The organism is Zhengella mangrovi, from assembly GCF_002727065.1.
Classification (GTDB): Bacteria; Pseudomonadota; Alphaproteobacteria; order Rhizobiales; family Rhizobiaceae; genus Zhengella; species Zhengella mangrovi.
Window position 1 is genome coordinate 56,864 of the sequence record NZ_PDVP01000016.1, and the last position, 55,752, is coordinate 112,615.

The 55,752-nt window shown below is 65.6% G+C and carries 56 protein-coding genes and 1 tRNA gene (2 of these 57 only partly in view); 20 read left to right on the top strand and 37 right to left on the bottom strand.

Annotation, left to right across the window (positions count from 1 at the left end; all coding sequences use genetic code 11):
* The 5 genes in view from CSC94_RS19615 to tolA are tightly spaced (at most 4 nt apart) and all read left to right on the top strand, a layout consistent with a single transcriptional unit that may run on beyond the window.
* On the top strand, nt 1-69 hold the 3' portion of the coding sequence (locus CSC94_RS19615; protein ID WP_099308073.1) for an ABC transporter ATP-binding protein. Its footprint begins 717 nt before the window's first position; only the last 69 of its 786 coding nucleotides appear in the window; the start codon falls outside the window, past its left edge; its stop codon occupies nt 67-69.
* Between the two features lie 4 nt (nt 70-73).
* Nucleotides 74-679, top strand: coding sequence for a MotA/TolQ/ExbB proton channel family protein (locus CSC94_RS19620; protein ID WP_099308074.1), 606 nt, complete (start codon nt 74-76; stop codon nt 677-679).
* On the top strand, nt 676-1,101 hold the full coding sequence (locus CSC94_RS19625; RefSeq protein ID WP_165784517.1) for an ExbD/TolR family protein: 426 nt from the start codon (nt 676-678) through the stop codon (nt 1,099-1,101). The genes CSC94_RS19620 and CSC94_RS19625 overlap by 4 nt, the downstream gene beginning before the upstream one ends.
* Nucleotides 1,098-1,502 (top strand): ExbD/TolR family protein, encoded by a 405-nt coding sequence (locus tag CSC94_RS19630; RefSeq protein WP_099308076.1) that lies wholly within the window; start codon nt 1,098-1,100, stop codon nt 1,500-1,502. The genes CSC94_RS19625 and CSC94_RS19630 overlap by 4 nt, the downstream gene beginning before the upstream one ends.
* Nucleotides 1,499-2,467, top strand: a complete 969-nt coding sequence (gene tolA / locus CSC94_RS19635; RefSeq protein ID WP_099308077.1) for a cell envelope integrity protein TolA — start codon at nt 1,499-1,501, stop codon at nt 2,465-2,467. The genes CSC94_RS19630 and tolA overlap by 4 nt, the downstream gene beginning before the upstream one ends.
* Nucleotides 2,468-2,489: 22 nt before the next feature.
* Here the strand turns inward: tolA and phoB are convergent, their stop codons facing one another.
* From phoB to CSC94_RS19670, 7 genes are all read right to left on the bottom strand, one after another.
* Nucleotides 2,490-3,179 carry a phosphate regulon transcriptional regulator PhoB gene (gene phoB / locus CSC94_RS19640; protein WP_099308078.1) on the bottom strand — a complete coding sequence of 230 codons (690 nt, stop codon included), beginning with the start codon at nt 3,177-3,179 and terminating at the stop codon, nt 2,490-2,492.
* Between the two features lie 15 nt (nt 3,180-3,194).
* Nucleotides 3,195-3,896 (bottom strand): phosphate signaling complex protein PhoU, encoded by a 702-nt coding sequence (gene phoU, locus CSC94_RS19645; RefSeq protein ID WP_099308079.1) that lies wholly within the window; start codon nt 3,894-3,896, stop codon nt 3,195-3,197.
* 25 nt (nt 3,897-3,921) lie between these two features.
* Nucleotides 3,922-4,749 (bottom strand): phosphate ABC transporter ATP-binding protein PstB, encoded by an 828-nt coding sequence (gene pstB / locus CSC94_RS19650; protein ID WP_099308080.1) that lies wholly within the window; start codon nt 4,747-4,749, stop codon nt 3,922-3,924.
* Nucleotides 4,750-4,771: 22 nt separating this feature from the next.
* Nucleotides 4,772-6,103 carry a phosphate ABC transporter permease PstA gene (gene pstA, locus CSC94_RS19655; RefSeq protein WP_099308081.1) on the bottom strand — a complete coding sequence of 444 codons (1,332 nt, stop codon included), beginning with the start codon at nt 6,101-6,103 and terminating at the stop codon, nt 4,772-4,774.
* The gene (gene pstC / locus CSC94_RS19660) at nt 6,100-7,563 is read right to left on the bottom strand and encodes a phosphate ABC transporter permease subunit PstC (protein WP_099308082.1); all 1,464 of its coding nucleotides are present in this window, start codon (nt 7,561-7,563) and stop codon (nt 6,100-6,102) included. The genes pstA and pstC overlap by 4 nt, the downstream gene beginning before the upstream one ends.
* 107 nt (nt 7,564-7,670) lie before the next feature.
* Nucleotides 7,671-8,711 (bottom strand): substrate-binding domain-containing protein, encoded by a 1,041-nt coding sequence (locus CSC94_RS19665; protein WP_099308083.1) that lies wholly within the window; start codon nt 8,709-8,711, stop codon nt 7,671-7,673.
* 983 nt (nt 8,712-9,694) lie between these two features.
* Entirely contained in the window at nt 9,695-13,414 is a 3,720-nt protein-coding gene (locus tag CSC94_RS19670) for a response regulator (RefSeq protein ID WP_099308084.1), read from the bottom strand.
* Nucleotides 13,415-13,541: 127 nt separating this feature from the next.
* On the opposite strand from CSC94_RS19670, the gene CSC94_RS19675 reads away from it, so the two are divergent.
* Nucleotides 13,542-14,198, top strand: a complete 657-nt coding sequence (locus tag CSC94_RS19675) for an alpha/beta family hydrolase (RefSeq protein ID WP_099308085.1) — start codon at nt 13,542-13,544, stop codon at nt 14,196-14,198.
* A gap of 207 nt (nt 14,199-14,405) precedes the next feature.
* Nucleotides 14,406-16,151 (top strand): allophanate hydrolase, encoded by a 1,746-nt coding sequence (gene atzF, locus CSC94_RS19680; protein WP_099308132.1) that lies wholly within the window; start codon nt 14,406-14,408, stop codon nt 16,149-16,151.
* Here the strand turns inward: atzF and CSC94_RS19685 are convergent.
* From CSC94_RS19685 to CSC94_RS19750, 14 genes are all read right to left on the bottom strand, one after another.
* Nucleotides 16,112-16,801 (bottom strand): GntR family transcriptional regulator, encoded by a 690-nt coding sequence (locus CSC94_RS19685; RefSeq protein WP_099308086.1) that lies wholly within the window; start codon nt 16,799-16,801, stop codon nt 16,112-16,114. The genes atzF and CSC94_RS19685 overlap by 40 nt on opposite strands.
* A gap of 26 nt (nt 16,802-16,827) precedes the next feature.
* Nucleotides 16,828-17,211 (bottom strand): oxalurate catabolism protein HpxZ, encoded by a 384-nt coding sequence (hpxZ, locus tag CSC94_RS19690; RefSeq protein ID WP_099308087.1) that lies wholly within the window; start codon nt 17,209-17,211, stop codon nt 16,828-16,830.
* Nucleotides 17,208-17,978: a 5-formyltetrahydrofolate cyclo-ligase gene (locus CSC94_RS19695; protein ID WP_099308088.1), complete on the bottom strand. Its 771-nt coding sequence runs from the start codon at nt 17,976-17,978 to the stop codon at nt 17,208-17,210. Before CSC94_RS19695 ends, hpxZ begins: the two co-directional genes overlap by 4 nt.
* Complete coding sequence (locus tag CSC94_RS19700) at nt 17,975-18,652, bottom strand: cysteine hydrolase family protein (RefSeq protein WP_099308089.1); 678 nt, start codon at nt 18,650-18,652, stop codon at nt 17,975-17,977. Before CSC94_RS19700 ends, CSC94_RS19695 begins: the two co-directional genes overlap by 4 nt.
* A 1-nt stretch (nt 18,653) precedes the next feature.
* Nucleotides 18,654-20,219, bottom strand: coding sequence for an ABC transporter ATP-binding protein (locus tag CSC94_RS19705; RefSeq protein WP_425356537.1), 1,566 nt, complete (start codon nt 20,217-20,219; stop codon nt 18,654-18,656).
* Nucleotides 20,219-20,932, bottom strand: coding sequence for a biuret amidohydrolase (gene biuH / locus CSC94_RS19710; protein WP_099308090.1), 714 nt, complete (start codon nt 20,930-20,932; stop codon nt 20,219-20,221). The genes CSC94_RS19705 and biuH overlap by 1 nt, the downstream gene beginning before the upstream one ends.
* Nucleotides 20,933-20,937: 5 nt before the next feature.
* Nucleotides 20,938-21,954 (bottom strand): formamidase, encoded by a 1,017-nt coding sequence (locus tag CSC94_RS19715; protein WP_099308091.1) that lies wholly within the window; start codon nt 21,952-21,954, stop codon nt 20,938-20,940.
* Nucleotides 21,955-21,964: 10 nt separating this feature from the next.
* Entirely contained in the window at nt 21,965-22,885 is a 921-nt protein-coding gene (locus CSC94_RS19720; protein WP_099308092.1) for an ABC transporter permease, read from the bottom strand.
* Nucleotides 22,882-23,988 (bottom strand): ABC transporter permease, encoded by a 1,107-nt coding sequence (locus CSC94_RS19725; RefSeq protein WP_099308093.1) that lies wholly within the window; start codon nt 23,986-23,988, stop codon nt 22,882-22,884. The genes CSC94_RS19720 and CSC94_RS19725 overlap by 4 nt, the downstream gene beginning before the upstream one ends.
* A gap of 82 nt (nt 23,989-24,070) precedes the next feature.
* Nucleotides 24,071-25,186, bottom strand: coding sequence for a BMP family ABC transporter substrate-binding protein (locus CSC94_RS19730; RefSeq protein WP_099308094.1), 1,116 nt, complete (start codon nt 25,184-25,186; stop codon nt 24,071-24,073).
* Between the two features lie 331 nt (nt 25,187-25,517).
* Complete coding sequence (locus CSC94_RS19735; protein WP_099308134.1) at nt 25,518-26,480, bottom strand: isopenicillin N synthase family dioxygenase; 963 nt, start codon at nt 26,478-26,480, stop codon at nt 25,518-25,520.
* Nucleotides 26,481-26,492: 12 nt separating this feature from the next.
* Nucleotides 26,493-27,854: an 8-oxoguanine deaminase gene (locus CSC94_RS19740; RefSeq protein WP_099308095.1), complete on the bottom strand. Its 1,362-nt coding sequence runs from the start codon at nt 27,852-27,854 to the stop codon at nt 26,493-26,495.
* The gene (locus CSC94_RS19745) at nt 27,851-28,450 is read right to left on the bottom strand and encodes an NAD(P)H-dependent oxidoreductase (protein WP_099308096.1); all 600 of its coding nucleotides are present in this window, start codon (nt 28,448-28,450) and stop codon (nt 27,851-27,853) included. The genes CSC94_RS19740 and CSC94_RS19745 overlap by 4 nt, the downstream gene beginning before the upstream one ends.
* A gap of 43 nt (nt 28,451-28,493) precedes the next feature.
* A complete protein-coding gene (locus CSC94_RS19750; protein WP_099308097.1) occupies nt 28,494-28,985 on the bottom strand; it encodes a nucleoside deaminase in 492 nt (163 codons plus the stop codon).
* A gap of 467 nt (nt 28,986-29,452) precedes the next feature.
* On the opposite strand from CSC94_RS19750, the gene CSC94_RS19755 reads away from it, so the two are divergent.
* The 5 genes from CSC94_RS19755 to CSC94_RS19775 all read left to right on the top strand — a co-directional run bounded on the left by CSC94_RS19755 (nt 29,453) and on the right by CSC94_RS19775 (nt 34,549).
* Complete coding sequence (locus CSC94_RS19755) at nt 29,453-30,451, top strand: ABC transporter substrate-binding protein (RefSeq protein ID WP_425356538.1); 999 nt, start codon at nt 29,453-29,455, stop codon at nt 30,449-30,451.
* Nucleotides 30,452-30,458: 7 nt separating this feature from the next.
* Nucleotides 30,459-31,232, top strand: a complete 774-nt coding sequence (locus CSC94_RS19760; protein ID WP_099308098.1) for an ABC transporter ATP-binding protein — start codon at nt 30,459-30,461, stop codon at nt 31,230-31,232.
* A gap of 7 nt (nt 31,233-31,239) precedes the next feature.
* On the top strand, nt 31,240-32,028 hold the full coding sequence (locus tag CSC94_RS19765) for an ABC transporter permease (protein WP_245408421.1): 789 nt from the start codon (nt 31,240-31,242) through the stop codon (nt 32,026-32,028).
* On the top strand, nt 32,025-33,392 hold the full coding sequence (locus CSC94_RS19770; protein WP_099308100.1) for an amidohydrolase family protein: 1,368 nt from the start codon (nt 32,025-32,027) through the stop codon (nt 33,390-33,392). The genes CSC94_RS19765 and CSC94_RS19770 overlap by 4 nt, the downstream gene beginning before the upstream one ends.
* Before the next feature lie 158 nt (nt 33,393-33,550).
* Nucleotides 33,551-34,549: an isopenicillin N synthase family dioxygenase gene (locus CSC94_RS19775; RefSeq protein WP_099308101.1), complete on the top strand. Its 999-nt coding sequence runs from the start codon at nt 33,551-33,553 to the stop codon at nt 34,547-34,549.
* 316 nt (nt 34,550-34,865) lie between these two features.
* On the opposite strand, the gene CSC94_RS19780 is transcribed toward CSC94_RS19775, so the two are convergent.
* The 8 genes from CSC94_RS19780 to CSC94_RS19815 all read right to left on the bottom strand — a co-directional run bounded on the left by CSC94_RS19780 (nt 34,866) and on the right by CSC94_RS19815 (nt 43,802).
* On the bottom strand, nt 34,866-35,609 hold the full coding sequence (locus CSC94_RS19780) for an alpha/beta fold hydrolase (protein ID WP_099308102.1): 744 nt from the start codon (nt 35,607-35,609) through the stop codon (nt 34,866-34,868).
* 3 nt (nt 35,610-35,612) lie between these two features.
* Nucleotides 35,613-36,578, bottom strand: a complete 966-nt coding sequence (locus tag CSC94_RS19785; RefSeq protein ID WP_099308103.1) for an isopenicillin N synthase family dioxygenase — start codon at nt 36,576-36,578, stop codon at nt 35,613-35,615.
* Between the two features lie 103 nt (nt 36,579-36,681).
* Nucleotides 36,682-36,927: a MoaD/ThiS family protein gene (locus tag CSC94_RS19790; RefSeq protein WP_099308104.1), complete on the bottom strand. Its 246-nt coding sequence runs from the start codon at nt 36,925-36,927 to the stop codon at nt 36,682-36,684.
* Entirely contained in the window at nt 36,920-39,169 is a 2,250-nt protein-coding gene (locus tag CSC94_RS19795) for a xanthine dehydrogenase family protein molybdopterin-binding subunit (RefSeq protein ID WP_099308105.1), read from the bottom strand. Before CSC94_RS19795 ends, CSC94_RS19790 begins: the two co-directional genes overlap by 8 nt.
* Nucleotides 39,169-39,648: a (2Fe-2S)-binding protein gene (locus CSC94_RS19800; RefSeq protein WP_099308106.1), complete on the bottom strand. Its 480-nt coding sequence runs from the start codon at nt 39,646-39,648 to the stop codon at nt 39,169-39,171. Before CSC94_RS19800 ends, CSC94_RS19795 begins: the two co-directional genes overlap by 1 nt.
* The gene (locus CSC94_RS19805; RefSeq protein WP_099308136.1) at nt 39,648-40,511 is read right to left on the bottom strand and encodes an FAD binding domain-containing protein; all 864 of its coding nucleotides are present in this window, start codon (nt 40,509-40,511) and stop codon (nt 39,648-39,650) included. Before CSC94_RS19805 ends, CSC94_RS19800 begins: the two co-directional genes overlap by 1 nt.
* A 620-nt stretch (nt 40,512-41,131) precedes the next feature.
* Nucleotides 41,132-42,397, bottom strand: a complete 1,266-nt coding sequence (locus tag CSC94_RS19810) for a serine hydrolase domain-containing protein (protein ID WP_245408423.1) — start codon at nt 42,395-42,397, stop codon at nt 41,132-41,134.
* A 55-nt stretch (nt 42,398-42,452) separates the two neighbouring features.
* Entirely contained in the window at nt 42,453-43,802 is a 1,350-nt protein-coding gene (locus CSC94_RS19815) for an alginate export family protein (RefSeq protein WP_099308108.1), read from the bottom strand.
* Nucleotides 43,803-44,078: 276 nt separating this feature from the next.
* Between CSC94_RS19815 and CSC94_RS19820 the strand changes: the two genes are divergently transcribed.
* Nucleotides 44,079-44,561 (top strand): helix-turn-helix domain-containing protein, encoded by a 483-nt coding sequence (locus CSC94_RS19820; protein WP_099308109.1) that lies wholly within the window; start codon nt 44,079-44,081, stop codon nt 44,559-44,561.
* An 84-nt stretch (nt 44,562-44,645) separates the two neighbouring features.
* Here the strand turns inward: CSC94_RS19820 and CSC94_RS19825 are convergent, their stop codons facing one another.
* From CSC94_RS19825 to CSC94_RS19845, 5 genes are all read right to left on the bottom strand, one after another.
* Nucleotides 44,646-45,056, bottom strand: a complete 411-nt coding sequence (locus CSC94_RS19825) for a DUF4345 domain-containing protein (RefSeq protein ID WP_099308110.1) — start codon at nt 45,054-45,056, stop codon at nt 44,646-44,648.
* Nucleotides 45,057-45,091: 35 nt separating this feature from the next.
* A complete protein-coding gene (locus tag CSC94_RS19830; protein ID WP_342585967.1) occupies nt 45,092-46,189 on the bottom strand; it encodes an NAD(P)H-binding protein in 1,098 nt (365 codons plus the stop codon).
* Between the two features lie 105 nt (nt 46,190-46,294).
* Nucleotides 46,295-46,675 carry a DUF2513 domain-containing protein gene (locus CSC94_RS19835; RefSeq protein WP_165784518.1) on the bottom strand — a complete coding sequence of 127 codons (381 nt, stop codon included), beginning with the start codon at nt 46,673-46,675 and terminating at the stop codon, nt 46,295-46,297.
* A 112-nt stretch (nt 46,676-46,787) separates the two neighbouring features.
* The gene (locus CSC94_RS19840; RefSeq protein WP_165784519.1) at nt 46,788-47,669 is read right to left on the bottom strand and encodes a transporter substrate-binding domain-containing protein; all 882 of its coding nucleotides are present in this window, start codon (nt 47,667-47,669) and stop codon (nt 46,788-46,790) included.
* A gap of 76 nt (nt 47,670-47,745) precedes the next feature.
* The gene (locus CSC94_RS19845; protein ID WP_099308113.1) at nt 47,746-48,459 is read right to left on the bottom strand and encodes a GntR family transcriptional regulator; all 714 of its coding nucleotides are present in this window, start codon (nt 48,457-48,459) and stop codon (nt 47,746-47,748) included.
* Between the two features lie 182 nt (nt 48,460-48,641).
* Here CSC94_RS19845 and CSC94_RS19850 point away from each other — a divergent pair, with 182 nt between their 5' ends.
* From CSC94_RS19850 to CSC94_RS19875, 6 genes are all read left to right on the top strand, one after another.
* Nucleotides 48,642-49,835 carry an ABC transporter substrate-binding protein gene (locus tag CSC94_RS19850; RefSeq protein ID WP_099308114.1) on the top strand — a complete coding sequence of 398 codons (1,194 nt, stop codon included), beginning with the start codon at nt 48,642-48,644 and terminating at the stop codon, nt 49,833-49,835.
* A 63-nt stretch (nt 49,836-49,898) separates the two neighbouring features.
* Entirely contained in the window at nt 49,899-50,768 is an 870-nt protein-coding gene (locus CSC94_RS19855) for a branched-chain amino acid ABC transporter permease (protein WP_099308115.1), read from the top strand.
* Nucleotides 50,769-50,772: 4 nt separating this feature from the next.
* A complete protein-coding gene (locus tag CSC94_RS19860; RefSeq protein WP_099308116.1) occupies nt 50,773-51,717 on the top strand; it encodes a branched-chain amino acid ABC transporter permease in 945 nt (314 codons plus the stop codon).
* Nucleotides 51,714-52,493 carry an ABC transporter ATP-binding protein gene (locus CSC94_RS19865; RefSeq protein WP_099308117.1) on the top strand — a complete coding sequence of 260 codons (780 nt, stop codon included), beginning with the start codon at nt 51,714-51,716 and terminating at the stop codon, nt 52,491-52,493. Before CSC94_RS19860 ends, CSC94_RS19865 begins: the two co-directional genes overlap by 4 nt.
* 3 nt (nt 52,494-52,496) lie before the next feature.
* Nucleotides 52,497-53,219 carry an ABC transporter ATP-binding protein gene (locus tag CSC94_RS19870; protein ID WP_099308118.1) on the top strand — a complete coding sequence of 241 codons (723 nt, stop codon included), beginning with the start codon at nt 52,497-52,499 and terminating at the stop codon, nt 53,217-53,219.
* A gap of 14 nt (nt 53,220-53,233) precedes the next feature.
* On the top strand, nt 53,234-53,944 hold the full coding sequence (locus CSC94_RS19875; RefSeq protein ID WP_099308119.1) for an aspartate/glutamate racemase family protein: 711 nt from the start codon (nt 53,234-53,236) through the stop codon (nt 53,942-53,944).
* 97 nt (nt 53,945-54,041) lie between these two features.
* Here the strand turns inward: CSC94_RS19875 and CSC94_RS24690 are convergent, their stop codons facing one another.
* From CSC94_RS24690 to CSC94_RS19885, 3 genes are all read right to left on the bottom strand, one after another.
* Nucleotides 54,042-54,185 (bottom strand): hypothetical protein, encoded by a 144-nt coding sequence (locus CSC94_RS24690; protein WP_165784520.1) that lies wholly within the window; start codon nt 54,183-54,185, stop codon nt 54,042-54,044.
* A 175-nt stretch (nt 54,186-54,360) separates the two neighbouring features.
* Nucleotides 54,361-54,435 (bottom strand) — tRNA-Glu (locus tag CSC94_RS19880).
* A 102-nt stretch (nt 54,436-54,537) separates the two neighbouring features.
* A complete protein-coding gene (locus tag CSC94_RS19885) occupies nt 54,538-54,939 on the bottom strand; it encodes a fimbrial protein (protein WP_165784515.1) in 402 nt (133 codons plus the stop codon).
* Nucleotides 54,940-55,057: 118 nt separating this feature from the next.
* Here CSC94_RS19885 and CSC94_RS19890 point away from each other — a divergent pair, with 118 nt between their 5' ends.
* Nucleotides 55,058-55,752, top strand: the 5' portion of a protein-coding gene (locus CSC94_RS19890; protein ID WP_245408425.1) for an RluA family pseudouridine synthase. 307 nt of this gene lie beyond the right edge of the window; 695 of the gene's 1,002 nt are visible here — the first part of the coding sequence; its start codon is at nt 55,058-55,060; its stop codon lies beyond the right edge, outside the window.

A 55,752-nucleotide genomic window follows, 5' to 3' on the forward strand; every position in this document is an offset into this window, starting at 1 on the left:
GCGCGGATCGGCCATGATGAATGCGGCCTCACCTTCACCCCGCTCGCGCTGACGGGCAACGGAGACTGACACGATGGAAGCCTGGATCGAATCGCTGACCCCCGCGATGGCGGATCTCTTCGACAAGGGCGGCCCGGCCATGGTGGCGCTGGCCATCCTGTCGGTGCTGGTGGTTGCGGTCTTCCTGCAGAAGGTTCTCGGACTGGCCGCCGAAAGCATGGCCACCGGACGGGCCCAGAAGGGGCGCCGCTCGTCCGGCGTGCTCGGCAAGGTGCTGGTCCGCCTCGACGACATGCGCGACGGTGCCACGCCGGATCAGCTGGAGACCGAGGCCGACATTGCCGCCCGCTCGGGCATGGCGAAACTGCGGCGCGGCATCGGTTTCCTGCACCTGGCCACGGCCGCCGCGCCGCTGATCGGCCTGCTCGGCACCGTGCTGGGCATGATCGAGGCGTTCCAGAAACTGGAGAATGCGGGTGACCAGGTGAACCCGGCGCTGCTGGCCGGCGGCATATGGGAAGCCCTCCTGACAACCGCGGCCGGCATGGTGGTCGGTCTTGCCGCACTGGTCTTTGCCGCTGTCCTCGAGGCCATGGCGGGCAATATCGCGCGGCGCATGGAAGCCGCCATCAATCGCGCGCTCGTCCGGCCCCGGTCGGCCCCACGGACCGAGCCATGAGCCGCCGCCGCATCACGCTGGCCGCCGAGACGCGCCGCCCGGGCGTCAACCTGACGCCGATCATGGATGTCGTCTTCATCCTCGTGATCTTCTTCATGCTGGCCGCCCAGTTCGTCCGCCAGGCCGAGCAGCCGCTGGCCCTTGCCCCTGCCGGCGATCAGGCTGCCATCGAAACCGACGCTGCACCGCCACAGGAACTGCGTCTCGAGGGGCAACAGGTCCTGCTGGACGGGCAACCCTTGCCCGCGGACGCCCTCGTTCCGGCACTGTCCTCAGGCGACGACACGCGCTTGCTGATCACCGTCGGGGCCGACGCTCCCTACCAGGCCCTCGTGACGACTCTCGACGCCGCCGCCAAGGCGGGACGGACCAGGGTTGCGACGCGAACCTTGGGCGATGGATCGCAGGAGGCGAGGCCATGAAGCCGCTGCGCCTCGAAACCCCGCGCCCGCCGCAGGGCGATTCGACCCTGCCGCTGATCAATATCGTCTTCCTGCTCCTGATCTTCGTCATGCTCTCCGGCGTCATTCGCGCCGCAGACCCCCTGCCGCTGAAACCGGCCGTCGCCGCTGTCGATCCGGCTGGTGCACCGATGGCGGAGCGGACGCTCTACGTTGCCGCCGACGGCCGGATGGCGTGGAACAGCCTGGAGGGCGATGCGGCCTTGACCGGCTTTGGCACTGCCTTCGTTGAAGGCGCCTGGGACCGGGCCTGGCTCAAGGCCGACCGCGATGCCGATGCGGCAAGGATCGTGGACCTGACCGGGACCCTGCGTGCGGCCGGCGTCACCTCGCTGACCATGATCGTCGAGGCCAGGCCATGAAGCTGCTGCGCGCCGTGATTGCCATCCTGCTCTCGCTCGGCCTCCATGCCGCGCTGGCAGCGGTCGTCGCCAGGGGCATGGACGGTGGAGGCGACAGCAGCGAACCGGGTGACATGAGCGTGACCGTGACCCTGATCGAGGCAGCCGGGTCAGACGAGACGGAAGCCGATCCGGAAATGGCGTCGCTCCCGGACGGAGAGCAGTCAGCGCCGGAAACGGAGGACCGCGCGGCCACGACCGATGCCGCAGCCGCCGAAGTGGAAACGCCCGTGGAAACGGCCCGGCCGGACGCCGCGGAGATCACTCTGCCGCAACCGGTGCCGGACCTGCCGACGGCGCCCCCCGTTGTTGATCTCGCGCCGGTCGATATCGCCGCCGCCCTGCCTGCTCTCGCCATGCCGCAGACCGCCCCGCAGGTTCCCCCTCCGCCCGCGGAGGAAGCCTGGAGCGAGCTGCCGCAGACCGTCGCGGTGCTGCCCAGCCCTCGCCCCGAGATCGCGAAAGCCGCGCCGGAACAAGGTGCCGGCAAGGTGCTGCGGCGGGTCGGGCCGAAGCCTTCCCGCGAACCGGCCAGGCCACGGAAAGGCAAACCGTCGCGGAAAGCCGGCACCGATGGCGGATCGAAGGGCGCGGCCACGGCGAGCCAGCGCAGCCAGCGTGGCAAGCAGGCCGGACCGTCGCGCGCCGGGCTGCGCAGCGCGATGGCGAGCTATGGCGCACGCGTCAACAGCCACGTGGCGCGCCGCAAGCCGCGCAGTGCCGATGGCCGCGGCACGGTGAGCCTGAACCTGCGTATTGCCCGCAGTGGCGCCCTGCTCGGCGCAAGTATCAGTTCCAGTTCGGGAAATGCAGCGCTGGACCGCAAGGCGCTGGAGACGGCGCGCCGGGCGGCGCCCTATCCCCCTCCGCCGGACGACCTGCCCGGCAAGAGCCTTGCCCTGCGCATCCGGCTGAGCTTCCGCTGACCCCGGGCAGGCTTCTGATCGTTCAGCTCTCCTGGATGGCGTAACCGGCGCCGCGGATCGTGCGGATCACGTCCGGCATGTTGCCGATGTTCACCGCCTTGCGCAGCCGCCCGATGTGGACATCCACGGTACGCTCGTCGATGTAGATCGTCTCGCCCCAGACATTGTCGAGCAACTGCCCGCGCGAGAACACCCGGCCGGGATGCTGCATCAGGTATTCCAGCAGGCGGAATTCGGTCGGCCCCAGCTTCACCTCCCGCTTGGCGCGGTAGACGCGGTGCGTCTCGCGATCCAGCATGATGTCGCCGACGGACAGCGTGCCCGACAGCATTTCCGGCTTGGCGCGCCGCAGGAGCGCCCGCACCCGCGCCAGGAACTCCGGGGTCGAGAAGGGTTTGACGAGGTAGTCGTCGGCCCCGGTGGACAGGCCGCGGACCCGGTCGCTTTCCTCGCCGCGCGCCGTGAGCATGATGACCGGCAGACGCTCGGTCTCCGGGCGCATCCGCAGCCGCCGGCACAGTTCGATGCCGGAAACGCCGGGCAGCATCCAGTCGAGAACCAAAAGGTCGGGCACGTTTTCCCGCAGCCGCAGTTCGGCTTCGTCGCCGCGCGACACGACTTCCACCTCGTAGCCCTCGGCTTCGAGATTGTACTGCAGCAGGACGCCCAGCGGCTCCTCGTCCTCGACGACCAGAATGCGCGGGGATGCCATCGTCTGTCGCGCTCCTCAGCCCATGCCTTCGGCGACCGCATCGACCTTCGGCCGTGCCATCGGCAATTGGTCACCGGTGATCATGTAGAAGGCGTTTTCCGCGATATTGGTCACGTGGTCGCCGATACGCTCGATGTTCTTGGCGCAGAACAGCAGATGTGTGCAGGCCGAGATCTTGCGCGGGTCTTCCATCATGTAGGTCAGCAGCTCGCGGAAGACCGACGTGTAGGCCATGTCGATCTGCTCATCGCGGTTTCGGATCTCCTCGATCTCGTCGGCCCGCCGGCTGACGTAGACATCGATGATGTCGTTGACCTGCTTGCGGGCGAGATCGGCCATCTTCTCGATGCCGAAGTTCGGCTCGCGCATCACCACCATCTCGCCGATCGAGCCGACCCGCTTGCAGGTGCTCTTGGCGAGATCACCGATCCGCTCCAGGTCGCCGGCCATGCGCATCGCGCCCACGGCGAAGCGCAGGTCCTGGCCCATCGGCTGGCGCTTGCCGATCAGCGTCACGGCGCGGTCGTCGAGATCGCGCTGCATCTGGTCCATCAGGCGGTCTTCCGAAATGACCCGCTGGGCCAGCGCCGTATCGCCGGTCAGCAGGGCCCGCGTCGCCATGTCCACCATTTCGCCGGCGCGCTCGCCCATGGAACGGATCATGGCGTCAATCGCGTCGAGTTCCTCGTCGAACGAGGTCACGGTATGGTCTGTCATCACTCAGTCTCCGGGAAGGGGCGGCTCAGCCGAAGCGGCCGGTGATATAGTCCTGGGTCCGCTTGTCGTCCGGGTTCGTGAACATCTTGTCCGTCGGCCCCTCTTCGACCAGGACCCCGAGATGGAACATGGCGGTGCGCTGGGAAACGCGCGCGGCCTGCTGCATGGAATGGGTCACGATGACGATCGTGTAGTTTTCCTTCAGCTCGTCGATCAGTTCTTCCACCTTGGCCGTGGCGATCGGATCGAGCGCCGAGCAGGGCTCGTCCATCAGGATGACCTCTGGCGACACCGCGATGGCCCGCGCGATGCACAGGCGCTGCTGCTGGCCGCCCGAAAGGCCCGTGCCCGGCTCGTCGAGCCGGTCCTTGACCTCTTCGAAAAGGCCGGCCTTCTGCAGGCTCGTGACCACGATCTCGTCGAGGTCCGCCTTCGATCTGGCCAGCCCGTGAATCTTCGGTCCGTAGGCGATGTTCTCACGAATCGACTTCGGGAAGGGATTGGGCTTCTGGAACACCATGCCGACCCGTGCGCGCAGTTCGACCACGTCGACGGCCTTGTCGTAGATGTCCTCGTTGTCCAGCGTGATCTTCCCCGCCACGCGGCAGATGTCGATCGTGTCGTTCATCCGGTTGAGACAGCGCAGGAAGGTAGACTTGCCGCAACCCGACGGCCCGATCAGAGCCATGACCTGGTTCTCGCGGACATCCAGGTCGACATCGTAGAGCGCCTGCTTTTCGCCGTAGTAGACGCAGACCTTCTCGCCGCGCATCTTCAGCGGATGGGTTTCGTTTTGTGCCATCGACTTGTCTTTGAGTGCTTCTTCAATCTGGGTTTCGGTACGCATGTTCATGTCGGCGCTCCGTGGGATCCGGTCACCAGCGCCGCTCGAAGCGTCGACGCAGTATGATGGCGGTAATGTTCATGATCGCAAGGAAAATCAGGAGAATGATGATCCCGCCCCAGGCCCGCTCGTAGAACGCCGGGTCCGCCCGCTTGGCCCATTCGAAGATCTGTGCCGGCATGGCGGAATTGGGGTGCAGGAAACCGTCGGCGATGCCGTCGGGATAGTTGGAGGCGATGAAGCCCACCATGCCGATGAGCAGCAGCGGCGCGGTTTCGCCGAGCGCCTGCGCCAGGCCGATGATCGTGCCGGTGAGGATGCCCGGCATGGCGAGCGGCAGCACGTGGTGGAAGACCGCCTGCATCTTCGAGGCGCCAATACCGAGCGCACCCTCGCGAATGGATGGCGGCACGGCCTTCAGCGAGGCCCGGGTCGAGATGATGATGGTCGGCAGCGTCATCAGCGTCAGCACGAGGCCACCGACGAGCGGTGCCGACTGCGGGAGATTGGCGAACTGGATGAAGGCCGCCAGGCCGAGAATGCCGAACACGATGGACGGCACGGCCGCCAGGTTGGCGATGTTCACCTCGATCAGGTCGGTCCATCGGTTCTGCGGCGCGAATTCCTCCAGGTAGATCGACGCGGCAACGCCGATCGGCAGGGCCAGGAACAGCACCACCAGCATCATGAACAGCGAACCCAGCATGGAGACGCCGATGCCGGCCTGTTCCGGACGCGAGTCCGAAGCGTCAGACCCGGTGATGAAATCCCAGTTGAAATGCTTCACCACGGTTCCGTCGGCCTTCATCTGGTCGACGAGGTCGAGGTGCCCGGCATCGAGGTTCTTGTCCTCGGCCAGCGCGGCGCGGGTGACGCGTCCCTTGAGATATCCGTCGACACGCGACGAGGCGAGAAACTGGAAGTCGATCGTCTTGCCGGCATCGCCCGGGTTCGCCAGGACATGCTCGCGAAGCTGGGCCGCGGCGCTGGACGACAGGATGTCGCCGAGTTTGCGCGGATCGGTGAACTCCGTCTTGTAGCCGGCGGCCATGATCTTGTCGGCAAGGGCAGCCTCGATCATGGCGCGGTACTTCGACGTCTTGACGACGGACTTCTCCGCCGCGGCGATCTGCTCGGCGTTGAGCGGGATCGAAACCTTGACGAACGTCTGCTGGAAGGCGCCGACGCCATTGGTGATGATCGAAAAGAGCAGCGCGACAAGGAAGAATAGGCCGATCGCGATGGCGACGATGCCGTAGAGCTTGAACCGGGCTTCGGCGGCGTTGCGCGCTTTCGTCCGCTTGGCCGTCTCGTCGGCATTCGGGCGTCCGGACGGCAGGAGGCCGGTGGTCACGTCGGTCATTCGTACTGCTCCCGGTACTTGCGAACGATGTAGAGCGCGAGGATGTTAAGCCCCAGCGTGATGACGAACAGCGTCATCCCGAGCGCAAAGGCGACCAGGGCTTCCGGCGAGGCGAAGTCGGCGTCACCGGTCAGCTGGCTGACGATCTTGGCGGTCACCGTCGTCATGGCATCGAACGGGTTGAGCGACAGCCGCGCGGCAGCGCCGGCGCCAAGCACGACGATCATCGTTTCGCCGATGGCGCGCGAGGCCGCCAGCAGGATGGCGCCGACGATGCCCGGAAGTGCCGCCGGCAGGACCACCTGCTTGATCGTTTCGGAATGGGTGGCGCCAAGGCCCAGCGATCCGTCGCGCATGGCCTGCGGCACTGCGTTGATGATGTCGTCGGACAGCGACGAGACGAACGGGATCAGCATGATGCCCATGACGAGGCCGGCCGTCATGACGGCGGTTCCCGCCTGCATCCAGCCGACCGTATTGTCGCCGAAGACGCTGAGCAGCAGCGGACCGACGGTCAGCAGCGCGAACAGGCCGTAAACGATGGTCGGGATGCCTGCCAGCACTTCCAGCAGCGGCTTGGCGAAATTGCGCACCATCGGGCTGGCATATTCCGAAAGGTAGATCGCAGCCATCAGGCCGATCGGGACGGCGACCGCCAGCGCGATGAAGGAAATGTAGAGCGTGCCCCACAGGAGCGGCAGGATGCCGAGCTCCGACCCGCCGCCGAAACTCGGGACCCAGGTCAGGCCGAAGAAGAAGTCGGTCGCCGGGTAAAGGCCGAAGAACTCGATGGTGTTGAAGATCAGCGACAGCACGATGCCGACGGTGGTCAGGATCGCGATCGATGCGGCCGCGATCAGCAGGCCCTTGACGAAGGCTTCCACCGTGTTGCGGGCGCGGAAGCGCGGTGCGATCTGGCGCCAGGCCATGACGAACCCGCCAAGCGCCAGCACCACCGAGACAATGGCCAGCGACAGGGAGCCGGTCGCGGTCAGGGCCCGGTAGCGTTGCGCGGCCTTCAGGACCTCGGGGCGGACATCGCCCGCCAGGGCGACGCCGACCTTGGCCAGGCGTTCGCGTACGTCGGTGGACGCCGCGTCCAGCGAGGATGCCTGCTCCTCGGTCATCGCGCCGGCCTGGATGGCGGTGTCGAGACCGTCTGCGACGCGCTGGACATCGGCCATGATGATGCTCATCGACGAACCGGCCGGAACGGCGTCGGCCGGGATCATCGAGGTCACCGCGTTCTGGACCGCCAGCGGCTGGACGAGCAGCCAGATGGCCATCACCAGCAGCGACGGCACGGCGGTGAAGAGAAAGACGTTGGTGCCGTGATAGCCCGGCACGGAATGAAGCTGCCGGATATCGCCTCCGGCACTGGACAGGGCACGGGTTCGGCCGAGAAAATAGCCGGCAGCGGCAACGATCAGGATTGATACGAAGACCCAAAATACGAGCATGTCGGCCCCGCCCCTTGCTGGATCCGGCCCTTGCCGGATGATCGTCGGAGGGCGGCATGTCTGCCGCCCTCCTTGCGTTCAGGTTCCTCGAAGAACCGGATCGCGGATTACATGCTGCCCATCGTGACTTCGTTGGCAACCTGTTCTTCGGTCTTGGCCAGTTCCGGATCGGCGACCAGGCCGTACTGGGCCAGCGGGCCCTTGGGACCGGCGATTTCCTCGGAAACGAAGAACTCGGCATATTCCTTCAGGCCCGGGATGGCGCCGATGTGGGCCTTCTTGATGTAGAAGAACAGCGGGCGCGAAACCGGGTACTCGCCGGAAGCGATCGTCTCGGTCGACGGCGTGATGCCGGACATGGTCGCCACTTTCAGCTTGTCGGTGTTGTTCTCGTAGAAGGCCAGGCCGAACACGCCGATACCGTCCTTGTTGGAGTCGATGCGGGCCAGGGTCTCGGTGTAATCGCCGTCGATGTCAACCGCCTTGCCGTCGGTGCGGACCGCCATGCAGGCCTTCTCGGCGTCCTTCTCGCTCATGCCGGCGTCTTCCATAGCCTTCATGGCGCCGGAGTCTTCGCAGCCCTGCTTCAGGACCTTCTCTTCGAAGACTTCGCGGGTGCCGTGCTTGGTGCCCGGAATGAAGGCGGCGATCTCGACGGCCGGCAGTTCGCCGTTGGCGTCGGCCCAGGTCATGTTCGGGTTCTCGACCAGCTTGCCGTCCTTGAGAACCTTCGCGCCGAGCGCGTTGAACCAGTCGGCCGGGGTGAACGCGTTGAACGCCGGGCCATCCTTCTGGGAGGCGAAGACGATGCCATCATAACCGATGCGGACTTCGATGATGTCCTTCACGCCGTTCTCGGCGCAGGTCTTGATTTCCTTTTCCTTGATCTTGCGCGACGCGTTGGCGATGTCGATCGTGTTTTCGCCGACGCCTTCGCAGAAGCGCTTCAGACCGGCCGAGGAACCGCCGGATTCGACGACCGGGGTCGGGAAATCGGTGTTTTCACCGAAGGCTTCGGCCACGATCGAGGCATAGGGAAGGACGGTGGACGAGCCTGCGATCTGGATCTGGTCGCGGGCGGCGGCGGCGCCGGCGGAACCGGCGGCAACAACAGCAGCAGCGGCCGTCGAGAGAAGGAATTTCTTCATGGTGATTGCTCCATCTTGGGCAGTTTGGGCGCGCTCTTCGATGCGCGCGACAACCCCCTAAAGCAGCTATGTAACAGTTCGATGACACATCTGTGTCAGTCCTGATACAGCCTCTTGACGACGTCAACCGGCACCGGGGCAACGAAGCAGGGAGCCGATGGATCGAAGTACAACCGGAGGCACTCAGCGCCCGTTTATCAAAGGGAAAAGTCCGGCGGGGTTCGAAAACGGGCGTGCTGAAATCCCGTGCCGGGTTTCCCTTGAGCTGAATTGTGGGGCAATCGCTCAACCGCGGCAAGATCCGGACCCCGCCGGAAAACCGGCCTGACAGAACAACCGGCACAAGCAGGGTAGGAAAAGTCCGGCCCCTGCGCATATGGTGCGAAAACACCATTTCGGAATCCGTTCGGAAACGCGACGATGGCATGCTTTCGCGCATGCTGCGGCATGTGGGGGCTTTTCGAAAGCGCAGGCGGCGCAGGCACGCTGGTTTGTTTGCGCCGCCATGACCCTGCTGAAATCGGGGGTTCGTGACGCGGCGGAGATAGCTGCGGCCGGCCTGGAAACCGGTTCTGGGCAAGCGCGCCGGCGCGATCAACGGGCTACGGTATGGGCTCGCGTCCGTCCGCGCGCCATGCGGCAATCCGGTCGGACGGGATTGCGCGGAGCGAGGGGGGGCCCCGCGAACGGATTCGTCGCACACAGGGCAGCCCGCCGACAGCCCAAGCAATTCCGGCGAAGGCGGACATCGGTTTCACGTCCGGAATTGCGGCCGGGAATAAAGCAATTCCAGCGAAGGTAGGCGCCGGTTTCGCGCCCGGAATTGCGGCTGGGCACAAAGCAATTCCAGCGAAGGTAGGCACCGGTTTCGCGCCCGGAATTGCGGACGGGAATAAAGCTATTCCGGCGAAGGCGGACACCGGTTTCACGCCCGGAATTGCGCCAGGCAACCAACCCGGTGGCTCATCGGACGCGGCAATGCGCTAGCCGAAACGGCTGTTGGTCTTTTCCTTGTCGTCGAGCCATTCGCCGACCTTGCGCAACAGCGTGTCGGGCGAAATCGGCTTGGAAAGGTAGTCGTCCATCCCGCTTTCCAGGCAGCGCTCGCGGTCGCCTTTCAGCGCATGGGCCGTGACGCCGACGATGGGCGTGCGCGCCCGGCCGTCACGCTGTTCCGCGCGGCGGATGTGGGCCGTCGCTTCCAGCCCGTTCATCTGCGGCATGGAGACGTCCATCAGCACGAGGCGCGGCGACATGTCGTCCCAGGCCTCCACGGCCAGTTCGCCGTTGTTGACCATTTTGAACGAATAGCCGGTGTCCGCCAGGATCTGCGTCAGAACGAGCTGGTTCACCTCGTTGTCCTCGGCCACGAGGATGTCGATGCGGTGGCGATCGTTCGTCGCGGCAACTGGCGCGGCGGCGGGCTCGGGTGCCGGGTCCGGTGGGTCGGCGCGTTCCTCCTCGCTGACCGAAACTTCGACTGCCGGCGGTTGCGCCGCCACGAAGACCTGTCCGGGGGCGCTGGGTCCGGCCCGCCGCTCCTGCACCGCGTTGACGATGGCGTCCAGCAGCGCGGACGAGCGCACCGGCTTGACCAGCGATGCCGAAATCCCGAGCCGGGCACTCAGTTCGCTTTCGAGGCCCTGGTCGACCGAGGACAGCAGGATGATCGACACGTCAGCCAGCTTCGGATCGCTGCGGATGGCCGCGGCAACCTGCGCGCCGTTCATGCCCGGCATCTGGTAGTCGAGCACGACGCAATCCACCGCCAGCCCGTAGCCGGCCGCCGCCTTCAGGATGGCCATGCCCTCTCGCCCGTCTTTCGCCGCGCAGGCGTCGAACGACCAGGATTGCATCTGTTCCATCAGGATGGAACGGTTGACCTCGTTGTCATCGATGACGATGATTCGGGCACCGGTGATATCAACTGGCGTCTTCACGGTCCTTGCCCTTTCTCCATGGTTCTCGAGTTCGATCTCAACCCAGAAGGTGGATCCCTCGCCGAGCTCGCTTTCGGCACCGATGCGCCCGCCCATCAGGTCCGCCAGGCGCGACGTGATGGCCAGCCCGAGCCCCGTTCCCTCGTGCCGCCGCGTCGACGAGCTGTCGACCTGGCTGAACTTCTCGAACACGCACTGCAACTTGTCGTCCGGGATGCCGATACCCGTGTCCGAGACCGAGATCCGCAGCCGGCTCCGCTCGCCGAGATCCTGCCCCGTGACATCGACCAGGACATGACCGGTTTCGGTGAACTTCACCGCATTGCCCATGAGGTTTGTGATGATCTGGCGCACGCGCCCGGCATCCCCCACGTAGCTTGACCGCAGGTTCGGGTCGATCCGCACGATCAGTTCCAGGTCCTTCTCCTTGGCCCGCACCGACATCAGCGTGGCCACGTCTTCCACCGCTTCGGCGAGCGTGAAGGGAACGGGATCCAGCACCAGCTGACCGGCATCGATCTTCGAGAAGTCCAGGATGTCGTTGATGATGGTCAGCAGCGCGTTGCCCGACTTGACGATGATGTCGGTGAACGTGCGCTGCTTGCTGCTGAGCGCCGTCTTGGCCAGCAGTTCGGCCATGCCGAGCACGCCGTTCATCGGCGTGCGGATCTCGTGGCTCATGTTGGCCAGGAATTCCGACTTGGCCCGGTCGGCCAGCTCCGCCTTGCGGCGCGCTTCGTTGAGCGCGATCTCGCGCTCCTTGGCCTCGGTGATGTCCATCCGGATGTCGAGCAAGGTCCCGGTCGAGGTCCGGCGCAGGTCGAGCAGGTGCCAGCGCCCGTCGGAACGGTTGAGCTCCATCGGGCCGTCATGCGCAAGTGCCTCGTCGCGCAGCGCGTGCTGGCGCCGGATCCAGCGCCATCGGCCGCTTTCGCTCTCGATGTGATGGAAGGCGAGCGTTTCGACGAGCTGGGAGAAGGTCATGCCCACCGTGACCGGCGCACCTTCCTGGGAGTCGAGAAATGCCTTGTTGGCGATGGTCAGCCGGTCGTCCTCGCCGAAGATCGTGAACGACTGGTCCATCGCGTCCACGGCGTCCTGCAGCAGCTGGTTGGCGCGCCGGGCTTCCTCTTCCCGTTCCTTCACGGCGGTGATGTCGGTGCGGATGCCCACGCGGTCGCCCAGCGGCGTCATCTCGTCGCGCCGCATCATCCAGCGCCCGTCATGTGTCTTGAAGACGATTTCCTGGCCGATTTCCTCCGCGCGCTTCGCCCCGTTCTCGGCAACCCATGCCTCCTCGCGGCCGACGGCCTCGGCGACGATGCCGGAGCGGGCAAATTCCAGGAACATTTCGCTGAACGTCCGGCCCTCTCTCAGGTCCGGCAGGAATTCGAACTGCTTGCGGAACGCGTCGTTGCAGGCGACGAGCACGTCGTTCTCGTCCCACAGCACGAAACCGTCGGTCATGGCGTCGATGGCGCCCTGCAGCCGCCGCCGGGCGGCTTCCGCCTCGACGCGCGCCGCCGCGGCCTCCGATTCGCCCTTCTTCAGCTCCGTCACGTCGTTCAGGAACCCGGCCACGTAGGTGCGTCCGTCCGCCGCGATGATGCGGTTCTTGCGCACCGTGCGCCAGCGCGTTTCGCCGCCGGCTTCCCAGCTTTCCAGCGCCATGTAGGGCTCGCCGGTTTCCAGCACCGCGCGTTCGCTTGCCTCGAACTGCTCTGCCAGGTCACGGGCGACGAGATCCGCCGCCAGCTTGCCGTTGATCGACGGCACCTCGAGGTCCAGCGTCCGGGCCATGGCCCGGTTGGCGCAGACGAAGCGCAGGTCCTCGTCCTTGACGAAAATCGCCTGGTCGAGACCATTGATCACCTCGTTGGCCAGCGACGCGTTGGCCAGTGCGTTCTCCAGCGCGGCCTCTCGCTCCTTCAACGCGGTGATGTCCGTCCTCAGCCCGATGAAGGTGCCATCCTCCATGCGCTTGTTGGAAAACCGCACCCAGCGGCCGTTGGCCAGCCGGACGTCGTATTCCTCGAAGGGCTGCTGGTAGCGGCGGACCCGTTCCGCCACCCATTCGCCCCGGTCGGCCTCGGGTCCGTGGACCACCTGGCCGGAGTCGAAGAGTGCGCCGAGAAAGGCTTCCAGCGTCGTGCCCGGCGCGAACAGTGACCGGTCAAGATCCGGGTAGAGGGCGCGCATCGCCTCGTTGGTCATGTAGAGGCGGTCATGGACATCATAGACGATCACGCCGCCTTCCAAAGACGAGAACACGCTTTGCAGCAGCTTGCGCGACTGGTCGAGCTGTTTCTGCAACGCCGTGAACCCGTCCTCGTCGGACAGCAGCGCAGAGACGTCGCGGGAGACGCCGCGATATCCCAGGAAGGTGCCATCCTCATCGAACAGCGGGAAGCCCGACGTGATGAAATAATGGAAAGTCCCGTCGCGCGAGGTAAAGGCGCCGCGGAAATCGCGGAACGGCTTGCGCTCGCTGATCAGCGAAAGATGCGCGGCCATCTGGTCGGCGCTGAGCGCGATCCGGCTGAAAACCTGCTCCCGCGTGTATCCGACCAGCATGGACGGCGAGACCCCGGAGCCCCGGATCGAGTCCGACACCCAGGTGAAACGGCCTTCCGCGTCAAGCTCGTAGACCCAGTCGGCCGCCGCTTCGAGCAGGCGCCACACCTCGTCGCTGCCAAGATGCCCGCGGTCGCTCCCGGCAGCATGCCCCGGGGCCTTGGCCTTGTGATCGTGGGTGCGAGTCATGACAGCGTTTGTCTTCTCCGTCCCGCCGGAATGCGGATGTACCGGGACCAGACACTAGTTGCGAATCGTTGACGTGCGCTTAACGTTAACGAATTCCAACAATGGCCAGACAGGGAGGCACACACGCATGACCAGCGGCACAGACCAAGGCGGAGCGGGGTTTCTCTTGGATGGGCCACCGGATGCGCCGGTCACGCTGCTGCTCGCCCACGGTGCCGGTGCCCCGATGGACACGCCCTGGATGAACGCCGTGACCGCGGCGCTTTGCGGGCACGGTCTCGCGGTGGCGCGATTCGAGCTTGCCTACATGGCGGCCCGCCGCGATGGCGGAAAGCGCAAGCCGCCGCCACGTACGCCGGTCCTGGAACAGGAGTTCCGCGAAGCCATCGAACGGCTGGATGCGCCGGGCCGTCTGGTCATCGGCGGCAAGTCCATGGGCGGGCGGATCGCCAGCATGATCGCGGACGACCTGTATGATGAAGGCCGGATCGCCGGCCTGGTCTGCCTCGGCTATCCGTTTCACCCGCCGGGCAGGCCCGCCACGTTGCGAACCGCCCACCTTGCCGGCCTGGTGACGCCGGCGATGATCTGCCAGGGCACGCGCGATCCCTTCGGCACGCGTGAGGAGGTCGGGACCTACGACCTTTCGCCCGCGATCGGCCTGCACTGGCTGGAAGACGGCGACCACGACCTGAAGCCGCGCAAGGCATCCGGTCTCACCCTGGAGGCCAGCATTGCCGGCGCCGCCGATGCCATATCCCGCTTCGTGACCGGCCTGAACTGAGCCCGCGCTGCACCCAAGGCCTCCCCGTGGATGGCACGGGGCTTGCATTTTCCTGTGAAGGCGCCGGCATCCGTCTGCGCCAAGCCCTTGATTGACATGGAGTCCGGCGAAGAAATCCGCCCGGGAACGGCGGGAGGCCAGGTCAGCAGACTTCAAATTGCATACAACCGGATCGCAAATGCCTATTTTTCAGACATGGAGAAGTCGATGAACCCGAACGCCAAGCCGTTTGCCTTCTGGCGCGCCATGACACCGGAGGACGCGGTGCGTTCGGCCTACGCGGCGGCCCGCCAGCACGATGACCCCGCGATGTTCATCGCCATGAAACCGGAAGATCGGGCACTGGCAGAAGCCCGCGCGCTGATGGCGGCCGGACCGGAAGGCAAGCCCCTGTTCGGCCTGCCGTTCGCGGTCAAGGACAACATCGATGTCGCCGGTTTGGAAACGACGGCGGCCTGTCCGGCTTTCGCCCATGTTCCCGGGGCCTCGGCCACCGTCGTCGCACGGCTGGAAGAGGCCGGGGCGATCTGCATCGGCAAGACCAATCTCGACCAGTTCGCGACCGGCCTCGTCGGCGTGCGCTCGCCCTACGGCGTGCCGCGCAACACGCTGGAACCGGACCTTGTTCCCGGTGGCTCGTCGTCCGGCTCGGCCGTCGCGGTCGGCGCCGGCATCGTCGCCTTCTCGCTCGGCACCGATACCGCCGGCTCCGGCCGTGTTCCGGCCGCGCTGAACGGCATCGCGGGCCTGAAGCCGAGCCTCGGGCTGCTGTCGGCCACGGGCATGGTGCCGGCCTGCCGCACGCTCGACACGATTTCCATCTTTGCGGCCCGGTCCGCCGACGCGGCCGAAGCGGCCGCCGCCGCGCAGGCTTATGATCCAGCCGACTTCCTCTCGCGCAGGCTCCCGCCCGCAGGGCTTGCGCCCGTCCCGCCGCATTTCTCCGTCGGCGTTCCGCTTCGGGCGCAGCGGAAATTCTTCGGCGACACCCTGGCCGAACAGGCCTATGAGCGCGATCTCGACACCCTGGCCGGTTTCGGCGCGACCATCACCGAGATCGACTTCGAGCCCTTCTATGCCGTCGCGCAACTGCTCTACGAAGGTCCATGGGTCGCCGAGCGTTACCATGCCGTCAGGCCGCTAATCGAAGGCGATCCCGACGCCCTCCACCCGGTGACGCGCGCCATCATCTCCGGGGCCACGAAGTTCGACGCCGTATCCACCTTCGATGCGCTCTACAGGTTGGCCGCGATGAAGCGCGCGCTGCAGCCCGTTCTGGCCGGCCTCGACATCCTTGCCGTGCCATCCATACCGACCGTCTACACGGTCGGCGAGGTCGAGGCAGATCCGGTGACGCTCAACTCCAACCTCGGCACCTACACCAATTTCGTGAACCTCCTCGACCTTGCCGCCTTTTCCGTTCCCGTCGGCACGCGCGGCGACGGGCGGCCCTCGTCGCTGACGCTCGTCGGCCCTGCCGGAAGCGATGCGCGCCTGGCCGGCCTGGCCGACATGCTTGAAACCGGCGAGCGGCGCGAACCGCCGACGGTCGCCGTGCCCGGGCAGGTGACCGTCGCGGTGGTCGGCGCCCATCTCTCCGGCATGCCGCTCAACCACGAACTCACGAGCCGCGGCGCAACCTTCCTGGCGGCCATGCGCACCGCGCCCGACTACCGCCTTTACGCGCTTCCCGGCACCGTTCCGCCGAAGCCGGGCATGCTGCGCGTGGCTGCCGGCGAAGGCGCCCCCATTGCCATCGAACTCTGGTCGATGAGCGAAGCCGCCTACGGGTCTTTCGTCGCCGCCATCCCGGCGCCGCTCGGCATCGGCACGCTGCGGTTGGAAGACGGCGGCATGGCGCAGGGCTTCCTGGTGGAAGCCGAGGCTGTCCGGGATGCGCGCGATATCTCCGCTTATGGTTCCTGGAGGGCTTTCTGCTCGGAACTCGCCTGAGCGAGGTCGGCGTAGCGGTGCCAGGCGTGCTCCACGAACCCGATGTGGGACGCCATGGCCGCCTCGGCCGCCGCGCCTTCGCCGCGAAGGATAGCATCGACGATCGCGGTGTGCTCTCCATGGGACGCCGCCAGCCGGCCGAGTGTGCCGAACTGCGCCCGGCGGAACGGCTGCACCCGCAGCCGCGTCGCGAAGGTGACTTCCGCCAGGTAGGCATTGCGCGTGCCGTCGTAGATGGCGCCGTGGAACTCCTCGTTGGCCGTCGTGTAGGAGGCCGCATCGCCGGCCTGCACCATCGTTTCCATGCGCATGTGGAGCCGCTCCAGCGCCCGGCGTTCCGATGGCGACATGGTCGCGGCGCAAAGCTTGGCGCACAGCGCTTCCAGGTGCCCCATGACCGCGAACATGCCGTGCAGTTCGGTCTCGTCGGGCTTGGTCACCATGGCCTTGCGGTGGGGCCGCTGGCGCACGAGGCCGGATGACGCCAGCTGGCGCAGCGCCTCGCGAACCGGCGTGCGCGACACGCCGAATTCGGCGGCCAGGCTGCCTTCGTCGAGCGCGGTGCCCGGTTCGATGAGTCCGACGACGATGCGGCGGGCGAGATCCAGCCGGATCGTTTCGACCGAGGTGCGGCGTTCGGATTGGGTCAAGGGATCAACGTACTTCGCAGAATCGGTCAGGGTTCGGCAATGATACTGACATGGGCGGCAACCACCCGCCAACCGTCGTCCATGCGTGCCCAGGTCTGCATCTGCCGCCCGACCAGGCCTGGCGCGCTGGCCCGCCGGAACAGCGTCGATGCCGTGGCGAAATCCGTCCCGAACGTGGTGATCACGGTGCGGTCCAGGTCGCGCGCCAGGTCATCGGAGGGCTGCGTCCGGCGGAAGGCCGCCACTTCCGCCGCGCCGTGCTGCTGCTCGCCGATGCCGTAGCGCACCACCCGGCTGTCCTGCCAGAACAGCGCGTCCATCCCCGCCATGTCATTGGCGATGAAGGCCTCCTCGTACCGCCTGAAGACCGCCGTCACCTCCGCCAGCGTGTCCGGATCGTTGACGTTCATGCCTGGCGGGCCTCCATGCGTTCACGCAGGGCCCGCAGGAAGGGGATCTGCTCGAACTGGTCGTCCTGCACGAAGTCCCAGGCCACGCCCGAGGGACGCGGCGCGGTGTTGCCGGTCACGATCAGCTCGGCCTCGGTCGCGACGAAGTCGAGCGGGCTGTCGTGCGCCATCATGAACACCTTGTCGTCCGGCACCAGCTGCGAGGAATGCACAGTGGTGGCCATCGGTGTTTCCGGCCCGATGATGCCCAGTTCGCGGAAGATCCCCGTCTCCAGGTCGGCGAACCCGGCCCCCTTGCCCGTCCGTCCGCCCTGCCGGCTGACCGCGACCGAACCGACGACCGCGAAGTCGATCGGCTCGACGTCCTCGAACCCGATCCGCTCGCCATGCATCAGGTAGCCCTCCGACGTCGCCGCCAGTTCGAAGGAGACGCCCTTCTCCTTCAGCTTCGCCGGATCGATCCGGAGATAGGGAAACGTCTTCGTCAGGTAGGGCACCGGCGCATAGAGCATCTTGCCCTCGTAGAGCGCACGCAGCCGGATCGGGATCTGCGGCGGGTCGGGATTGCACTTCACCACCTTTGCCCGCTTCCAGGCATCGGTCTGCGCCAGCCGCCAGGCCGCCATGTCGGCACCGATGAAATTCGGGATGTGGCTCCAGGTCGGCCCCATGGCCATGCCGCCGTCGTCCAGGGCATCCCAGACGGCGCCGCGCACGGCATCCTTGTCGCTGTTGCGGCCAGCCCAGCGGCCGGTTTTCTCGCTCATGCATGTCTCCCTGTGGTGATTGCTTCCTCGAGGGCGCCAAGCGGCGCCACCCAGCCGACGATGCCGCCCTGCGCCGTGATCATGGCGATCGTCGCCGCCTTGAACTCGGGGAAGTAGCTTTCCGTCGCGTCGCTCACCAGCAGGCACTCGTAGCCCCGGTCATTGGCCTCGCGCATCGAGGTCTGGACGCAGACCTCGGTCGTCACGCCGGCGAACACCAGGTGGGTGATGCCCTGCCCCTGGAGCGTCTCGTGCAGGCCGGTGGCCCAGAACATGCCTTTGCCCGGCTTGTCGACGACGAGTTCGCCGTCCGCCGGTGCAAGGTCCGGCACGATGCCATTGCCCGGTTCGCCGGTCACCAGCAATCGCCCCATGGGCCCGTTCTCGCCGATTTTCACCGGCGCATTTCCGCGCGCGATCTTCGATGGCGGACAATCGGAAAGATCGGGCCGGTGCGCCTCGCGGGTGTGGATCACCGGCCAGCCCTGCGCCCGGAACAGGCCGATCAGCCGCGCCGTCGCCGGAATGATGGCCGACAGGCGGGAGACGTCGTTGCCCAGCGCCTCGCCGAAGCCACCCGGCTCGATGAAATCGCGCTGCATGTCGATGACGACCAGCGCGACATGGGCGGGGTCGAGCGCGTAGTCGTAGGGATCGGCCTTGACCGCGATCATGTCAGTGCCCCGCCATGTGGGAGCCGATCGTGTTGCGATCGGTCTCGCCGATCGGCGCGACATAGGTGATCCGGCCTTCCGACATCACCGCCACCCGGTCCGAGAGTTCCAGGATTTCGTCCAGGTCCTCGGAAACCAGCAGCACCGCTGCGCCCTTGTTGCGCTGGTCGATGATCTGGGCACGGATTTCCGCGACCGACGCGAAATCCAGACCGAAGCACGGATTGGCGACGATCAGCACGTCCACGTCGTCCGACAGTTCGCGCGCCAGGACCGCCCGCTGCACGTTGCCGCCCGAGAGGTTCTCGATCGGCGTTTCCGGCGAGGGCGTCTTGACCCGGTAGCGCTCGATCAGGCCGGCGGCCTTGTCGCGCATCGCCACCGGTTTCAGCCACCAGCCGAGACTGGCCAGCGGCGGCTTGTCGAACGAGCGGAAGGCGATGTTCTCCGCCACGCTCATCCGCCGCACCGCCGCGTTGCGCAAGGGTTCCTCCGGCAGGCCGAACACCTTGAAGCGGTCGAAATCCGCCCGCGTCGATTCGAACGGTTTGCCGTTGATGAAGATGCGCCCGTCCGTGAGCGGTCTCTGTCCGGAAATCGCCTCCACCAGTTCCGACTGGCCGTTGCCCGACACCCCGGCAATACCGAGGATCTCGCCGCCCTGGATCTTCAGGCTGACCGCCTCGACGGCAGGCAGGCCCTCGTTGTCGTCGACGAACAGGCCGGCCAGTTCGAGCTGCGTCGCGCTCTTCACCTCCGCCACACGCGCCGCGCTCTTCCGGATCTGGGTCTCGCCGATCATCATCCGCGACATGTCCTCGGTGGACACCTCGCCGACCGTGCCGCCGCCCACGTAGGCCCCGCGCCGCAGCACCGAGAACCGGTCCGCGAAGGCATTCACCTCGCGGAACTTGTGCGTGATCATCAGCACCGTGATGTCGCCGGCCCGCGCCATGTCGTGCAGCAGGCCGAGCACCTCGTCCGCCTCCCCCGGCGTCAGCACCGAGGTCGGTTCGTCGAGGATGAGAAAATGCTGGTCGAGGTAGAGCTGCTTCAGGATCTCCAGCTTCTGCTTCTCGCCCGCCGACAGGCCGGACACCGGCTCGTCCAGCGGGACCTGGAACGGCATCCGCTCCATGAAGGCTTCCAGCGCCTTCTTTTCCTTGGCCCAGTCGATGAACCCGGGAACGTCGGCGCGCGAGATCACCATGTTTTCCGCCGCCGTCAGGCAGGGCACCAGGGTGAAATGCTGGTAGACCATGCCGATGCCGTTCGCCCGCGCGTCATGCGGCGAGCGGATCGCCGCTTCCTGGCCGTTGACCAGCAATTGCCCGCGCGTCGGCTGGTAGAAGCCCATGATGCACTTGACCAGCGTCGACTTGCCCGCACCGTTCTCCCCGAGCAGCGCGTGGAATTCGCCCGGCTCCACTTTCAGAGACACGTCGTCCAGCGCGGTCAGCGAGCCGAACACCTTGGTCATGCCCACGGTTTCCAGCCCGAAGCCGCGCTTGGAGGCAGCCGCGGGCGCGGGCGGCGCCATGGCTGGCAGGGCGACCTGCGCGTCCATCACAGCGACTCCAGCGCATCGAGGAAAGCCGCGCTCGTCGCCACCGCGCCGAAGACGCCGCCCTGCATCTTGATCATGTCGAGGGCCGCCAGGTGGTTCTCGAGCTTGGTCGCGCCGCAGCAATCCTCCAGCAGCAGGCATTCGAACCCGCGGTCATTGGCCTCGCGCATGGTCGTATGCACGCAGACATCGGTGGTGATGCCCGTCAGCACGATGTTGCGAATGCCACGCGTGTGCAGCAGCATCTCCAGGTCGGTGGCGCAGAACGACCCCTTGCCCGGCTTGTCGATAATTGGCTCGCCCGCCATTGGCGCCAGCTCGTCGATGATCTCCCAGCCCGGTTCGCCTCGGACCAGGATCTTGCCGCAGGGACCGGGGTCGCCGATGCCGGCGCCGATGCGCTGCGAGCGCCAGCGCTTGTTGGCCGGCAGGTCGGACAGGTCGGGCCGGTGCCCCTCGCGCGTATGGATGATTGTGAAGCCCTTGGCCCGCATTGCCGCCAGCACGCCCCTGATCGGCTCGATCGGCGCGCGCGTCAGCGACAGGTCGTAGCCCATGGCATCGACATAGCCGCCCTTGCCGCAGAAATCCGTCTGCATGTCGATGATGATCAGCGCCGTGTTCTCCGGTCGAAGATCACCGTCATAGGGCCAGGCGTAGGGATCGGCCTTCACCGGGCCGGTCCTGGTCTCGGACGAAACGATCGCATCCATGGGGGCTACTCCGCTGCTTTCCGGTTGCTTTCGCCGTAGCGCCGGGTCGGCCGTTCGAACCCGCTGGGCGTGCCGTCTGTCACCACCACATCGTCTTCCCAGGGCAGCCTGTAGGCGCCGGCCACCATGTCCTGCATGAAGGTGTAGGGGCAGTCCTGGGCACCGCCGAGCACGGCCGTGTAGCCGCGATGGCCGAGCTGGTAGATGTTGTTCTCCACGCCCCAGTGCTTCCGCGCCTCGCGCACCAGGTCCGGCCGCACTTCCGCGGTGATGATCTCGTCGGCCCGCCCGGTCGTGCCGTGAGCGATCACGGTGCCGTCGAAATTGACGATCATGCCCTCGCCCATGGAATCGAACGTGCCATCGGACCCGCACATGCAGACATTGGCCGTCACCATCAGGTTCTGGAAGGAATTCGCCTGGTTGGTGAAGCGCCAGGACTCGCGGATCGGCGCGGTATAGCCCGCCGTGCGCAGCATGATCTCCGCGCCCTTGTAGGCACATTCGCGCGCCATCTCCGGGAACATCCCGTCGTGGCAGATGATCAGTGCCAGCTTGGCGCCCTTGGGTCCGTCGATGACCGGGATGCCGAGATCGCCGGGCTCCCACGGTTCCACCGGCACCCACGGGTGCAGCTTGCGGTAATAGAGCTTCAGCTCTCCCTGGTCGTCGATCACGAGGCCGGAATTGTAGGGGTTGCCGTCCGGATTGTACTCCATGATGGAGAAGCAGCCCCAGATCGCATTGTCCTTGCAGGCCTGCTTGAAGGCCGCCACTTCGGGGCCGTCCAGCGAGCACATGATCTCCGGGTTGGTGTCCATCGACAGGCCGTGCAGGGCATATTCGGGGAACACCACCAGGTCCATGGTGCCCATGTTGCGCCGCGCCTTGGCGACCATGGAGACGATCTTCTCGGTCTGCGCCTTGAGGTCCTCCGGCGTCTCGACGACGGGCAGCTGCAACTGCACCAGTCCGATCACGACGCCGTTGGGGGTTTTGTTCAGTCCGCCGAGCGCACTCATGGTTGGCCTCCTATTTGACGATGGACAGTTCGCCCGGCGCAGCCCGCGCCGCCGCGTTCGACCGTGCCGTGGCGATCATGATGAAAAGCGTCAGGATGTAGGGCGCCGCGTTGAAGAAGTAGTAGCCCTGGCTGATGCCGACCGATTGCAGCGCCGGGCCGATGGCCCCGGCCGCCCCGAACAGCAGGGCTGCCAGGATGCAGCGCAGCGGGTTCCAGCGCGCGAAGATCACCAGCGCGACGGCCATCAGGCCCTGGCCCGACGACAGGCCCTCGTTCCATGACCCGGGATAGGACAGCGACAGGAACGCTCCGCCCGTGCCGGCCAGGAAACCGCCCAGCGCCGTGGCGATGATGCGCACCGCGACCGGGTTGACACCCATGGCGCGCGCGGCCGGCTCGCTGTCGCCCGTCATCCGCAGGATCAGGCCCCAGCGGGTATTGGCCAGCGCCCACCACATGACGAAGGCCACCGCGATGCCGATGAAGAACAGGGGATTGATCTCCAGCGCCTTCGCCAGCGCCGTGTTGGACGACCACCCGCCCAGCGGCAGGGCCTCCAGCCGCGGCGCGGAGGGCTGGATGTAAGGCTTGCCGAAGAAGAACGCGACGCCGGTGCCGAAGCTCATCATGGCGATGCCGACGGCAATGTCGTTGACGCGCGGCAGGCTGCAGATCGCGCCGTGCAGGAGGCCGAGAAACACGCCGGAAATGCCAGCCGCCAGGACACCGGCCCACGGCGATCCCGTCTGGTAGGAGACGGCGTAGCCGACCATGGCGCCAAGCACCAGGTTGCCTTCGAGTCCGAGATTGATGCGCCCGGATTTCTCCGTCAGCGTCTCGCCCAGCGCGACGAACATGAAGGGCGTGGAGACGCGGATCGCGCCGCCCAGCATGGCAATCAGGATGGTGGCTAGCGCGTGTTCGCTCATGTCCGGTCCACCTCGCTGGAGGGTTTGAAGATCGCGAAGCGCCCGTGCAGCGTTTCGCTGGCCAGCAGCACCACGAAGATGATGCCCTGCAGCACCAGCGCGGTCGCGTCGGGCATGTCCATGCGCCGCTGGATCAGCCCGCCCGAGGCCTCGATAGCGCCGAACATGATCGCCACCGGCACGATGACGAGCGGGTTGTGACGCGCCACGAAGGAAACGAGGATGCCGGTGAAGCCGTAGCCGGCCACCAGCGAGGCGTTCGCCTGGCCGTGGATGGCGGCCACCTCGTAGAACCCGGCGAGCCCCGCCGCGCCGCCGGCAATGGCCGAGCAGGAGACGATGAGCTTGCCCACCGGAAGGCCCTGGGCGAGCGCGGCGCGCGGATTGCCGCCGGTCACCCGCGCGGCAAAACCGAAGGTCGTCCGGGCCATCAGGAAGTAGAGCAGAACCGCGAGCACGACCCCTGCGACCAGCCCCCAGTGCACGTCCGTGCCGGGGATGGATCCGACCATGTAGTCCTTGCCTATCGGCATGGTCGATGGCTTGTTCTGCGAGGCCGGATCGCGCAGCGGTCCCTCGACGAAGAAATTCATGATCGCGATGGCGATATAGGTGAGCAGCAGCGTCGAGATGGTCTCGTTGACGCCGCGCGCATGGCGCAGCCAGCCGGCGATGGCGTTCCAGCCCGCGCCGGCGAGGATCGCGAAGATCGCCATCAGCAGCAGGGTGAGCGCGACCGGCATGCCCGAAGACACCAGCGGAATGGCGATCGCCGCCGCCGCGAAACCGCCGAGCACCAGCGCGCCCTCGGCACCGATCATCGTCAGGCCGATCTGGGCCGGTATGGCGAAGGCGAGGCCTGTGAGGATCAGCGGGGCCGAGCGCTGCAGCGTGTTCTGGAAGGAGAACGACGTTCCGAAGCCGCCGCGCCAGACGAGTTGGAAGAAATCCGCCGGGCTCTTGCCCAGCAGCAGCAGGAAGCAGGAGAACAGGATCGCCGAGGCGATCAGCGCGCCGAGCGGAATCGCCACTTTCTCGATCGCGCCGAGCAGGCGTGCCGACGGGCGGAAGGGGCGGGGCGGAATCGTGTCGATGGCGGCCATGACCGGGCGATGTCCAGGGAACTTCGGGAATTGCCGGCAGCCCGACCGGGGGCATTGGCCAGGGGCTGCCGGCGCTTGCGGATCAGGTGATCGAGCCGATCACGCCGTCCAGCAGGTAATCCATGCCGTCCAGGTACGGATCGTAGTTGTCGTAGGTCTTGTCGATGACGACCTTGCCGGTGTTGTCCTTGAGCGGCCCGACATAGATCGGCTTCTTTTCCTTCAGCCCGGCGATCGCGGCCTCGGCCGCCTTGATCGCCTCCGGCGTGGCGCCGGCGCCGAACGGCGTGTTCTGCACCATGTCGTTGTCATAGCCGCCGACCACGACATTCGGCAGCGCCTCGCCCTTGGCCAGCATGTCGGCATACATCTTGTAGATGGTTTCCCACTTGTATTCGGCACCGGTGATGAACCCTTTCGGGGCCAGCGGGGCCTGGGAGGCATTGTGACCGCAGGACTTCACGCCGCGGCTTTCGGCCGTTTCGATTACCACCTTCGGACCGTCAACGTGGCAGGTCAGTACGTCGCAGCCGGCATCGACCAGCGCGTTGGCGGCTTCCGCCTCGCGAACCGGCAGCGACCAGTCGCCGGTGAAAATCACCTGCACGGTGGCATTCGGATTGACCGAGCGCGCGCCGAGCAGCACCGAGTTGATGTTGGAGAGCACGGTCGGGATCGGCTTGGCGGCCACGAAGCCGATCTTGCCAGTCGCCGACGACAGGCCGGCGGCGACGCCGTCCACGTAGTGGGCCTGGTTGAGGTAGCAGAAATAGCTGCCGGCGTTCGACGGGTCGGTGTCCTTGTTCCAGAGCGGCGCGGCATGGCGGAACTGGACGTCCGGATACTTGGCGGCGAGATCGGTCACGAACGGCTTGTAGTAGCCGAACGACGTCGCCAGGATGAGGTTGGCGCCATCCAGGTTGATCATGCTCTCCATCGACTTGGCGACCGCGTCGGTCTCCGGCACGTTCTCCTCTTCGATCACCTTGACGTTCGGTACCTTCTTGAGGATTTCCATGGCCACCGCGTGGGCCTGGTTCCAGCCGAAGTCGTCACGCGGGCCGACATAGACGGCACCGAGAACGACTTCGTCGGCCGCACGGGCCGGCGCGAGGGCGCCGAGCGGCAAAGCGGTGGAGGCCAGGCCCGCCAGCCCGGTCTTGAGCAGTGAACGGCGGGACATTCCTTCATGTGACATAGATCCAGCTCCTGGTTCGATCGCCTGTCCGAGGCATTCAGGTGCGATGGGCCGAAGCGGCGCCATCCCCGTGAACAAGCAAAGCAAGCGGTGTGCCAGTTGATCAGGCGGCCACGATTTGCATGAATTTCATAGATTTTTCATGAGGTTGAATTGGAACTCATGTCACGCGTCGCGATCCCGCGAAAAGGATCTGCAAAAGCAAAAGCCTATTCATTGCGCAGCTTTTCATAAATGCATATTTTTTATGCGAATATCATTGAATTGCATACAACAAGGGCGGAGCCTGCCGCTCCGCCCCGGTGATGCCTTGCCGTGCCTTGCTGTCGTGTCAGACCAGCCCGCTCTTGGCATAAGTCGGGTTCAGGCGGCTCTCCAGGTAGTCCGCACCGCTGATCGGCGGGTATTTCGCCGGCCGGCCGGGACCGGCACAGGTGGGCAGGCATGCGACCAGTGCATCGGGGTTCGGATCGAGGAAAAACGCGACGGAATGGCGTTCCCGTCCGGCCGGGTTGACCACCCGGTGTGGCGTCGAGACATAGGTGTCGTTGGTCCAGCGCATCAGGCAATCGCCGATGTTGCAGACATAGGCGCCCGGCACGTGGGGCGCCGGCAGCCAGGCGCCGTCGCGGGTACGCACTTCCAGCCCGCCCGCGTCATCGGTCATCAGCAGCGTGACGCAGCCATAGTCGGTGTGCTCGCCCGCGCCCAGCTGGCCTGTCTCCAGGCTGGCCGGCCGCTCGGGGTAATGCAGCAGCCGCAGCGTGGCCAGCGGCCGGTCGAGCTTGTCCTCGAAGAATTCCGCCGGCATGCCGAGGTCGGTGGCAAAGGCGCGGTGCAGCAGCCGGCCCAGCGACCAGGCCGCGTCGAAATAGGCCAGCATGGTGTCGCGGAAGGCTGCATCCTCGGGCCACAGGTTCAGCGCCCGGAACCGTGCGCCTGCAAGGATTTCCGGATCGTCCGCCGCCAGGTCGAGCCCGATGTTGAACGCCTCCTTGATATCCGCCGGCTTGCCGGGGTCGAGCGCTTCGCCTTTCATCGGGATATAGCCGCGGTTGCCGGAGGCGGCGGAATAGAGCGCCTTGCGCTTCTCCGCGTCCGGCGAGGCGAAGAAACGTTCGGCCCGCGAAAACACGTCTCCGATGAGGCCCTCGGACACGCCGTGCCCGGTGATGTAGAAGAAGCCGATACCCCGGCAGGCACGGCCGATCGCCCCGGCCACCTGCGCGAGACCCTCCGGACCGCCCGCGCGCAGCGGCGAAAGATCGATGATCGGAATGTCGGCACCAGTCATCATGCCCTCCTCTCAGGCAAAGGCGCGCGCCGCCGCGGAATGATCGGCGATCAGCTTCGCCACGTCGAGGCCGGGAATTTCGCCGTCAACGACGCGCCACTGGCCCGCCACCATCACCCGGTCGGCGCGGCTCGCGCCGCAATGCACCAGCGCCGCGATCGGGTCATGCACGCCGGAAAAACGCAACTCGTCCAGCGTGAACAGCGCCAGGTCCGCCTGCTTGCCCGCGGCAATCTCGCCGATGTCGGTGCGGCCGAGACAGCGCGCAGACCCCGTTGTCGCCCAGCGCAGCGCATCGCGATGGGTGACGCGTTCGGCCGATTCATATCCCAGCCGGTTGACCATCAGGGCATGGCGCACCTCCTCCATCAGGTTGGAGGAATCGTTGGAGGCCGACCCGTCGACGCCGAGTCCGACCGGGCTGCCCGCCGCCTCCAGGTCGAGCGTCTTGCAGAAGCCGGAGGCGAGCACCGCGTTGGAGGTCGGGCAATGACAGACACCGACGCCGTGCCGCCCCAGCCTCTCGCAATCCTCGCAGGTGAAATGGATACCGTGAGCCAGCCAGACCCGCGGCTGCAGCCAGTGGCAATCCTCCAGCCAGTCGATCGGCCGGTAGCCGAAGGTTGCCTTGCAGAAGTCTTCCTCGTCCTTCGTTTCCGCCAGGTGCGTGTGCAGCCGGCAATCGTATTGTTCGGCCAGCGCCGCGCTGCCGCGCATGGTCCCGATCGTCGCGTTGAACGGCGCGCAGGGCGCCAGCGCGATCTGCGTCATCGCGCCGTCGGACGGGTCGTGATAGGCGCGCAGCACCCGCTCGCTGTCGGCAAGGATCGTGTCCTCGTCCTGCACGATGGTGTCGGGCGGAATTGCGCCGTCCTTCTGCGAAAGGGACAGCGAGCCCCGCGCCACCGTGGTCCGGATTCCCAGCGCACGCGCCTCGTCCACCTCGATGTCGGTGGCATCCTCCAGCCCGTCGTAGTGCATGTAGTTGTGGTCCATCGCGGTGGTGCAGCCCGAAAGCAGCAGTTCCGCGTAGGCCAGCCGCGCCCCGACCCGGAACATGTCGCGGTTGAGCCGGCTCCAGATCGGGTAGAGCGCCACGAGCCAGGGAAAAAGCTCCTTGTCGCGCGCGGCCGGATGCGCCCTGCACAGCGTCTGGAAGAAATGGTGATGCGTGTTGATCAGGCCTGGTAGCACGACGTGGCGCGAGGCATCGAACGTCCTGTCCACGGGCTGCGCCGGCGACTTGCCGCTGGCCACCAGCTCGACGATGCGACTGCCTTCGACAACGACGCCGCCGCCGGCGGCGTCTGCGAGAATGGCAAGCGGATTCCGGATCCAGGTTCTCACGGGCGTCTTGTCTCCAGGGAAAGTCATGCCGGGCCGAGGAAGGCCGGAAGGCGCGTTTCGACGCGCTTGAGAAAGGCGGCCCGGCTGGCGGGCGTGGAGACGTCCATCAGGTAATGGGCCATGAACAGCGTCCGGCATCGCCGCGCGAAGAGGGCACGGATACCGCGCAGGATCGTCTTCCGGCCCGGTTGCCCGACCAGGATCGACCACCAGCGCGGCGCGCCGCATGTCGTGACGACAGCGCAACGGGTGATCCCCGTCAGCAGCGGACGGATCGGCGCATTGTCCGGCGATACCTGGAAGGCGAACCCCGGCGTGAACACCCGCTCGAACCAGCCCTTGAGCATGGCCGGCAGGCCGTACCACCAGGTGGGATAGATGACGACCAGCGCCTCCGCCGCCTTGAGCCGCGCCGCGTGATCCGGCAGTGGATGAGTCTCCCGCGTCAGGTCGTTGTAGCCGCGCCGCTCGCCCTCATCCATGACCGGGTCGAAACGCTCCGCGTAGAGATCGATCCAGTCGACCGTGTGGCCTGCGTGCTCCAGCGCCTTGCGCGCCGTCCCGGCCACAGCCGCCACGTAGCTGTCCGGCACCGGATGGCAATAGACCATCAGCACCCTCATGCCCCGCTCCGCACGTGTTGCGATGCGCGTCCGGCAGGCACCATCACGCGTCTCCTGTCCAGAAGCCTTCGTGCACCACGGCGCTTTCCTCGGCCAGCAGCGGCCCCTCGACCGTCACCATGCGCTGCCCCGCGGCAAAAACCGCCCGGCAGGGCAGGTCCATCGTCAGGTTTTCAGGGTCCGGTCCGATCAGGTCCTTCAGCGCCTTCTCGCTCATGCCGTGGAGGACATGGCCGACACCCGCCCAGTAAACCGATCCGGCGCACATGGCGCAGGGCTCCGCGCTCGTCACCATGGTGCACTCGGCCAGTTCCTCCGCGGTGAACCGCAGCGACGCCTCGGTCATCAGGTTGCGCTCGGCATGGCCGGTCCGGTCGCCCTTCGTGCCGCAGGTGTTCATCGCCTCCAGCAGGATTTCGCCGTCAGGCCCGGCCAGCAGCGCCCCGAAAGGATGATCGCCGCGCGCACGGGATTCCGTGGCCAGTTCGATGGTGCGGCGCAGCAGCGCCTCTTTGCGAGCGGAAGAAATGGTCATGCAGCACCTGCCTTTTTGAAGGAGGCTAGCGCCATGATGCTGCACTGCGCAAGACAAATTTGCGCATCATTTATTCATTTGTATGCTTTGCACATTTTTTGACCAATACGTGGTGATTTTGCATTCACTCATGATCGGGCTCCTTTGAAAGCCACATCGCAAAGCTGGATGAAAGCAAGCGATATCAGAGCCTTGATCCCGGCACGCCTGAATTGGCATGACCCATGCATCGTCAAAGGCACGAGTAGAAGCGGTCAGGGGACGTGCCCGGGACATTGCTCGCCAGGACCCGCAAACTTGTCCGGAGGCGACCCCGTGCCCAAGCCTGTCTACCTTCTCTCATCTTCTCCCGAGCGACAAAGCCGGTTCGTCCCCTGCGGGGTGCGTGCCGGCTTTCCTTTTCCCACCGGTCCATCCCGTCCCGGCCAACCCTCACCGGGCCAAACAGCACAAGGAAGGTCTTTGACATGCTGAAATCCCTTACCGCCAAGCTTGCCGCCGGCGCCGTGGCGCTGGCTGCCCTTTCCATGCCGGCCGCTGCTGCCGACAAGGTCACCTACCAGCTCGACTGGCTGCCGGGCGGCGACAAGGCCCCCATCTACGTCTGCATCCAGAAGGGCTTCTGCGCCGATGCCGGCCTCGACGTCTCCATCGAGCAGGGCCGCGGCTCGTCGGAAGCCATTACCAAGATCGCCACCGGCACCTCCGACATCGGTTCCGCCGATATCGGCGCGCTCATGGCGGCCCGCGTCAACGAAGGCGTTGCCGTCAGCGCTGTGATGTCGCTGTTCAACAAGGGTCCCCATGCCTTCTACACGGTCAAGGGCAACGGCATCGAGACGATCGCCGACATCAAGGACAAGAAGGTGGCAACCTCGCCCTTCACCTCGTCCAACGTCTTCCTGCCGCTGGTGCTCGCCGACATCGGCCTCACAGAGGGCGACATCACGCTGACAAAGTCCGATCCGGGCGCCCTCGGCCCGCTGTTGATGACCGGCGGCACGGACGCCATCATCGCCTGGGTCACCGACGTTTCGCGCTACACCGGCCAGGCCAAGGAAGCCGGCAAGGAGATCATCGTCCTGCCGTGGTCGGCGGCCGGTCTCGAACTCTACTCGGCCTCGCTGATCGCCTCCGACAAGTTCCTCGCCGAACGCCCGGATGTTGCCAAGCGGTTCATCGACGCCTTCAAGAAGTCGGTCGAGTTCGTGAAGGAAAACCCGACGGAAGCCGCCGCCGCGGTGACCGCCATGGTGCCGGAACTGAAGTCCGAGGCGGTCGAGGGCTCGGTCAACGACACCCTGGTCCTGATCTTCAACGACGTTACCGAGGCCGACGGCCTTGGCGTCTTCAAGCCTGAACGCCTGAAGGCCACCTGGGAGCGCGTCTCCAAGGCCCAGGGCCTCGACACGACGAAACTCGACCCCGAAACCATCGTCAACCGCGACTTCGTGCCCGGAAGCTGAGGCCATCATGGAAAAGACCCCCGCGCTGCGCTTTTCAGGCGCCGGCCAGATCTTCGATACGGCATCGGGTACGCTTGAGGCGTTGCGCGGGGTCGACATGACAGTCGGCCGCCACGAGTTCGTGGCGGTCCTCGGCCCCTCGGGCTGCGGCAAGTCCACGCTGCTGCGCCTGACGGCCGGGCTCCTGGCCCCGACGTCCGGCACGGTCGAGGTTTTCGGCCTTCCGGTCGACGGCCCGCGCGACGACGTCGGGATCGTCTTCCAGAAGCCGACGCTGCTGCCCTGGGCGACCATCGAGGACAATGTCGTCTTCCCGATCCGCCACAAGCAGGGCCGCGTCGGGGTCGAGGACCGGGCCCGGGCGCGCGACCTTCTCGAGATGGTCGGGCTGAAGGGTTTCGAACGCCGCCTGCCCAACGAACTGTCCGGCGGCATGCAGCAGCGCGTTGGCATCGCCCGCGCCCTCCTGCTCGACCCGGATATCCTGCTCATGGACGAGCCGTTTTCGGCCCTCGATGCCCTGACCCGCGAGGAAATGGGTTTCGAACTGCTCCGCATCTGGCAGGAGCGCCCGAAAACCGTGCTCTTCATCACCCATTCCATTTCCGAGGCCGTCCTCCTGGCCGACCGCGTGCTCGTCATGAGCGAGCGGCCCGGTCGGATCATCGAGGACCTGCCCGTCCCCCTGCCCCGGCCGCGTACGGTCGAAACCACGTCGTCAAAGGTGATGCATGACTTCTCCGGCCATCTCCGCAGCCTCCTCCTCAAGCGCGCGGCCTGAGCGCACCGTGGCTGAGCCGGCCCTCTGGAAGCGCCTCGCCGCCTCGCCCGTCTTCCGGCCCGCGGCGACCTTCCTCGTCATCCTGCTCGTCTGGGAAGGCGCGACGCGGCTGTTCGCCATTCCCTCCTTCGTGCTGCCGGCCCCGAGCCGTATCGCAGAGGGTTTTTCCTCCATCCCGCCCGGCCGCTGGCTGGAGCATGTCTGGGCAACGCTGCGGGTCGCCCTCGTCGGCTATGCCGTCTCGATCCTTGTCTCGCTGCCCATCGCCATGGCGCTGACGCGGTCGAAGTTCATGTCGGACAGCTTCTATCCGCTCCTCGTCGTCATACAGTCGACGCCGGTTGTCGCCATCGCGCCCATCATCATCGTCGCGCTGGGCTCCGGCGACGCACCGCGCATCGTCATCACCTTCCTCATCACCTTCTTCCCGCTGGTCGTTTCCATGACCACGGGCATGCTGGCGACACCGTCCGAACTGATCGAGCTGTCACGGTCCCTGCGTGCGCCCGCCTGGCGCGAGTTCACCCATATCCGCATTCCCTACGCCATTCCCTATATCTTCTCCGGCCTGAAGATCTCCATCACCCTGTCGGTCATCGGCGCGGTGGTGGCCGAGTTCGTGGCCGCCGACAAGGGCATCGGCTTCTTCATCCAGTTCTCGACCTCCATGTTCCAGGTACCGCAGGCCTGGGCCGGGCTGGCCATCCTGGTCGTCATGTCGCTGACGCTGTTCCAGTCCGTCTCCATGGCGCAGCGCCTGTTCTTCCCCTGGAGCCTGCCCAAGGGGTCGCGATGACGGACTTCCTCATCGTCAACGCCGACGCGATCCTGACCGGGCTGACCGGACCGGCCGCGCGCGCGTCCGGCGCCGTGCGGGTGCGCGGCGGGCGGATCGCCGCGGTCGGCGACCTCGCCCCCGAGCCCGGCGAGCGCACCGTCGACGCGTCCGGCTGCGTGGTTGCGCCCGGTCTCGTCAACACCCACCACCACCTCTTCCAGTCGATCATGAAAGCGGTGCCGGCCGGCATGAACGAGGCGCTGGCTGCCTGGCTGCGCCTCGTACCCTACACCTACTGGGATCGCCTGACCGGCCCGTTGATGGAGACCGCGGCCAGGGTCGGCATGGCCGAACTGGTGCTGTCCGGCGCGACCACCATCGCCGACCACCACTATTTCTATTCCGACCGCTACGATTTCGATCCCGGCGAGATCCTCTTCGACATGGCCGACCGGTTCGGCATCCGCTTCGTGCTCTGCCGCGGTGGCGCGACCAAGGCACGCGCTTTCGACAGCGCCGAGATAACGCCGCTCCCGACCGAGCCGCTCGACGCCATGATCGCAGCGGTCGAACGCGATGCGAAACGCTGGAACGATCCCGCCCCCGACGCCATGCGCCGCGTCGTCATGGCGCCGACGACACCGACCTTCTCGCTGCACGAGCCCGAGTTGAAGGAGATCGCTTCGGCCGCCCGCGCCATGGGGCTGCGGCTTCACAGCCACCTGTCGGAGAACATGGACTACGTCGATCACACCACGGAGTTCTATGGCAAGCGCCCGGTCGAATGGCTCGCCGGCCACGACTGGCTCGGCCCCGATGTCTGGTTCGCCCACCTGGTCGAATGCACGCCGGACGAGGTCAAACTGCTCGCCGAGACCGGCACCGGCATGGCCCATTGCCCGCAGGCCAATGCCCGGCTCGGCTCGGGCGTGGCACCGGCCGACCTTCTTCACGCCCTTGGCGGAACCGTCTCGCTGGCCGTCGACGGTGCGGCCGCCAACGAGGCCGCCGACATGGCGTCGACCCTCTATGCCGCCTTCTCGGTTCACCGTGCCGCCAAGGGCGTCACCGCCACGACCGCCGAAACGGTCATGCACTGGGCGACGGCCGGCGGTGCCAGGGTGCTCGGCCTTGACGCCATCGGCACGCTGGAGCCGGGCAAGGCCGCCGATATCGTGCTCTTCGATCTCAATGCCCCGCGCTACTTCGGCCAGCACGACCGGGCCATCGCCCCGGTCATCTCCGGCGGCGACATGCGCGTGCGCCACAGTTTCGTTGGCGGCAGGCCTCTGGTCGAGAACGGGCGGGTTCCCTGGCTTGACCTCGATGCGCTCGGTGCCGAGGCGCTCGCTGCCGTCCGCGCCATCGCAACACGACCATAGGAGAAAGGGGATCATCGCCGGGGCCCGTCCCGCCCGCCGACAACCATGACAGGGAGTATAAGCAGTCAACGCTTCCGGCCGCAGGGCCGGGACGCCGGTCATTGCTCCTTTTTGCTTCACGCGGCCGCCGGACGGCGCCGCAATAGAGATCTGGAGACATGAACATGCAGACCGCACCCAAACAGGACTACAGCCTTGCCGAACTGAACAAGGAAGCCACCATCGGCGGCATCGGCACCACCGTGATCCGTGACGTGCCGAAAATCGACCTGTCGGATTTCGCCCGCCGCAAGCAGGAGATCGCCGACCAGCTCTGGGCCGCCTCCGTGGATATCGGCTTCTTCCAGCTCGTCAACCACGGCATTCCGCAGGCCCAGATCGACGAGGCCTTCGACATGACCGCGAAGTTCTTCGACCTGCCGATGGCGTCGAAGGAGAAGATGCCGCTGCTCAAGGGCACCAATTCCGGCTGGGAATACAAGGCGCAGGTGCGCCCTTCCACCGGTACGGCCGACAACAAGGAAAGCTACCAGATCACCCTGCCGCGCATGGCCAGTCTCTGGCCGGATTCGCATGAATTGCCCGGTTTCAAGGCCATTATGCTCGCCTTCGAACGGGCCAACTGGGCGCTGGGCATGAAGGTGCTGTCCTGCTTCGCTCTCAAGCTCGGCTTCCACGAGGACTTCTTCACCGAGGCCCATGACCCGATGAGCCCCGAGTACCAGTCCACCCTTCGGCTGCTGCACTACCTGCCGATGGAGGACGCCAAGCCGGAAGACTTCACCGGCTGGAGGGCCGGCGCCCATTCCGATTTCGACTGCCTGACCATCCTGCACCAGAAGGTGGGTCAGGGCGGACTCCAGGTCTGTCCCGGCAAGGACCATGACACCCATGCCTGGACGGATGTCGAGCCCGCCGAAGGCGTCATCACCTGCAACATCGGTGACATGCTGATGCGCTGGAGCGACGACCAGCTTCAATCGACCCTGCACCGCGTGCGCATGCCCCGCGCCGATGAATATCTCGGCCCGCGCTACTCGCTGCCCTTTTTCTGCCAGGCCAACAAGGACGCGGTCATCCAGGGTCCGAAGAAGACCTACCCGCCGATCACGGCCCACGACTACCTGCAGGAGCGGATTCGCGCCAACGCGCTCTAGCATTTTGCAGCCAGGCGGGAACGCCTGGCGTTGCACAAATGCGGCTGGAAACCCGTTTTGCAGCCAGGCGGAAACGCCTGGCGTCGCACAAATGCGGCCGGGAACCCGTATTGCAGCCAGGCGGAAACGCCTGGCGTCGCACAAATGCCTCCGGGAACCCGTTTGCAGCCAGGCGGGAACGCCTGGCGTTGCACAAATGCGGCTGGAAACCCGTATTGCAGCCAGGCGGAAACGCCTTGCACCGCATTGATGCGGAAAGCGGGGAGCGGCGAGGCTTTCCCGGGATGCCGCCGCTCCTCCGGGCGGTTCGCCGCGATCAGTCTCCCTTCAGCCAGGGGATGAGCACGGCAGCCAGCTTTCCCGGCTGGCTGACATGCGGCGCGTGGCCGGCATCCAGCGCCACGCGCATGGCGCCCGGCACGAGGTCCTGCATCCGCCGCTGCATTTCCGGTGTCACCGACAGGTCGCGACGGCATTCCACGTAGAGCCGGGGAATGCGCCCGAAGCGCTCCGCCGTCCACCAGGCCGCCAAGGCCCGGCCGTTCTCGCCTTGAGGCGTCAGCCTTCCGGCAAGGTCCAGTGCCTCGTCGGACGCGATGTCGTTGAGAAAGATGTCCGCGCCGGCCCGGGCCGGCACCGCGCTGACCAGCCCCGGCCTGGGCCATTCCAGGAAGGGCCCGATACCGAGCAGGCCCCGTTCCATGGCCCGTTCCCGGCGCAAGAGGTCGCCGAACGTCATGCCGGACGGCAGCATCATGCCGGCGAGGTAGGCAACGCGCGACACGGCATCGGGATGCCGCTCGGCAAAGGCCGTCGCCACGATGCCGCCGCCGGAATGGCCGACCAGGCTCGCCCGTCCGCCGAGCTTTGCCAGCACGCCGTCGAGGTGATCGAGATAGAGCGAGAGGCTGGCCCGCTCCGGGTCCGTTCCATCGGCGCCGTTGCCGGGCAGGTCGACGGCTGCCGCCGTCAGGCCCGCCGCCTCAAGGCGCGGCAGCAATCGCGACCAGACCCAGCTTCCCTGCCAGGCCCCGTGAATGAGAATGACCGGATCCGTCATGCGTCACGCCGCGTAGGTCTTGCGGTACATGGCCATGAGGTGGTCCTCCACCCGGATCGGCGGGTATTTCGGCGCTTCCCCCGCCGCCAGGCAGGTCGGAATGCAGGCGACCTCGAAATCCGGGTTGCCGGAATAGAAGAACGGCACCGAGTAGCGCTCGCGCCCCGAGGTGTTGATCACCCGGTGCAGCGTCGAGCGGTAGCGGTCGTTGGTCCAGCGCGCGATCATGTCGCCGAGATTGACGACGAAGGCACCCGGAACCGGCGGCGCGTCGATCCAGCGCTCGTCGTCCTTGTCCCAGACCTGCAGCCCGCCGTTGTCATCCTGTGCCAGCAGCGTCAGCCCGCCGAAATCGGTATGGGCGCCGGCCCCCAGCAGGTCCTCGCCGGCCTGCGGCGGGTGCGGCGGATAATGCAGCAGGCGCAGGATGGCCAGCGGATCGCGGCAGAACCCCGCGAAATGATCCTCGGGCAGGTCGAGCGACAGCGCGAGGCCGCACATCAGCCGTTCCGATAAGTCGAGCAGCGCCGCGAACCACGCGTTCATCACCGGCTTGAAGGCCGGCAGGTCGACCGGCCACTGGTTCGGACCGCGGTTGAACCGTCGCGACACGACCCGCGGATCGTCCTCAGGCAGTTCCAGGCCGATGTAGTAGCCCTCCTTCAGGTCGGGCTTCGCACCGGCCTGCAGCGTCTGCCCGCCGAGCACCTCGTAGCCGCGGTTGCAGAAGGAGCCGGACTTGTCGACCGCCATCTTGGCGGCCAGCGGCTGCTCAAAGAGGCGCCGGCTCTCCGCGAAGACCGCCTCCCTCAGGCCGTCGGGGATGCCGTGGCCGACGCAGTAGAGAAAGCCGGAAGCGAGGCAGGCCTCGCGGATTTCGCCGCCGACCGCGCGTCGCTTCGCGGGATCGGAAGATGACAGGTTTGAAACGTCGATGATCGGCAAGGCGGCACCTGCCGCCGCTGGCATTGGCTGTTCTGCCCGTTCCATAAGCACATGCTCCGGTTCTTCTGGTTCCGGAGTCAGGAAAGCAAGCTTCAAGCCAGACCGGCCCGTGCTCGGTCACGCCGTGTCAGCCACCCCTCATCTGTTGCAGGAGGTGGATCTCGTTGGCATCGCTGACCGGCAGGTGACGCCCGCCGGTCGTGATCTCGCCATCGATGGCCACGGCAACGCCGCCCGCGATGATCGGTGCAAGGCCCGGATGCACCGCGACCAGCGCATCCAGCATCTGCCCCACCGTCGTCGCCTCGACGCTTACCACTTCCGCGCCGCCCGTGAGCCGGCGCAGGCCGGACCACAGGTGCACGTCAACCATGCCGCGCCGCCTTCATGGCTGCGAGCAGCTTGGGCGGATTGATGGGCAGGTGGCGCATGCGCACGCCGGTCGCCGCCTGGATGGCGCTGGCGATGGCCGGCAGCGGCGGCGTGATGCCGGTCTCGCCGACGCCGCGAACGCCGTAGGGGTGGCCCGGGTTGGGCACTTCCACGATCACCGTGTCGATCATCGGCAGGTCCGAGGCCACCGGCACGCGGTAGTCGAGGAAGACCGGGTTCGCCAGGCGGCCCTTGTCGTCGTAGACATATTCCTCGTTCAGCGCCCAGCCGATGCCCTGTGCCGCGCCGCCCTGGTACTGGCCCTCCACGTAGGAGGGATGGATGGCCCGGCCGGCATCCTGCACCACGAGATAGCGCAGGATCGTCGTGCGGCCCGTTTCCGGATCCACCTCGACGTCGACGACATGCGCGCCGAAGGACGCGCCGACGCCGCCTGGCACCGATTCGTGGTGGCCCGAGATCGGCCCGCCCGTCGAGCCCATCTTCCTTGCGATCGTCTTGATGGTCATCGGCTCGAACTGGCCGGCATTGTCACCGGCCGGAACGGCGGCGCCGTCCACCCAGGCCACTGCCTCCGGATCGATCCCCCAGTCCTTGGCGGCGCGCCGGCACATCTCCTTGATCGCCTGGTTGGCCGCTTCCACCGCCGCCTTGCCGGAGGCGAAGGTCGCGCGGCTGCCATGCGTCGGCTCGTTGACGCCGAGCGCCCCCGTTTCCACCACGTTGACGCGCACGTCCTCGTAGGGAATGCCGAAGGTCTCCGCCGTCATCAGCGCGATCGAGGCGCGGCTGCCGCCGATGTCCGGCGTACCGACCGACACCTGCACCGAGCCGTCTTCCGAGATCGCCAGCGACACCGAGGTTTCGCCGCCATGGTTGAACCAGTAGCCGGCGGCCACGCCGCGGCCCTGGTTCGGCCCGAGCGGCGCCGCCAGGTTGGGATGCCCCTTCGTCGCCTCGAGGACCTCGACCAGGCCGATGCTGCCGAACTTGGGTCCGTAGCTGGCGATATCCCCCTTCTCGACGGCGTTCTTCAGCCGCACCTCCAGCGGGTCCAGCTTGAGTTCGCGGCACATCTCGTCGATCAGGCTTTCCACCGCGAACGCGCCCATCGGCGACCCAGGCGCGCGGTAGGCCGCGCATTTCGGGCGGTTGGCCAGCACGTCGTAACCGACATGCTGCACCGCCGGCAGCTTGTAGGGGGCAAAGGCGCAGTAGAGCGCCATGTCGACGGGCGAACCGGGGAAGGCGCCGCCCTGCATGCGGAACACCGCCTTGGCGGCCGTGATCGTCCCGTCCGCCTTCATGCCGATCCTGACGTCCATGGAGGCAGAGGCCGTCGGCCCGGTGGCGCGCAGCACATCCGAGCGGCTCATGACGAGCTTGACCGGCCGGCCGCCGGCCTTGCGGCTGAGCGCCAGCGCCAGCGGCTCCATGAAGATCGTCGTCTTGCCGCCGAAGCCGCCGCCGATCTCCGACGGCGTCACGCGCAGCTGCGCGGTCTCCAGGCCGAGCACCGCCGTGCACATCCGCCGGATGAACCACTGGCCCTGCGTGCAGACCCACATCTCGCCCTTGCCGTCCTCGCCCAGCTGGCCGAGGCAGGCATGCGGCTCGATGTAGCCCTGGTGCGTCGCCTCGGTCTTGTAGCTCCGCTCCATGACGAGGTCGGCGTCGCCGAAACCCGCCTCCACGTCGCCGCGGCCGAACTCCATGTAGCGCACCACGTTGGGCGGCATGCCTTCCGGCACCGACGCGTCGGCCGAACCCGGACGGATTGCCGGCGCGTCCGGCTTGATCGCGTCGTCGACATCGATGACATGCGGCAGGATCTCGTAGTCCACCTCGATCAGCCGCGCCGCGTCCTGGGCGATCAGCGCCGAGGTCGCGGCCACGGCCGCCACGGCGTGGCCGTCATAGAGCGCGACGTCGCCGGCCATGGTGTTTTCCTGCAGGTTCCAGTCCTCGCCGGTCAGCCCGGTCGGAAAGTCGGCCCGCGTGATTACCGCCTTGACGCCGGCCAGCGCCTCGGCCTTCGACGTGTCGATACGCCGGATCCGCGCATGCGCATGCGGGCTGCGAACGACCGCCGCCCAGAGCATGCCCGGGGCGGAGATGTCGGCGCCGTAGCGCGCCCGGCCGGTCACCTTGTCGAGGCCGTCGGGACGGTCCGGCCGGGTTCCGACCAGCTTGAATTCGCTGATGCGATCGATCTTGTTCATCACGCGGCTCCCCTGATTTCGGCAGCGGCGTCCATGACCGCGCGCACGATCTTGTCATAGCCGGTGCAGCGGCACAGGTTGCCGGCCAGCCAGTAGCGGATTTCGGATTCGCTCGGGTTGTCGTTCTGCTCCAGCAGCGCCTTGGCCGCCACCAGGATGCCCGGCGTGCAGAACCCGCATTGCAGCGCCGCATGCTCGATGAACTTGCGTTGCAGCGGGTGCAGCTCGGCACCCGTCGCCATGCCCTCGATCGTTCCGACCGACTTGCCGTCGGCCTCGACGCCGAGCACGAGGCACGAGCAGACCAGCGTCCCGTCGAGCGTCACCGAGCAGGCGCCGCAATCGCCGGTGCCGCAGCCTTCCTTGGTGCCTGTCAGGTCCAGGTGGTTGCGCAGGCAGTCGAGCAGGCTCTCGCGCGGATCGGCCAGGAACTCGACCGGATCGCCGTTGACCGTGGTTGAAACGTGGATCTTGCTCATCACTTGGCTCCCCTGGCGCGGTCGTAGGCGATGCGCGCGGCGCGGCGCGCCAGGACGCCGGCCACCTCGGTGCGGAATTCGACGGTTCCGCGCTTGTCGTTGATCGGCTTGCAGGCGGCCTGCGCCGCCGCGTCCAGCGCGGACAGCGCCGCGTCGTCGAGCGTCGTGCCGATGAGGGCGCCGGCCGCTTCCGGCACCAGCACCACCGTCGGCGCCACCGCGCCCAGGACCACGCGGGCCTCCGTGATGGTATCGCCCTCGACGCGCAGGCTGACCGCGCAGCCGACCACGGCAATGTCCATTTCCGTGCGCGGGATGAAGCGCAGGTAGGCGTCGCCGCCACGGGCGCCGCGCGCCGGCAGTGTCAGCGCGGAAATGACCTCGCCCTGTCTGAGCGCCGTCTTGCCCGGCCCGGCGGGGATCGCCTCGATGGCGACATCGCGGTGCCCCCCGGGCCCGGTCACGGTCACCGTCGCGCCGGCGGCCACCAGCGCCGGCACGCCATCGGCGGCGGGAGAGCCGTTGCACAGGTTGCCGATCAGCGTGGCGCGGCCCTGCACCTGGGTCGAACCGACCAGTTCCATGCCTTCCACGACGCCCGGCCAGTCGCGCTTCACGCCGGCATGGACGCCGAGCTGCGCACCGGAAACGGCGACGCCGATCCGCCAGCCGCCATCCGCGGCCTGCACGATATCGCGAACGCCGGGGATCTTCTTCAGGTCGATCAGGTCGTCGGGCGAAACCGCCCCGGCCCGCATCTGGACGAGAACGTCCGTCCCGCCCGCGAGGAAACGCGTCACACCCCCGGCCGCCATGGCCAGGCGCGATGCCTCCTCGAAGGTCTCCGCAACATGATACCGCATGTGATCTCCCTTGCTGTCGAAACCGGTCAGGACGCTTGCCGGTCGCCCGGCGAACACCCCTGCCGGCCACTCGCTGTCCCGTTTGCCGCGATCATGATCGACGCGCCGGAAGGCGGGTCGCCCCGAAAGGGTATGGAACGCGGCCAACAGGAAGCGCCGTTGCCACCGCCGCCCTGCCCTTCAGGTTGCCGCCAGGCCGGATGCCTCGCAACCCGGCGGAATCGGTCGGACGTCATTTCGATCACAAGAGACCGCCGGGCTCAAGAAAAACCGTCCCGGCATACCGGCTGTTTTCGGCCGCACCGCCCCGGAAATGAAGATCGCGGCAAACATCGGCACGTGGCAGCAGAATTCGGACCGCAGAGCGAGGGCCAAGAGGGATTAGGGCTTTGCGGGATGCGCACTGGCTTGTTCAGGCTGGCGCGCGCTCGGGAATGCCGTTCGGTCTCTCTCCACGCGCCAGGCTCCGGCGCCCGTATCATGGACGCCGGATCCCGTTAGAAATCCTGGCGGAAACCGGCGTTGTCCGGCAAGGCCTTATCGCCTTGGAAATGAAGAAGGGGAGATCCGCCACTCCGGCAGCCGGTCGAGGCACAGGCGTCGGGCACCGCTGAACGGAGCTATTCCTTCGACATGAGGTATTCCGCGACCGCCTGGTAGGCTGGCAATGAAGTCGGGTCGATGAAACCGTTCTGAGCCCTTGGGAAGGAAGCGAAGCGAACCAGGACCATGTCGGCGGTCGGGTCCACGTAGATGGTCTGGCCATGGACGCCGCGGGCCGCAAAGGCACCGTGGCTGTTGTGGAAGACCCACCACTGGCTGGTATAGCTGCCGTTCGGGATCGTCGGGTACCCGGAGAACTTCGTCGGGTCTCCGCCTGCCTTGATCTTCTTCACGACGTCGGCCGGGAACAGCCGGTTTCCGTGGATGCTGCCTTCGTTCAGCATGAGCAGGCCGAGACGGCCAAGATCGCGGAGGCCGGCACTGATACCGCCACCCGCAAAGGGCACCCCCTTCCCGTCGACTGTCTGGTAGGCGTCCTGCTCGGCTCCCATTCGGCGCCAAAGCCGATCGGATGCGAGTTCGGTTACGGATTTCCCGGTCACACGGCTGATGATCCAGCCCAGCATGTCGGAATTGATGGTCTTGTAGTGGAAGGCATCGCCATGCGTTCCTTCGGGTCTGACCTGCTGCAGGTACTCCCAGTAACCGTTCGGCCCCTTGTATCCCTCCGGTTTCGGGAACGGGCTGGCAGCAGCCGAATAGCGCCAGATATCCGCTTCGGGGTCGGAATAGTTCTCCGAGTACTGGACGCCGGTGGTCATGTCCATGACCTGCCGGACCGTCGCACTGGCAAAGGCGCTGCTACCGATTTCCGGGATGATATCGCGCACGAGCAGGGCGTCGTCGAGGACACCCTCCGCAACAAGGATTTCTCCCAGGAGACCGGTGACAGACTTCGTCATCGACATGGCGGCGTGCTTGCCGTCTTCCTTGAGACACCCGAAATAGCGTTCGTAGACAACCCGTCCCTTGTGAAGGATGAGGATCCCGTCCGTGTAGTTTGCCAGAAGGGATTCCTGCCAGGTCATCGACGCGTCGCTGTTCAACGGCTTGAAGGTCAGCTTGTCGATCGCCTGCCTTTCGTCGGCGAATTGCGCCGGAGGAAGATAGTCGAGCGCGACAGGGGCGCCGAGGCCGCGGCTGATCTGCTCGGTCGGCAGGAATTCCCGCAAATGACAGACCGACCAGCGGAGTTTGGGAAAGCTGAAGTAGTTTGAATCAGGTTGGGTAATCAGCTTGTCCGGCGGTGGAGGAAAGCCTTCCATCCAGCCCATGACGCGTGGGTCGGACTGTTCGGCAGACAGGGTCTGCGCTTGTGCCATGCTTCCACTTGCCCATCCGAGAGAAAGCAAGACCGCTGTCGACAGCGCAATCAGGTTAGTAGTTGACGACGACATTGAGGAAGCCTCCTGTCCAGTAGGGCTGATGGCCGGGCAGATTCCTGATGCCGGCGCCGGGAAAGGCCACGCTGACACCGGCTGTCAGATAGGTGTTCGGATTGATGACACGGCTGTATTCGAGGAAAAAATCGTCAGACAGATGCGCGTCGGTCACGCCGGAAATCACGGTCGAGCTGCCACCGATCGAACCGGGCCGGGTCCCCTGCCCGAACTGGATCGGGCTGTTCAGTTCGTTCGCCCGTATATGGGCATAGCGGAACGTCACCGAATCCCGGCGCGTCGGCTGCAGCCGCAACGCGATATTGTGTGACTGGACGTTTGAATTCAGGAAGACCATGGAAGACTTCGAACCGGTCGCCCAAGCGGACGGTGATCCTTCGTAGTACAGCGGATCGAACCTCTCCAGTCTCGACGTGTTCGGGTCGTCGCCGGAGAAGGTCTGGTATGAATAGGTCAACGTCGGCGACCAGGGCAGGTCATTGAATGCATATCCGACCTGGACGCGTCCCGCCCAGGCGGAAAGGTCTATCCGGTCGTTCCACTCGTAGGCGAAGTCGGCATTGACGAAAAGATTCCCGTACATCCCTTCGAACGGATTGGTTCTCGCATAGAAATTGATCGCGTTCGTTCCGTCCCGCCCGTTCGCGATGATCGACGGGGGACCAATTCCGCCAGGCGCCGCCTGGGGATAGGGCGTCCGCGATTCCAGGACATTCAGGTAGGTGAGGCCGATGTAGCCGCCGCTCGATGAATCGTAGCGAATGTCACCGCCGGCCAGACGGTTGCCGTTGTCGCTTGAGGGCAGTTCGTTGGGATCGATGTAGAAGACCGTACCGGTCGCACCCCCGCTGTAGATCCGCCCGATGGCGGACATTTCCCAGGCCTTGCGCGGTCCGAGCTTCAAGGCACCTCGCTCGAAACCGCTAGAGGCGCCGTTGGCCACGAGCATGCCGGTGCCCAGCTTCAACTCGCGAGGACCGACCGACATGTCGAGCCGAACGCCTCCGAGATCGGCCGTCTTGTATCCGAGATAGCCCTCTTCCAGCGTGATCCGTCCGGTATTGCCTTCCGCATAGGCGTCCGTTCCCGACGTGTAGGAACCGACACCGGTCAGCTTTCCGTAAAACGTCCCGCCATTGGCCAGTGAATAGTCGAAGCTCAAGCCGGGCTTGACATAGAATTCGAGCCAGTTGGCATCGGAATCGTAGCCCGAAGTCGGCGCAAAGGTTGACGCGAGATCCCAGAAGAGATTGCGCTCGACGACCCCGTTGATACCCGCCTGGAAATGGGCGCGGATCACCAGGCCGTTGGCGTCATGGAGAAGCATGCGATCGTTCTTTTGCTCCTCGGAAGAGGCCTCCCCCGCAATCAGAGTAACGCCCAAGACGATCAGGGCGCGTTGCAGCCATCGCCCAAGGCGTTGCTTCCTAGCTGCTTCCCTTCCGGGAGCAACGGCAGTTCTCCGATGCGGCTCCATCCTCACGAACGCCATTCGATACCTCGACATCGACCCGTTGTTCGACAAAACTAACGGCCCAACGAAAGGTGTCGACATTGATGCCGCCCATTTTGGGTGAAGTTCGCAAGGATCCAGGAAACGGGAATGAACAGGAAACAGGAAAACCCGGAACTGCAGTTCGTAAGAGAGAATTTCGGCACGATATGGCCGCAACATCTCCGGGCATTCACGCAATTACTGATACAACTGCACGACAAGTTCGACGGGGACCTGGAGTTGCTGCTGATCCTCGCTGTCATCGGCGACCGCACGAGGCCCGAGGAATGGAACCCCGAACTCCTGACCTACGACCAACTGACGCGAGGCGACGGCCAGGAGCACTTCCAGGTTCCGATCAACATGCAGTCGATCGCGGATTTTTCCGGGATCCCGCGCGAAACCGTTCGCCGCAAGGTCAGTACCCTTCAGAAGAAGGGATGGGTAGGTCGTGACGGGAACGGAAACCTCTTTGTCTTGCGAAACGCGAGCAAGGAACTCGAGGAGTCGACCAATGACAGCGTGAAGTACCTGGCCGATATCCTGAAGGCATTCGAAACGGCAAAGGCATCGGCGGCGCCAATCCGGTGACATGTCGCACGTCGGAGTTCCCGGTGACCCGGTCCGGGTGAACATCAGGCACGTTTCGACGAATTTGCCTGTCCGTCGTCCTCGTCAATGGGCCGCGATCCCGGTCAACCCGGGTCGTACCCCCGGCCGGAAAGCGAAGAGGCACAGCGCGGCGATGGCCAGTTCCAGGACCAGCGCGGCGATGATGCCGCTCGATGGCATTCCGTCGATGACCATGCTGACGATCCGGCCCGCCGGGAAGGCGAGATAGACGGTCAGCGCGGCGACGAGAGCGATCTGGCTCAAGGCCTGCCGGACCATGCCGGTCAGCATGATGGCGCCGAAGGCAGCAAGCCCCGCACCGGGTGCTCGCAACTCGCTCAGGAGGCTGGGTTCAAGGCCCAGCATGATGCCGTAGCTCGCATAGAAGGCATGCGGGGCAGCCAGGATGCATGCGCCGATGCCAAGCGACGTCACGCCCGATACGCCAAGCGCGATTTTCTGCAAGAGTGTCATGGAATGTCCTTTCCAGGTGTAAGGTTTTGCGAAAGTCACGCGGCGACGGACCACACACCGGACTTGGCAGCGTTCCTCGCGAACCCGGTGAAATCACGCGGCTGTCGGCCAAGGGCTCGCACGACGCCGTCGCTGACGTGAGCATTGCGCCCGTCCAGCGTCTCGCGCGCGATCGCCGTGAAGACGTTCGCGACGAAGTCACCGCCGGACCTGGCGATCCCGGCATGGAACGCCTCGAAGCTGATCGGTATGTGCTGGATCGGTTTTCCAATGGCGACGGACAGCTCGTGGGCCATCTCGGCGAAGGTCAGCAGCCGCGGGCCCGTCACCTCGTAGAGTTCGCCCTTGTGGCCCTCTTCCGTCAGCGCCGCCACCACGACGTCAGCGATGTCGTCGATATCGATAATCGGCTCGCAGACATCGCCGCCCGGCATCGGCAGGGTGCCGGCAAGGATCGGGTCGCGCAGGTAGCCTTCGGAGAAGTTCTGCGCGAACCAGGCCGAGCGGACAATGGTGAAGTCCATGCCAGAGCTCCGCAGGACGTCTTCGCCAAGCCTTGCGTGATGTTCGCCACGTCCCGACAGGAGGACGACGTGTTCGACGCCGCTTTGTTTTGCTGTCTCGACGAGCGAACCGAGCTTGTCGACCGCACCGGGAAACGCGAGATCGGGGAAGTAGGTGACATAGGCTGCGCGGGCACCGGCCAGGGCCGGGCCCCACGTTTCGGGCGCCTCCCAATCGAAGGGCGTCCCGGCGTTGCGCGACCCCCGGCGAACGGAATGGCCCTTGGCTTCCAGTTTGTTGGCGACGCGGGTCCCGGTTTTGCCGGTGGCGCCGATCACGAGGATTGAATCTGATTGCATCTTGCTGTCTCCCTGGTTCGAATGGATGATCAGGGAATAGATGCCGCCAGCGGGCGCGGTATTGACCGGCGAGGCCAGCTCTTTGGCCGCAGCCGCCAAAAGGGCCAGATACTGACGACGGCTCCTCCGGGAGTTCCCGGGAGTCGTGCCGGGCACCGCTTGAAAACCGGCCACTGTCGAGGCGGCCTTGGTGGTCGAAGCTGCCAATGCGCATCCGGCCCCGAGCCAGTCAGTCAGCACGGCACCCCCGAATTCGCCGTCCGCGATCATGCCTTCGCCGCCTGAAAGCAGCCATTGCCTGCGGCTTGATCAGGGCAAGCGGGGAAAAGGACCGTGATATGATTTCCTGGATGCGCAACGCATGCGGGGGGCAGCTCAGGTTGGTTTCGCTGGTGACGTCAACCGTTTTCGCATGATCGACTGCGCCGTCTCGGCAATCAGATCCGAAGGCAGATCACCGCCGAGTCTTGCTTCCTCGTCCTTGATTGCTTCCCAGGTCGCATCGTCACGGATGAGGTTCAGGAAATCGTGGCCCTTCCACGTCAGCGAATGGGGCTTCCATGACGTGGAGGCATTGAGCGTGTGGGTGCTTTCAATCGCGTGAATGAGCCCGCCTTCCTTCAGCAACTGGATATGGTGCGAAATGTGCAGCGTATCGTAGTCGTCGACGGGCAAACGGATGGAGGCCTGCGTGTCGTCGCGGCTCGCCTCGATTGCAAACAGGATTTTGCGAGCAAGATTCATGTCCCGTTTCATCGGCTCAAACCTCCTTCTGTTCGAAAATGGCCCTGACTGGACGATCCCGGTACCTGTATCGGCCTCGTCGACCCGGACAACGATCCTCGCGCGCGAAGCCCTGCATGAGGCCTCACCAGCCGGCCGCATCAATGCCGAACCAGGTCTTGGTCAGCGCGTTCAGACTGCCATCTTGCGACATCTCGAAGATCTGATCCTCGAACAGAAATCGGCGATCGACGTCGTCGGCACGGAACAGCATCCCGATGCCGGATAGAACGTTCCGATCCTTGTAAACGTAGCCAAGAGTGCCGTTTGAGGCTGCGATCAAGGGGTCCAGGACCTCCTTTTCCGCAAACACCGAGGGGAACGTCCCGTCCAGCATCGCGGCAATCGCGTCGTTCATGTTCTCGAACTTCTTGTAGTTGACCCCTGTCGAGGCTGACAGCTCTGTTAAATCGAGCTTCGACACAGAGGCGATCTGGGTAACGCCCGCCGGATGCATCTGGCCGGCACGTCCGAGGTAGCCATAAGGATCCGGATAGAGATAGGGCATTGTGAAGGTCAGATCGCCACCCACCTCGGTGGTCACGGGCAAGCCTGAAATCGCAGCGTCGACCTTGCCCGATGCCACTGCCGTGACAAGCGCCTCCGGCGGCAGCACGACCCATTCGCAGGTGACCGCCGCGCGCTGGCAAAGCTCGTCGCCCAATGCCTTTTCGAAGCCCTGCACCGCGGACGGCTCTACGGTGTAGAGGCCCGTATCGTAAGCCTGCACGGTTCCTATGGTGACAGTGTCCGCCAGGCAGGGAAGCGCGGCAAGCGATATTGCCGCCGCCAAAGACGCAATGCATTTCATTGAACCCTCCCTGTCCGCCACGGCGCAGAACGAGAACGACGCCGCACAAAAACGACTGTCGTTATCCGGCAGAACAAGCAGCATTTCGTCATTGACTGATATCAATCGGCAGCCCGACACCGAAATGTCCGGGGACCGCCGCCGGGCAAGACGCATTTGTCGCCGCCCTGGTGCCTTTCGTGGACTGCATGAGCGGTCCGCGCACCATGTCGGCGCCCAGACCATCCCGGTCCTAACTGGCCTCGCCTGACAGAATCTCGACCAGATTCACCTGGCGCTTGCGCTCCGAAGTGAGATCGACCTCCTGCTCGATGTGCCGAAGGTGCTGTTCCATCAGCGAGGCCGCGGCTTCGCTGTTCATGTTGCGCAGGGCCTCGAGAATGTCGCCGTGTTCGTCGTCGTGGCAATTCTTGGTGCCGGCGGACCCGTACATCCCGATGATGAGGGACGTGCGCGTCACCAGTTCCTTGACCATGCGCTCCATGACCTCGTTCCTTGCCACCTTGGCGAGCCTGACATGGAACTGTCCCGACAGGCGGATCGCCAGTTGGCGGTTGCCCTGGCGCCGGGCCTCGGCTTCCATGTCGAGATGGGCAGCCAGGTCGGAGACGTCGGCCTTGTTGGCGCGCCGCGCCGCCAGCCGCGCCACGTTCGGCTCGATCGTCCTTCGCGCCTCGAAGACCTCGAGGGCCTGGCTCATGGTCGGCTGGGCGACATAGGCGCCGCGGTTGTTCTGCAGGTCGACGACGCCCCGGCTGGCCAGCAGCAGGAGGCTTCGGCGCACGCGCATGCGGCCGACGCCGAAGGCTTCGCACAGGGCGGCCTCGGACAGCTTGGTGCCGGGCGGCAGGCGCTGTTCGATGATCGCCTCGTAGATCCGGTTGACGATTCCCTCCTCGTCCAGATCGTCTTCCGAAGCCTTCTGATCGACGGCATTTTTCAGCATTTCCGCGGGTCTCCGCAAATTTAGGCACGCTGATTAACATGTGAGCAGAATAAAATTCAATCTGCATGCAAATTTATCAACAATCAACAAAATTATCGTTGACAGAGATTGTTAACAATCCTTTCATGTAGGCCGTCCGGCACGATAGTCAATCCGGGCCCGCTTGATCAGGGAGACCCAAGATGAATCGACGCAGCATTCTCAAGACCGCGGCGGTTGCCGTATCCGCCAGCACCTTCCTCTCCGTCGCCAGCCTTGGCGCCTGGGCAAACGAAACGCTCAAGATCGGCTTTGTCGGCGTGACCAGCGGCCCGGCCGCGGCCTGGGGCACATCCAACGTCCGGTCGATGCAGACCCGCGCGGCGTGGCTCAACGAAATGGGCGGCGTGAAGATCGGCGACAAGACCTACGATATCGACATCGTCACCTTCGACGACCAGAAGGATCCCAAGCGCGCCATCGCCGGCATGGAGAAGATGGCCCAGGAAGGCATCCACTACGTCGTCGGCCCGAACGTCGATGACGGCGCCGCGGCCGTGCGACCGGTGGCCGAGCAGAACGGCATCATGTATTTTCCCTACGCCTTCCCGAAGGAGCTCTACACGGCACCGGCCAGCAATGCCATTCTCGGCATGATCGCCAACTACCAGTCGGGTCCGGCGATCTACAAATACCTGAAGGAGAACAAGGGCGTTCAGAAGGTGGCGTTCGTCGCCGCCAATGAATCCGACCCGCTGAGCCAGCGCGACGGCGGCGTTGCCGCGGCGAAGGCGCTCGGCCTCGACGTCGTCTCCGACAACGTGACCTACCAGGTCGACACGACCGACTTCACCCCGGTCCTGACCCCGGTCATCCAGACCATGCCGGACCTGCTGGTGCTTTCGGGCGTCGCGCCGGCCAATGCGCCGCAGCTCATCCGCTCGGCCCGCGAGCTTGGCTACCAGGGCCTGATCTCGACCGAAACCGCTCAGGACGCCACCGTTCTGCAGGAAGGTGCGGGCGAGCTCGCCAACGGCTTCATCTCGGTGGGCGGTGCTTCCACGCCGGAGATCGCGTCGGACACGATGAAGGAATTCGTCGACCGCTACACGAAGATGTTCGGCGAATACAACGACGAATCCAACACCAAGGTCTACGCGCTCGAATACATCATCGAGACGCTGAAGGCGGACCCGGCGGCGATCGACAACGTCGACGAGTTCAAGAAGACGATGGACACCTTCTCGGCGCCGAACCCCTACATGAAGGGCGACAGCAAGCTGAAATACGTCGGCATGACGTCGTTCGGCCAGAAGCGGCAGGTGTTCGTGCCGATGGTCGTGAACGAGTTCAAGGACGGCAAGTTCGAGACGCTCTTCATCGCCGAGGTCGACTGATCAACAGCGGTTCCGGAGGGCCCGGAGCAATCCGGGCCCCCGTCGCCGGAGAGGGGGATTTTCATGGAGCAGATACTGGCGAACGGGCTCTATCTCGGAGCCCAGTATGCACTGATCGCGCTCGGCCTGACGTTGATCTTCGCGCTGATGAACGTCCTCAACTTCGCGCACGGGCAGATGTATGTCCTGGGCGGCTTCGTGACCTACACGATCTATGCCCAGCTCGGATTGCCTTTCGTTGTCGGGCTGGCGGCCTCGGCCATCACGCTGGCCGTCGTCGGTGCGCTGATCGAGAAGTACCTGTTCAGGCCGGTCATCCGGCGATCGTCGCGGGAAGAAAGCACGATGCTGCTTGCCGCCGGAATCGCCTTCTTCCTCGACGCGGTGATCCTGCTGGTGTTCGGAGAGAAGCAGCGCGGCGTGCCGAAGATCGTCAACGGCGTGCTGAACTGGGATTTCCGTCTGATCATGCCCTATGACCGGATCCTCATCGGGGCCCTGGCCATTCTCTCCATCGTCGCCTTCATCCTGTTCATGCAGTATTCGCGGACCGGGCGGGCGATGCGCGCGCTGGCCCAGGACCGCGTGGCAGCGCAGCTCCAGGGCGTCGATGTCGACCGCTACTCGATGATCGGGTTCGCGCTCGGCGCCATGCTGGCGGGTCTCGTCGGCGGCCTTCTTGTGACGATCACCGGCATCAACCTCGGCATGGGCGGGCCGACGTCCATCAAGGCCTTCATGATGGTCATGATCGGCGGCGCGGGCGTGATCTCGGGCGCCATCGCCGGGGGCTTCATCCTCGGCATGCTGGAATCGATCGGCCTCTCGGTGCTGTCGCAATACGGCGACATCACCTATCTCGCCATCTTCGCTTCGCTGATGATTTTCCTGGCAATCCGGCCGCAAGGCCTGATGGGCAAGCCCTGGGGTTGATGCCATGACACGCAACCAGATCCTTGGTCTCGCCGTCTTCCTGCTCGTCATCCTGGTGGCGGTGCCGCTGTTCATCCAGGTCACGGGGCGCTGGGACTTCTACTACACGCTGACCTCCGTGGCCCTGCTGTCCATTGCCAGCGCCGGCGTGTGGCTGACGTTCTACATCGGCCGAATCAACATCGGGCAGGGTGCCTATGCGCTGGCCGGCGGCTATTTCTCGGCCATCCTCATCACCAAGCTGGGGATTTCCTTCTGGCTGACCCTGCCGCTGGCGGGCCTGTTCACCGCGGCCGTCAGCGTCGTGATCGGGCTGCCGATCCTGCGCCTGCGTGGCGTCTACTTCGCCATGGTGACCCTGGTGCTGACCGAGGTCGCGCGGCTCACCGCCCTGGCGTTGCCGGTCACCAACGGGGCGAAGGGCATCACCTCCATACCCTTGCCGAGCGGGATCGCCAGCTTCTCCAACCCGAAGCTCGGCTTCTACTACGTGGCGGCGATCCTGATGGTCATCGTTTTTGCCGCCATGTACCGGCTGGTCAATTCGCGCGTCGGGCACCTCTGCCGCTCGCTGCAGCAGAACGAGGAGCTGGCCTCGTCGATCGGTGTCAACATCACCTACCTGCGGGTGATCGCCTACTCGATCTCGTCCTTCCTCGGCGGCATCGCCGGGGCAATGTTCGTGGCCATCTCGCAATCGATCTACCCGTCCAGCTTCCAGGTCGCGGACTCGGTCAACTTCATGCTGAACTGCTTCCTTGGCGGGCTCGGCTATGTCTTCGGACCGATGCTGGGCACGCTAGTGCTCTACTTCGGCTGGGACCTGCTGTTCCAGACCGGCAAGTTCCAGATGCTGATCTACTCGAGCCTCCTGATCCTGCTGATGCTGGTGCTGCCCAACGGCCTGCTCAGCATCCGTATGCCATCCGCGAAGGGAGGCCGCAAATGAGCCCGATCCTCGAGGTCCGCAACCTGACGCGCAGGTTCGGCGGGCTGACCGCGGTCAACGACGTCAGCTTCACCGTGAACGAGAAGGAAATCCTCTGCGTGATCGGGCCGAACGGCGCGGGCAAGTCGACGCTGTTCAAGCTGATCGCGTCGTTCCTGAAACCGAGCAGCGGGGACGTGCTGTTTCGCGGCGGCCGCATCTCCGGCCTGTCGCCGCACAGGGTGGCACAGATGGGCGTGGTGCGGACCTTCCAGGAGACCACGATCTTCCGCAGCATGACCGTGCGTGAAAACGTGATCGTCTCGCACCACCTGCGCTCCAGGGCCAATCTGTGGGGCTACTTCTTGGGATCGCCGCAAGCCAGGCAGGACGAAGCCGCCTTCGCGAAATCGGCCGACGAGATCCTCGGTTTCCTGGGGCTCGCCCCGATTGCCAACGAGATGGCATCGAACCTGCCGCAGGGCCACTTGCGGGCGCTCGGCATGGCAATCGGCCTGGCAACGAACCCGACGGTCCTGCTGCTCGACGAACCCTTCGCCGGCATGAATCATGACGAGACCATGCGCATGGTCGACCTCGTGCGCGGGGTTCGCGACCGGGGCGTGACCGTGCTGCTGGTCGAGCACGACATGCCGGCGGTGATGAAGATCTCGGACCGTATCGTCGTCATCAACTTCGGTCAGAAGATCGCCGAGGGCACGCCGGCCGAAATCCAGCAGAACGAAAAGGTCATCGAAGCCTACCTGGGCAGCGAAGACGACGCGATCGGGATTTGAGCCATGAGTCAGATGCTGAAATTCGACAATGTCGAGCTCTATTACGATCACGTCTACGCGCTGAAGGGCGTCTCCATCGAACTGAGCGAAGGCGAAACCGTTGCCCTGATCGGCGCCAACGGGGCGGGCAAGTCGTCGATCCTGCGCGCCATCACCGGCCTGAGCCGCATCAGCAGCGGCGAGATCCATTACCAGGGCCAGCGCATCGACGGGACCAATCCCGCCGAGATCGTGAAAATGGGAATTGCCATGGTGCCCGAGGGCCGGCGGGTCTTCCCGCACATGTCGGTCAGGGACAACCTGATGATGGGTGCCTTCACCCGGACGGACAAGGCGGACATCGCCCGAACGCTGGAGATGGTGCTGGGCCGGTTTCCGCGGCTGAAGGAACGCTATTCGCAGATGGGCGGCACGCTCAGCGGCGGCGAGCAGCAGATGATGGTGATCGGGCGGGCACTGATGGCCAAGCCGAAGCTGCTGCTGCTCGACGAACCCTCGCTCGGCATTGCGCCGAAGCTGGTGCAGGACATCGCCCGATCGATCGTCGCCATCAACCGCGATGAAAACGTCTCGGTACTCCTCGTCGAACAGAATTCCCGCATGGCGCTCAGCATCTCGAACCGTGCCTACGCGCTTTCGACCGGCTCGGTGGCGCTGTCGGGAGAATCGAGGGGACTGATCAACGACGATCGCATCAAGGCCGCCTACCTCGGCGGCGAAGTCTGACAGGAAATCCCCGCATGCGCATGCTCGTCGTCAATCCCAACACCACCGCATCGATGACCCGGAAGATCGGCCTCGCGGCAAAGGCCGCTGCCTCTCCGGGTACCGAGATTCTCGCGGTCAATCCGGACGAGGGTCCGGCCAGCATCGAGGGCTACTTCGATGAAGCCATGAGCCTTGCCGGACTCATCAGGACAGTCGGCCGGCATCGCGATGCCGACGCCATCGTCATCGCCTGTTTCGATGACACCGGCCTGGACGCGGTCCGCTGCATGACCGAGGCACCGGTGCTTGGCATCGGCGAGGCCGCCTTCCACGCGGCGGCCATGCTGTCGAACACGTTCTCGGTCGTCACCACCCTGTCCCGGTCCATCCCCGCGATCCAGCACAATCTCGTGCGCTACGGCCTCGCCAGCCGGTGTGGGAAGGTGCGCGCCTCGGAGGTTCCCGTTCTCGACCTGGAACGCGAAGGCTCCGACGCCTGCCTGAAGATCAGCGACGAGATCGCGCGGGCCATCGAAACCGATCGCGCCGAGGCAATCGTGCTCGGCTGCGCGGGCATGACCGATCTTGCCCACAACCTGTCGGCACAGCACGGGGTCCCGGTCATCGATGGCGTTGCTGCGGCCGTCTCCATGGCGGAAGCGCTTGCGCGCATCGGTCTGAAGACCAGCAAGCGAGGCGGCTATGCGCTGCCGATCGCCAAGCCCGGGAGTGCGATCGCCTGATTGCGCGTTGCAATGGCCGTCGTCACCGGTTTCTGGCAACGGTAGACGGCATCAAAACTGCGGCATTGAAAGGTCCGAGTTCCAGAATGACTTGGGATCAGCTGCCCTTGGGCAGCCTTGCTGCGGCTGCGAAAATCGGAAGCACCTTCAAGAATGTATCGGCCAGCATCGCGTGCGGCTTCGCTTCCATCGAAAGCGCAGCCATCGCTTCCGGGTGCTCTGCGATCGAGATGAGCTCCATCCCTTGGCACGGCTTTCTCGTATCGCCAGCCGCCCTCTTTGTTCGAGGAAACCAGTTTTGAAACTGGTCACAAGTGGGCGCTTAAGCACCCTTCGCAAACTGTGAATGGCCAGAAAACCCCAGGAACCATTGGCAACCAATGATGACATGGGCTTGGGCGCTGAATTAGGGAAATTGGTACTCCCAAGGGGAATCGAACCCCTGTTTCCGCCGTGAGAGGGCGGCGTCCTGACCGCTAGACGATGGGAGCGCCTGAACGGCCTGCATATAGGCCGGCTGACGGGGACACGCAAGGAAAATCATCAGCCGGCGGCGAAATACCGGCACCGGCCCTGCCCGGCGCTGCGAAGCTTCAGCGTGCCTTCTCCACCGGGATCCGCGCCACGATGCGCCCGCTCGCCAGGTCGCCGATCAGCAGCGTCTGCCGTCCGTCCGGTGCCTGGACCAGCAGCGAGATGCGGCCGCCGTCGAGCGACTGCGAAACGATCGTCTCGTCGGCGCCGATGACGATGGGCGACGACGAGAAACCGCTCCCCTCGCCCGGCACGGCCGAGTTGACCGCGGTGGCATCGGCAGGCTCGTCGCGCGTCGACTTGTAGACAATCGCCGCCAGCACGGCCATAAGGGCCAGCATCAGGATGCCGATATTGATGGCGAAAAAGCGCATCATCTTGCGCCGGACGTTTTCCACCGCAGGATCGAGCGGCTTCTCCTCGTCAAAGGCGTCACGCGGATTGGGTGCGTTCATGTCCATCAGGTCTCCGGGAAATGCAGGCTCCGACAAACGCCCTGTTAGAGCATTTTCCGCTCGAACGGAACCGTCTGGTGACTGCGACACTGTGGCGGACACGGACCACGGGTCGCCGGGGAAGCTGTTGACGGCCGGCCCCGATGCCGCCGGCAGCCGGATCGACCAGTGGCTGGCCGCTGAACTGGCCCCCGAACTCTCGCGCGCCCGCCTCCAGGCGCTGGTGAAGGGCGGCTCCGTTTCGGTGAACGGGCGCGCGGTCACCGAACCCAAGACGAAGCTGGCCGGCGGCGAGACGATCGTCGTCGTCCTGCCGGAACCGGAACCCGCAGCACCGGCGGCACAGGCCATCGCCCTCGATATCCTGTTCGAGGACGACCAGCTCATCGTCATCAACAAGCCCGCCGGCCTCGTGGTCCATCCCGGCGCGGGCAATCCGGACGGAACGCTGGTCAACGCCCTGATCCACCATTGCGGCGACAGCCTGTCCGGCATCGGCGGCGTCCGGCGCCCCGGCATCGTCCACCGTCTCGACAAGGATACCTCCGGCGTCATGGTCGTCGCCAAGACCGACCAGGCCCACCGCGCCCTGTCCGAGGCCTTCGCCGACCACGGCCGCACCGGCGACCTGGAGCGCGCCTACTGGGCCATCGTCTGGGGCATGCCGGAGCGCATGACCGGCACCATCGACGCCCCGCTGGGCCGGTCGGGCAAGGACCGAACCCGGCGCGCGGTGGTGCGCGAGACCCATCCCGATGCCCGCCACGCGGTCACCCATTTCACCACGCTGGAGCGCTACGGCCTGCGCCCCGATGCCAC

Coding starts and splice junctions, on each gene's coding strand:
- CSC94_RS19620 (WP_099308074.1), top strand. CDS start 74: ATGGAAGCCTGGATCGAATCGCTGACCCCCGCGATGGCGGATCTCTTC.
- CSC94_RS19625 (WP_165784517.1), top strand. CDS start 676: ATGAGCCGCCGCCGCATCACGCTGGCCGCCGAGACGCGCCGCCCGGGC.
- CSC94_RS19630 (WP_099308076.1), top strand. CDS start 1,098: ATGAAGCCGCTGCGCCTCGAAACCCCGCGCCCGCCGCAGGGCGATTCG.
- tolA (WP_099308077.1), top strand. CDS start 1,499: ATGAAGCTGCTGCGCGCCGTGATTGCCATCCTGCTCTCGCTCGGCCTC.
- phoB (WP_099308078.1), bottom strand. CDS start 3,179: ATGGCATCCCCGCGCATTCTGGTCGTCGAGGACGAGGAGCCGCTGGGC.
- phoU (WP_099308079.1), bottom strand. CDS start 3,896: ATGACAGACCATACCGTGACCTCGTTCGACGAGGAACTCGACGCGATT.
- pstB (WP_099308080.1), bottom strand. CDS start 4,749: ATGAACATGCGTACCGAAACCCAGATTGAAGAAGCACTCAAAGACAAG.
- pstA (WP_099308081.1), bottom strand. CDS start 6,103: ATGACCGACGTGACCACCGGCCTCCTGCCGTCCGGACGCCCGAATGCC.
- pstC (WP_099308082.1), bottom strand. CDS start 7,563: ATGCTCGTATTTTGGGTCTTCGTATCAATCCTGATCGTTGCCGCTGCC.
- CSC94_RS19665 (WP_099308083.1), bottom strand. CDS start 8,711: ATGAAGAAATTCCTTCTCTCGACGGCCGCTGCTGCTGTTGTTGCCGCC.
- CSC94_RS19670 (WP_099308084.1), bottom strand. CDS start 13,414: ATGACTCGCACCCACGATCACAAGGCCAAGGCCCCGGGGCATGCTGCC.
- CSC94_RS19675 (WP_099308085.1), top strand. CDS start 13,542: ATGACCAGCGGCACAGACCAAGGCGGAGCGGGGTTTCTCTTGGATGGG.
- atzF (WP_099308132.1), top strand. CDS start 14,406: ATGAACCCGAACGCCAAGCCGTTTGCCTTCTGGCGCGCCATGACACCG.
- hpxZ (WP_099308087.1), bottom strand. CDS start 17,211: ATGAACGTCAACGATCCGGACACGCTGGCGGAGGTGACGGCGGTCTTC.
- CSC94_RS19695 (WP_099308088.1), bottom strand. CDS start 17,978: ATGAGCGAGAAAACCGGCCGCTGGGCTGGCCGCAACAGCGACAAGGAT.
- CSC94_RS19700 (WP_099308089.1), bottom strand. CDS start 18,652: ATGATCGCGGTCAAGGCCGATCCCTACGACTACGCGCTCGACCCCGCC.
- CSC94_RS19705 (WP_425356537.1), bottom strand. CDS start 20,219: ATGGACGCGCAGGTCGCCCTGCCAGCCATGGCGCCGCCCGCGCCCGCG.
- biuH (WP_099308090.1), bottom strand. CDS start 20,932: ATGGATGCGATCGTTTCGTCCGAGACCAGGACCGGCCCGGTGAAGGCC.
- CSC94_RS19715 (WP_099308091.1), bottom strand. CDS start 21,954: ATGAGTGCGCTCGGCGGACTGAACAAAACCCCCAACGGCGTCGTGATC.
- CSC94_RS19720 (WP_099308092.1), bottom strand. CDS start 22,885: ATGAGCGAACACGCGCTAGCCACCATCCTGATTGCCATGCTGGGCGGC.
- CSC94_RS19725 (WP_099308093.1), bottom strand. CDS start 23,988: ATGGCCGCCATCGACACGATTCCGCCCCGCCCCTTCCGCCCGTCGGCA.
- CSC94_RS19730 (WP_099308094.1), bottom strand. CDS start 25,186: ATGTCACATGAAGGAATGTCCCGCCGTTCACTGCTCAAGACCGGGCTG.
- CSC94_RS19735 (WP_099308134.1), bottom strand. CDS start 26,480: ATGACTGGTGCCGACATTCCGATCATCGATCTTTCGCCGCTGCGCGCG.
- CSC94_RS19740 (WP_099308095.1), bottom strand. CDS start 27,854: ATGACTTTCCCTGGAGACAAGACGCCCGTGAGAACCTGGATCCGGAAT.
- CSC94_RS19745 (WP_099308096.1), bottom strand. CDS start 28,450: ATGAGGGTGCTGATGGTCTATTGCCATCCGGTGCCGGACAGCTACGTG.
- CSC94_RS19750 (WP_099308097.1), bottom strand. CDS start 28,985: ATGACCATTTCTTCCGCTCGCAAAGAGGCGCTGCTGCGCCGCACCATC.
- CSC94_RS19755 (WP_425356538.1), top strand. CDS start 29,453: ATGCTGAAATCCCTTACCGCCAAGCTTGCCGCCGGCGCCGTGGCGCTG.
- CSC94_RS19760 (WP_099308098.1), top strand. CDS start 30,459: ATGGAAAAGACCCCCGCGCTGCGCTTTTCAGGCGCCGGCCAGATCTTC.
- CSC94_RS19770 (WP_099308100.1), top strand. CDS start 32,025: ATGACGGACTTCCTCATCGTCAACGCCGACGCGATCCTGACCGGGCTG.
- CSC94_RS19775 (WP_099308101.1), top strand. CDS start 33,551: ATGAACATGCAGACCGCACCCAAACAGGACTACAGCCTTGCCGAACTG.
- CSC94_RS19780 (WP_099308102.1), bottom strand. CDS start 35,609: ATGACGGATCCGGTCATTCTCATTCACGGGGCCTGGCAGGGAAGCTGG.
- CSC94_RS19785 (WP_099308103.1), bottom strand. CDS start 36,578: ATGCCAGCGGCGGCAGGTGCCGCCTTGCCGATCATCGACGTTTCAAAC.
- CSC94_RS19790 (WP_099308104.1), bottom strand. CDS start 36,927: ATGGTTGACGTGCACCTGTGGTCCGGCCTGCGCCGGCTCACGGGCGGC.
- CSC94_RS19795 (WP_099308105.1), bottom strand. CDS start 39,169: ATGAACAAGATCGATCGCATCAGCGAATTCAAGCTGGTCGGAACCCGG.
- CSC94_RS19800 (WP_099308106.1), bottom strand. CDS start 39,648: ATGAGCAAGATCCACGTTTCAACCACGGTCAACGGCGATCCGGTCGAG.
- CSC94_RS19805 (WP_099308136.1), bottom strand. CDS start 40,511: ATGCGGTATCATGTTGCGGAGACCTTCGAGGAGGCATCGCGCCTGGCC.
- CSC94_RS19810 (WP_245408423.1), bottom strand. CDS start 42,397: ATGGCACAAGCGCAGACCCTGTCTGCCGAACAGTCCGACCCACGCGTC.
- CSC94_RS19815 (WP_099308108.1), bottom strand. CDS start 43,802: ATGCTTCTCCATGACGCCAACGGCCTGGTGATCCGCGCCCATTTCCAG.
- CSC94_RS19820 (WP_099308109.1), top strand. CDS start 44,079: ATGAACAGGAAACAGGAAAACCCGGAACTGCAGTTCGTAAGAGAGAAT.
- CSC94_RS19825 (WP_099308110.1), bottom strand. CDS start 45,056: ATGACACTCTTGCAGAAAATCGCGCTTGGCGTATCGGGCGTGACGTCG.
- CSC94_RS19830 (WP_342585967.1), bottom strand. CDS start 46,189: ATGATCGCGGACGGCGAATTCGGGGGTGCCGTGCTGACTGACTGGCTC.
- CSC94_RS19835 (WP_165784518.1), bottom strand. CDS start 46,675: ATGAAACGGGACATGAATCTTGCTCGCAAAATCCTGTTTGCAATCGAG.
- CSC94_RS19840 (WP_165784519.1), bottom strand. CDS start 47,669: ATGCGTCTTGCCCGGCGGCGGTCCCCGGACATTTCGGTGTCGGGCTGC.
- CSC94_RS19845 (WP_099308113.1), bottom strand. CDS start 48,459: ATGCTGAAAAATGCCGTCGATCAGAAGGCTTCGGAAGACGATCTGGAC.
- CSC94_RS19850 (WP_099308114.1), top strand. CDS start 48,642: ATGAATCGACGCAGCATTCTCAAGACCGCGGCGGTTGCCGTATCCGCC.
- CSC94_RS19855 (WP_099308115.1), top strand. CDS start 49,899: ATGGAGCAGATACTGGCGAACGGGCTCTATCTCGGAGCCCAGTATGCA.
- CSC94_RS19860 (WP_099308116.1), top strand. CDS start 50,773: ATGACACGCAACCAGATCCTTGGTCTCGCCGTCTTCCTGCTCGTCATC.
- CSC94_RS19865 (WP_099308117.1), top strand. CDS start 51,714: ATGAGCCCGATCCTCGAGGTCCGCAACCTGACGCGCAGGTTCGGCGGG.
- CSC94_RS19870 (WP_099308118.1), top strand. CDS start 52,497: ATGAGTCAGATGCTGAAATTCGACAATGTCGAGCTCTATTACGATCAC.
- CSC94_RS19875 (WP_099308119.1), top strand. CDS start 53,234: ATGCGCATGCTCGTCGTCAATCCCAACACCACCGCATCGATGACCCGG.
- CSC94_RS24690 (WP_165784520.1), bottom strand. CDS start 54,185: ATGGAGCTCATCTCGATCGCAGAGCACCCGGAAGCGATGGCTGCGCTT.
- CSC94_RS19885 (WP_165784515.1), bottom strand. CDS start 54,939: ATGGACATGAACGCACCCAATCCGCGTGACGCCTTTGACGAGGAGAAG.